This is a genomic window from Chitinophaga sp. (assembly GCF_035538455.1).
In the GTDB taxonomy this organism is placed as follows: domain Bacteria; phylum Bacteroidota; class Bacteroidia; order Chitinophagales; family Chitinophagaceae; genus Chitinophaga.
The window spans coordinates 1-57,671 of sequence record NZ_DATLKJ010000007.1; the positions used below are offsets into that span (position 1 = coordinate 1).

Annotated in this window: 55 protein-coding genes (1 of these 55 running past the window's edge); 24 read left to right on the plus strand and 31 right to left on the minus strand. The window is 46.9% G+C overall.

Translation table 11 applies throughout. The annotated features are described in order from the left end of the window. Positions 1-33 precede the first annotated feature (33 nt). On the plus strand, positions 34-231 hold the full coding sequence (locus VM802_RS00515; protein ID WP_325526836.1) for a hypothetical protein: 198 nt from the start codon (positions 34-36) through the stop codon (positions 229-231). A gap of 283 nt (positions 232-514) precedes the next feature. Here VM802_RS00515 and VM802_RS00520 read toward each other — a convergent pair whose 3' ends face one another. Together VM802_RS00520 and gyrA are read right to left on the minus strand one after the other, a co-directional pair. Continuing rightward, positions 515-1,768 (minus strand): tetratricopeptide repeat protein, encoded by a 1,254-nt coding sequence (locus VM802_RS00520; protein WP_325526838.1) that lies wholly within the window; start codon positions 1,766-1,768, stop codon positions 515-517. A gap of 176 nt (positions 1,769-1,944) precedes the next feature. After that, positions 1,945-4,536 (minus strand): DNA gyrase subunit A, encoded by a 2,592-nt coding sequence (gene gyrA, locus VM802_RS00525; RefSeq protein ID WP_325526839.1) that lies wholly within the window; start codon positions 4,534-4,536, stop codon positions 1,945-1,947. 421 nt (positions 4,537-4,957) lie between these two features. Here gyrA and VM802_RS00530 point away from each other — a divergent pair, with 421 nt between their 5' ends. Then, entirely contained in the window at positions 4,958-6,283 is a 1,326-nt protein-coding gene (locus VM802_RS00530) for a saccharopine dehydrogenase C-terminal domain-containing protein (protein WP_325526841.1), read from the plus strand. Positions 6,284-6,453: 170 nt separating this feature from the next. Here VM802_RS00530 and VM802_RS00535 read toward each other — a convergent pair whose 3' ends face one another. The 7 genes from VM802_RS00535 to pdhA all read right to left on the minus strand — a co-directional run bounded on the left by VM802_RS00535 (position 6,454) and on the right by pdhA (position 11,650). Then, positions 6,454-7,143 carry an SIR2 family NAD-dependent protein deacylase gene (locus VM802_RS00535; protein ID WP_325526843.1) on the minus strand — a complete coding sequence of 230 codons (690 nt, stop codon included), beginning with the start codon at positions 7,141-7,143 and terminating at the stop codon, positions 6,454-6,456. A 10-nt stretch (positions 7,144-7,153) separates the two neighbouring features. Continuing rightward, the gene (locus VM802_RS00540; protein ID WP_325526845.1) at positions 7,154-8,044 is read right to left on the minus strand and encodes a DUF4349 domain-containing protein; all 891 of its coding nucleotides are present in this window, start codon (positions 8,042-8,044) and stop codon (positions 7,154-7,156) included. A 50-nt stretch (positions 8,045-8,094) separates the two neighbouring features. Beyond that, positions 8,095-8,505: an EVE domain-containing protein gene (locus tag VM802_RS00545; protein WP_325526847.1), complete on the minus strand. Its 411-nt coding sequence runs from the start codon at positions 8,503-8,505 to the stop codon at positions 8,095-8,097. Positions 8,506-8,532: 27 nt separating this feature from the next. Then, positions 8,533-9,252: a (Fe-S)-binding protein gene (locus VM802_RS00550; RefSeq protein WP_325526849.1), complete on the minus strand. Its 720-nt coding sequence runs from the start codon at positions 9,250-9,252 to the stop codon at positions 8,533-8,535. 24 nt (positions 9,253-9,276) lie between these two features. Next, the gene (ribH, locus tag VM802_RS00555; protein WP_325526851.1) at positions 9,277-9,777 is read right to left on the minus strand and encodes a 6,7-dimethyl-8-ribityllumazine synthase; all 501 of its coding nucleotides are present in this window, start codon (positions 9,775-9,777) and stop codon (positions 9,277-9,279) included. Between the two features lie 83 nt (positions 9,778-9,860). Beyond that, a complete protein-coding gene (locus tag VM802_RS00560; RefSeq protein ID WP_325526853.1) occupies positions 9,861-10,559 on the minus strand; it encodes a tetratricopeptide repeat protein in 699 nt (232 codons plus the stop codon). 98 nt (positions 10,560-10,657) lie between these two features. Next, positions 10,658-11,650, minus strand: coding sequence for a pyruvate dehydrogenase (acetyl-transferring) E1 component subunit alpha (gene pdhA / locus VM802_RS00565; RefSeq protein WP_325526855.1), 993 nt, complete (start codon positions 11,648-11,650; stop codon positions 10,658-10,660). Positions 11,651-11,878: 228 nt separating this feature from the next. Between pdhA and recF the strand changes: the two genes are divergently transcribed. Together recF and VM802_RS00575 are read left to right on the plus strand one after the other, a co-directional pair. Beyond that, positions 11,879-12,958, plus strand: a complete 1,080-nt coding sequence (gene recF, locus VM802_RS00570; protein WP_325526857.1) for a DNA replication/repair protein RecF — start codon at positions 11,879-11,881, stop codon at positions 12,956-12,958. 171 nt (positions 12,959-13,129) lie between these two features. Then, positions 13,130-13,417: a DciA family protein gene (locus tag VM802_RS00575; protein WP_325526859.1), complete on the plus strand. Its 288-nt coding sequence runs from the start codon at positions 13,130-13,132 to the stop codon at positions 13,415-13,417. Between the two features lie 3 nt (positions 13,418-13,420). Here VM802_RS00575 and VM802_RS00580 read toward each other — a convergent pair whose 3' ends face one another. From VM802_RS00580 to VM802_RS00610, 7 genes are all read right to left on the minus strand, one after another. Further along, a complete protein-coding gene (locus tag VM802_RS00580; protein WP_325526861.1) occupies positions 13,421-13,936 on the minus strand; it encodes a DUF4252 domain-containing protein in 516 nt (171 codons plus the stop codon). Positions 13,937-13,957: 21 nt separating this feature from the next. Further along, entirely contained in the window at positions 13,958-14,482 is a 525-nt protein-coding gene (locus tag VM802_RS00585; protein WP_325526863.1) for a DUF4252 domain-containing protein, read from the minus strand. A 32-nt stretch (positions 14,483-14,514) separates the two neighbouring features. Next, positions 14,515-15,012, minus strand: a complete 498-nt coding sequence (locus VM802_RS00590) for a PG0215 family putative anti-sigma factor (protein WP_325526865.1) — start codon at positions 15,010-15,012, stop codon at positions 14,515-14,517. After that, positions 15,002-15,517 (minus strand): GFO_1088 family ECF-type sigma factor, encoded by a 516-nt coding sequence (locus tag VM802_RS00595; RefSeq protein WP_325526867.1) that lies wholly within the window; start codon positions 15,515-15,517, stop codon positions 15,002-15,004. Before VM802_RS00595 ends, VM802_RS00590 begins: the two co-directional genes overlap by 11 nt. Before the next feature lie 196 nt (positions 15,518-15,713). Further along, positions 15,714-16,769 (minus strand): ABC transporter permease, encoded by a 1,056-nt coding sequence (locus tag VM802_RS00600; protein ID WP_325526869.1) that lies wholly within the window; start codon positions 16,767-16,769, stop codon positions 15,714-15,716. Positions 16,770-16,777: 8 nt separating this feature from the next. After that, positions 16,778-17,872, minus strand: a complete 1,095-nt coding sequence (locus VM802_RS00605; protein WP_325526871.1) for a BT_3928 family protein — start codon at positions 17,870-17,872, stop codon at positions 16,778-16,780. Between the two features lie 48 nt (positions 17,873-17,920). After that, complete coding sequence (locus VM802_RS00610; protein WP_325526873.1) at positions 17,921-18,457, minus strand: DUF1599 domain-containing protein; 537 nt, start codon at positions 18,455-18,457, stop codon at positions 17,921-17,923. Positions 18,458-18,558: 101 nt separating this feature from the next. Between VM802_RS00610 and folP the strand changes: the two genes are divergently transcribed. Genes folP through VM802_RS00625 form a run of 3 tightly spaced genes read left to right on the plus strand, consistent with a single transcriptional unit; the run spans position 18,559 to position 20,690 of the window. Next, the gene (gene folP / locus VM802_RS00615; protein ID WP_325526875.1) at positions 18,559-19,422 is read left to right on the plus strand and encodes a dihydropteroate synthase; all 864 of its coding nucleotides are present in this window, start codon (positions 18,559-18,561) and stop codon (positions 19,420-19,422) included. Positions 19,423-19,439: 17 nt separating this feature from the next. After that, entirely contained in the window at positions 19,440-20,252 is an 813-nt protein-coding gene (locus tag VM802_RS00620; protein WP_325526877.1) for a diadenylate cyclase, read from the plus strand. A gap of 39 nt (positions 20,253-20,291) precedes the next feature. After that, positions 20,292-20,690 carry a thiol-disulfide oxidoreductase DCC family protein gene (locus VM802_RS00625; protein ID WP_325526879.1) on the plus strand — a complete coding sequence of 133 codons (399 nt, stop codon included), beginning with the start codon at positions 20,292-20,294 and terminating at the stop codon, positions 20,688-20,690. A gap of 124 nt (positions 20,691-20,814) precedes the next feature. Here VM802_RS00625 and VM802_RS00630 read toward each other — a convergent pair whose 3' ends face one another. Next, positions 20,815-21,708, minus strand: a complete 894-nt coding sequence (locus VM802_RS00630; protein WP_325526880.1) for an FKBP-type peptidyl-prolyl cis-trans isomerase — start codon at positions 21,706-21,708, stop codon at positions 20,815-20,817. Positions 21,709-21,733: 25 nt separating this feature from the next. Beyond that, the gene (locus VM802_RS00635) at positions 21,734-22,738 is read right to left on the minus strand and encodes a DHH family phosphoesterase (RefSeq protein ID WP_325526882.1); all 1,005 of its coding nucleotides are present in this window, start codon (positions 22,736-22,738) and stop codon (positions 21,734-21,736) included. Positions 22,739-22,902: 164 nt separating this feature from the next. Here VM802_RS00635 and VM802_RS00640 point away from each other — a divergent pair, with 164 nt between their 5' ends. Further along, entirely contained in the window at positions 22,903-23,319 is a 417-nt protein-coding gene (locus tag VM802_RS00640; RefSeq protein WP_325526884.1) for a nucleoside-diphosphate kinase, read from the plus strand. Positions 23,320-23,622: 303 nt separating this feature from the next. On the opposite strand, the gene VM802_RS00645 is transcribed toward VM802_RS00640, so the two are convergent. Further along, positions 23,623-27,078 (minus strand): pyruvate carboxylase, encoded by a 3,456-nt coding sequence (locus VM802_RS00645; protein ID WP_325526886.1) that lies wholly within the window; start codon positions 27,076-27,078, stop codon positions 23,623-23,625. Positions 27,079-27,181: 103 nt separating this feature from the next. Here VM802_RS00645 and xerD point away from each other — a divergent pair, with 103 nt between their 5' ends. Then, the gene (xerD, locus tag VM802_RS00650) at positions 27,182-28,081 is read left to right on the plus strand and encodes a site-specific tyrosine recombinase XerD (RefSeq protein WP_325526888.1); all 900 of its coding nucleotides are present in this window, start codon (positions 27,182-27,184) and stop codon (positions 28,079-28,081) included. 309 nt (positions 28,082-28,390) lie between these two features. Here xerD and VM802_RS00655 read toward each other — a convergent pair whose 3' ends face one another. Continuing rightward, complete coding sequence (locus VM802_RS00655) at positions 28,391-29,281, minus strand: hypothetical protein (protein ID WP_325526890.1); 891 nt, start codon at positions 29,279-29,281, stop codon at positions 28,391-28,393. 361 nt (positions 29,282-29,642) lie between these two features. Beyond that, positions 29,643-30,398, minus strand: coding sequence for a hypothetical protein (locus VM802_RS00660; protein ID WP_325526891.1), 756 nt, complete (start codon positions 30,396-30,398; stop codon positions 29,643-29,645). 272 nt (positions 30,399-30,670) lie between these two features. Between VM802_RS00660 and VM802_RS00665 the strand changes: the two genes are divergently transcribed. The 5 genes from VM802_RS00665 (at position 30,671) to VM802_RS00685 (ending at position 34,267) form a co-directional block, all read left to right on the plus strand. After that, entirely contained in the window at positions 30,671-31,102 is a 432-nt protein-coding gene (locus tag VM802_RS00665) for a hypothetical protein (protein WP_325526893.1), read from the plus strand. 81 nt (positions 31,103-31,183) lie between these two features. Continuing rightward, complete coding sequence (locus tag VM802_RS00670) at positions 31,184-31,807, plus strand: hypothetical protein (protein ID WP_325526895.1); 624 nt, start codon at positions 31,184-31,186, stop codon at positions 31,805-31,807. Next, positions 31,794-32,603: a sensor histidine kinase gene (locus tag VM802_RS00675; RefSeq protein ID WP_325526897.1), complete on the plus strand. Its 810-nt coding sequence runs from the start codon at positions 31,794-31,796 to the stop codon at positions 32,601-32,603. The genes VM802_RS00670 and VM802_RS00675 overlap by 14 nt, the downstream gene beginning before the upstream one ends. A gap of 116 nt (positions 32,604-32,719) precedes the next feature. Then, entirely contained in the window at positions 32,720-33,376 is a 657-nt protein-coding gene (locus VM802_RS00680) for a response regulator (protein ID WP_325526899.1), read from the plus strand. A gap of 42 nt (positions 33,377-33,418) precedes the next feature. Continuing rightward, positions 33,419-34,267 (plus strand): DUF2911 domain-containing protein, encoded by an 849-nt coding sequence (locus VM802_RS00685; protein ID WP_325526901.1) that lies wholly within the window; start codon positions 33,419-33,421, stop codon positions 34,265-34,267. A 54-nt stretch (positions 34,268-34,321) separates the two neighbouring features. On the opposite strand, the gene VM802_RS00690 is transcribed toward VM802_RS00685, so the two are convergent. The 8 genes from VM802_RS00690 to VM802_RS00725 all read right to left on the minus strand — a co-directional run bounded on the left by VM802_RS00690 (position 34,322) and on the right by VM802_RS00725 (position 45,633). Next, positions 34,322-36,007 carry a sodium:solute symporter family protein gene (locus VM802_RS00690; RefSeq protein WP_325526903.1) on the minus strand — a complete coding sequence of 562 codons (1,686 nt, stop codon included), beginning with the start codon at positions 36,005-36,007 and terminating at the stop codon, positions 34,322-34,324. Then, the gene (locus VM802_RS00695) at positions 36,004-36,135 is read right to left on the minus strand and encodes a hypothetical protein (RefSeq protein WP_325526905.1); all 132 of its coding nucleotides are present in this window, start codon (positions 36,133-36,135) and stop codon (positions 36,004-36,006) included. The genes VM802_RS00690 and VM802_RS00695 overlap by 4 nt, the downstream gene beginning before the upstream one ends. A gap of 49 nt (positions 36,136-36,184) precedes the next feature. Next, a complete protein-coding gene (locus VM802_RS00700; RefSeq protein ID WP_325526907.1) occupies positions 36,185-36,361 on the minus strand; it encodes a hypothetical protein in 177 nt (58 codons plus the stop codon). An 11-nt stretch (positions 36,362-36,372) separates the two neighbouring features. Further along, on the minus strand, positions 36,373-38,853 hold the full coding sequence (locus VM802_RS00705) for a PIG-L family deacetylase (RefSeq protein WP_325526909.1): 2,481 nt from the start codon (positions 38,851-38,853) through the stop codon (positions 36,373-36,375). 176 nt (positions 38,854-39,029) lie between these two features. Then, entirely contained in the window at positions 39,030-40,475 is a 1,446-nt protein-coding gene (locus VM802_RS00710) for a RagB/SusD family nutrient uptake outer membrane protein (RefSeq protein WP_325526911.1), read from the minus strand. A gap of 5 nt (positions 40,476-40,480) precedes the next feature. Next, positions 40,481-43,720, minus strand: coding sequence for a SusC/RagA family TonB-linked outer membrane protein (locus VM802_RS00715; protein WP_325526913.1), 3,240 nt, complete (start codon positions 43,718-43,720; stop codon positions 40,481-40,483). Between the two features lie 206 nt (positions 43,721-43,926). Then, a complete protein-coding gene (locus VM802_RS00720; RefSeq protein WP_325526915.1) occupies positions 43,927-44,985 on the minus strand; it encodes a FecR family protein in 1,059 nt (352 codons plus the stop codon). An 81-nt stretch (positions 44,986-45,066) separates the two neighbouring features. Then, on the minus strand, positions 45,067-45,633 hold the full coding sequence (locus tag VM802_RS00725) for an RNA polymerase sigma-70 factor (RefSeq protein ID WP_325526917.1): 567 nt from the start codon (positions 45,631-45,633) through the stop codon (positions 45,067-45,069). Positions 45,634-45,863: 230 nt separating this feature from the next. Here VM802_RS00725 and VM802_RS00730 point away from each other — a divergent pair, with 230 nt between their 5' ends. The 7 genes from VM802_RS00730 to VM802_RS00760 all read left to right on the plus strand — a co-directional run bounded on the left by VM802_RS00730 (position 45,864) and on the right by VM802_RS00760 (position 54,277). After that, complete coding sequence (locus tag VM802_RS00730; RefSeq protein WP_325526919.1) at positions 45,864-50,186, plus strand: DUF6531 domain-containing protein; 4,323 nt, start codon at positions 45,864-45,866, stop codon at positions 50,184-50,186. A gap of 11 nt (positions 50,187-50,197) precedes the next feature. Next, the gene (locus VM802_RS00735; protein ID WP_325526921.1) at positions 50,198-50,584 is read left to right on the plus strand and encodes a hypothetical protein; all 387 of its coding nucleotides are present in this window, start codon (positions 50,198-50,200) and stop codon (positions 50,582-50,584) included. A gap of 108 nt (positions 50,585-50,692) precedes the next feature. Then, positions 50,693-51,211: a hypothetical protein gene (locus tag VM802_RS00740; RefSeq protein WP_325526923.1), complete on the plus strand. Its 519-nt coding sequence runs from the start codon at positions 50,693-50,695 to the stop codon at positions 51,209-51,211. Positions 51,212-51,226: 15 nt separating this feature from the next. Further along, positions 51,227-51,610 (plus strand): hypothetical protein, encoded by a 384-nt coding sequence (locus VM802_RS00745; RefSeq protein WP_325526925.1) that lies wholly within the window; start codon positions 51,227-51,229, stop codon positions 51,608-51,610. Positions 51,611-51,798: 188 nt separating this feature from the next. After that, complete coding sequence (locus tag VM802_RS00750) at positions 51,799-52,476, plus strand: hypothetical protein (RefSeq protein WP_325526927.1); 678 nt, start codon at positions 51,799-51,801, stop codon at positions 52,474-52,476. 64 nt (positions 52,477-52,540) lie between these two features. After that, on the plus strand, positions 52,541-53,476 hold the full coding sequence (locus VM802_RS00755) for a helix-turn-helix domain-containing protein (RefSeq protein WP_325526929.1): 936 nt from the start codon (positions 52,541-52,543) through the stop codon (positions 53,474-53,476). 81 nt (positions 53,477-53,557) lie between these two features. Beyond that, positions 53,558-54,277 (plus strand): SDR family oxidoreductase, encoded by a 720-nt coding sequence (locus VM802_RS00760; protein ID WP_325526931.1) that lies wholly within the window; start codon positions 53,558-53,560, stop codon positions 54,275-54,277. A gap of 63 nt (positions 54,278-54,340) precedes the next feature. Here VM802_RS00760 and VM802_RS00765 read toward each other — a convergent pair whose 3' ends face one another. Then, positions 54,341-54,670 carry a DMT family protein gene (locus VM802_RS00765; protein WP_325526933.1) on the minus strand — a complete coding sequence of 110 codons (330 nt, stop codon included), beginning with the start codon at positions 54,668-54,670 and terminating at the stop codon, positions 54,341-54,343. A 189-nt stretch (positions 54,671-54,859) separates the two neighbouring features. Continuing rightward, positions 54,860-55,435 carry a carboxypeptidase-like regulatory domain-containing protein gene (locus VM802_RS00770; RefSeq protein ID WP_325526935.1) on the minus strand — a complete coding sequence of 192 codons (576 nt, stop codon included), beginning with the start codon at positions 55,433-55,435 and terminating at the stop codon, positions 54,860-54,862. Positions 55,436-55,665: 230 nt separating this feature from the next. Here VM802_RS00770 and VM802_RS00775 point away from each other — a divergent pair, with 230 nt between their 5' ends. The 3 genes from VM802_RS00775 to VM802_RS00785 form a co-directional block, all read left to right on the plus strand. Beyond that, a complete protein-coding gene (locus tag VM802_RS00775) occupies positions 55,666-56,208 on the plus strand; it encodes an RNA polymerase sigma-70 factor (RefSeq protein ID WP_325526937.1) in 543 nt (180 codons plus the stop codon). Positions 56,209-56,275: 67 nt separating this feature from the next. Next, on the plus strand, positions 56,276-57,250 hold the full coding sequence (locus tag VM802_RS00780) for a FecR family protein (RefSeq protein WP_325526939.1): 975 nt from the start codon (positions 56,276-56,278) through the stop codon (positions 57,248-57,250). 21 nt (positions 57,251-57,271) lie between these two features. Next, positions 57,272-57,671, plus strand: the start of a protein-coding gene (locus VM802_RS00785) for a SusC/RagA family TonB-linked outer membrane protein (RefSeq protein WP_325526941.1). Its footprint extends 2,990 nt past the window's final position; the window shows 400 of its 3,390 coding nt (coding positions 1-400); it begins with the start codon at positions 57,272-57,274; its stop codon lies beyond the right edge, outside the window.

Consider the following 57,671-nt stretch of genomic DNA (forward strand, 5'->3'; position numbering starts at 1 on the left):
CTATTCAATTAATCATCTAAAAAGACAAACATCATGAAAAAAAGCCTGATCGCCGCTGTAGTAGTAATGAGCATTTCTGCTGCTTCTTTTGCACAAGCTCCTGCTGCTAAACCTGCAAAGAAAGAAAAAGCTAAATCTGAAGCTCCTGCTGCTGACTCTACTAAGAAAGGTGCTCACCACGAACACGCTAAGAAAGAGAAAGCTGCTCCTGCTCCTGCTAAAAAAGCATAATCGCTGCTATACAGCGTTTAAAATAAAAGTCCCGGTTGTCGTTCCTGACGCCGGGACTTTTATTTTATAGTTATGGCTTTACTCATTACGCAGGCATATGACTGCTTTCTGATAGCGCCCTATGCAGGCTGTACCAGCTGTAATTCAATTACAGCCCTCCTTCAGAAAGGAATAGTTATTCAATAAAGTAAAAGCCCGTCATTCATGGAATGACGGGCTTTTACTTTATTGATACAGATGTGATCATCAGTTTAGTCTTCTCACATCATCAAGCATCATGGGCCTATTTAAGGGCATCCAGTTTCTTCTTCACAGTTTCTACTTTATCGTTCTGGTTTTTGATAGCGTAGATTTTCTGCAAAGCATACAGGCAGCTTTCGTAAGTCTGCTTGTCGGAAGCATCGAGGTTACCACCTTTGGCGGTGAAGCTGGCGTCAGCTTTTTCGAAGAAAGGCAATGCCTGGTTCATCAGACCTTCAACTTTACCCTGCAGTTCTTTTGCTTTGGGAGAAGTCTGTTGTTTGCTGTCCAGTTCATTGAGTTGTTTGTTATGTACAACGGCGCGGTTAAAGTAGAGAGCACCCAGCTGGAAGTTAGCAGTAGCGTCAGCAGGAGACATTTCTATTGCTTTTTTGTAGTTGGTTTCTGCTTTACCGATCAGCTCTTCGTAGTTAGCTGGTTTAGGCGCGTCGTTACCGTTGTTATCGCGGGGATTAGCCATGTTGTCCAGGCGGATAGCGTAGTCGAGTACGGCAGCCTGGTCAGTAGGGTTTTCCTGGATTTTCTTTTCGAGCATGCTGATCAGCTGATCGGTTTTACCGGTTTTGCTGTAGTATGCCATTTCCATATCGTTGAAACGTTTATCCTTAGGGAATAAAGTTTTACCCTGTTCGATAATTTTTATCCAGTTAGCCTGGTCGCCTTTTTCTTCATAGAGCTGGCCGAGCACTACGTACAGTGCAGGCTCACCTTTGAATTGCAGGTCAGCGGCTTTTTTCAGGAATGTTAAAGCGTCGTCTTTTTTGCTGGCCTGGAAAGCAGCGTAGCCTGTGTAGAAAGTAAGTGCGGTATCAGTAGGGATAGAGCCACCGAGGTTTTTGCTATTGTAGAAATCAGCGACAGAGAAAGCATCTTTGAATTTCACTACAGAAGAGTCCCATTTCTGTTCGTTCAGGAAACCATATCCGGCGTTAGCTACAGTAGCATATACATTGAAGAGAGGCTGGTTCATTTCGAGGATAGCCTCTTTCATTTTGGGATCTATTTCCAGTGCTTTTTTGAAGGAGGAAAAAGCTTCGAGCGCCAGATCTGCACTTTTCTGTTTGGTGCCCATAGCCTCGAGAATTTTACCGTTCACCAGCCATGTTTTAGCATCGTTCTTTGTTTTATCGTTTTGTAACGCTGCGTCGATGTCTGCTTTTGCTTTTTCCAGGTCTTGTTTTTTCAGGTTCTCATCTGCACTGCTGACTTTTGCTCTTTGAGCCATAACAGTCATACCGGCTGAGCAAAAGAGTAGAGATACCAGTAATTTTTTCATGTCTTGAGTTTTTTTAGTTGCTGATTACAATAAGAGTATGGTGCTCCAATAAACGCTATACAACCGGAAATACAGTTACCACTAAGGCCGGCATATATTTTTTAAAGGATGTGCATGAAAGGCCGTTTAAGGCGGCCCTTCATGCACAATGTGTTTGTATTAACTGATAATCCGGGTTATGCTTCCGGTGCTGTATCTGTTTCTTCAGCAGCGGCATCCTGTTCTGGTGCGTTGGTGTTATCTGCTCCTTCAGTTGCTTCAGTACCTCCATCTTCTCCTTCCGCTACTTCTGCTTCGATATCTTCCTGTTCGTCCAGGCTTGCTACAGCTGCGATTTCATCTGTTTCATCCAGGCGGATCAGGCGAACACCCTGTGTGGCGCGGCCAGCCTCGCGGATATCAGCAACGGCCATTCTGATGGTGATACCGGATTTACAAGTGATCATCAGATCATGTTTCTCCGTTACATCCAATATGGCGATCAGGTTACCGGTTTTCTCCGTGATGTTGATGGTTTTCACACCTTTACCACCTCTGTTGGTGATACGGTATTCTTCGATATTTGTCCGTTTTCCGAAACCCTTTTCAGACACCACCAGTACTGTTCTGGATGCATCGTCCTTGTCTACACAAATCATACCAACTACCTCATCACGTTCTCCGTCGACTTCGATACCTCTTACGCCGATAGCGCCACGACCGGTGTCGCGCACGGTTACTTCAGGGAAGTGGATAGCGCGGCCGCTTTGGATAGCCATCATAATCTGGCTGTTACCATGTGTGAGCTTTGCTTCCAGCAGCTGGTCGCCTTCATTGATGGTAATGGCATTAACACCGTTCTGACGGGGACGGGAGAACTCTTCCAGCAGGGTTTTCTTAATGATACCCTTCTTGGTGCAAAGTACGATATAGTGATTGTTGATGAAGTCTTTGTCGCCCAGATCCTTGATGTCGATGATAGCGCGGATCTTATCGTCGCCGGGCAGCTGGATCATATTCTGGATAGCCCTTCCTTTACCGCTCTTTTCTCCTTCAGGAATCTCATATACTTTGAGCCAATAACAGCGGCCTTTCTCGGTAAAGAACAGCATGGTGTGGTGCGTGGAGGCAACGAACAAGTGTTCGATGTAATCTTCATCGCGGGTTTTTCCGCCGATAGCGCCGCGGCCACCGCGTTTCTGCTGACGGTAGTCGTATGCGGAAGTACGTTTGATATAACCCAGGTGAGAAATAGTGATTACTACATCTTCCTCGGCAATGATATCTTCAATCCTCATCTCGCTGGCGAGGTACTGGATTTCGGTCTTGCGTTCGTCTCCGAAACGTTTCTTCACATCTTCCAGTTCTTCTTTGATGATCTTCATACGGAGTGATTCATCACTCAGTACCTCTTTCAGGTAGGTGATGAGTTTCATGATCTCATCGTATTCAGCGCGGATCTTATCGCGTTCCATACCGGTAAGGCGTTGCAGACGCAGCTCCAGGATAGCTTTTGACTGGATTTCGGAGAGGCCGAATTTCTCCATCAGGCCTTCTTTTGCTTCTTCAGGTGTAACGGAAGCGCGGATCAGCGCAATCACTTCATCCAGGTGATCCAGCGCAATCAGGAAGCCTGCGAGGATGTGCGCTTTTTCTTCTGCTTTACGCAGTTCAAAACGTGTTCTGCGTGTTACAACTTCGTGGCGGAAGTCAATGAACTCCACCAGCATATCTTTCAGGTTCAGGATACGCGGACGGCCTTTTACAAGGGCGACGTTGTTGATACCGAAAGAAGTCTGCAGTTCGGAATATTTAAACAGCTGGTTTACGATTACGTTGGAGATAGCCTCACGTTTGAGATCGATCACCAGGCGCATACCTTCGCGGTCACTTTCGTCGCGCACGTCGGTGATGCCTTCGATGATCTTGTCGTTTACGAGTTGGGCGATCTTCTGGTGCAGTACGGCTTTGTTGATCTGGTAAGGCAGTTCGTAGATTACCAGTTTTTCGCGGCCGTTTTTGGCGGTTTCCACGTTCACTTTACCACGTACTACGACTCTGCCTCTACCGGTTTCAAAGCCTTGTTTAACGCCTTCAAAACCGTAGATAATGCCACCTGTCGGGAAGTCGGGGGCTTTGATATATTTTATCAGTTCTTCGGTGGTGATGTCGCGGTTATCGATGTAGGCGATAGCGCCCTCGACTACTTCACCGAGGTTGTGCGGCATAATGTTCGTGGCCATACCTACTGCGATACCGGAGGCACCGTTCACGAGCAGGTTAGGAATTCGTGTAGGCAGTACCGTTGGTTCTTCGAGCGTATCGTCGAAGTTGCTGGTAAAGTCTACAGTTTCCTTTTCAATGTCTTCCAGCATGGCTTCTGCGATCTTCTGCAGGCGGATTTCCGTATAACGCATGGCTGCGGGCATATCGCCGTCCACCGAACCGAAGTTACCCTGACCATCCACCATTGGATAGCGCATGCTCCAGGGCTGTGCCAGACGTACTATTGTGTCGTAAATGGAGGAGTCACCGTGCGGGTGATACTTACCCATTACTTCACCGACAATACGTGCTGATTTCTTGTAAGGCTTGTTGCTGTGGTTGCCCAGCTCGTTCATGCCGAATAGAACGCGGCGATGTACAGGCTTCAAACCATCTCTCACATCCGGTAAGGCACGACCTACGATAACAGACATAGAATAATCTATGTAAGCCGTTTTCATTTGTTCTTCAATATTGATCTGAACAATCCTACCTTCCTGCTGATTTTCCGTATGCTCTGTCATTTTTGTGTGTTGATTTACAGTTTTTTCTGCTGAAAACAGATAGGGGCAAATATAGCCATTTCAGCCCTTATTATCTCCTAAAAAAGCAGAAATGTGAATAAAAAAGACAATAGGGATAAACGTTTATATCGTAATAATCACATATGATTCATTTCAGATATGAGCGGCAACTATTTACCTGCGTTCTGCGTTATAACAATAAAGGCTATAATTACAGTTAATCCTAAATATGTATAGTTATGACGATATGATAGAATTTAAATATTGGCAAAGTATTTGTTTTTAATGGTCTGAAAATCAATACACGAATCAAAGGAAATCATTCGTAAAACTGTCAACCTTCGGATTTTAGCTGAAATTCGAACATAAACAAGTAAAAAGCTGTTATTCCCCTGATTCTTAACTACTTTTCTCAAAGATTATGAAGAACATATTATTGTTCGGTGCCGGTAAATCGGCAACAAGTCTGATCGATTATCTGCTCACCAATGCACCCCGGCAAAAATGGCATATTACCGTAGCTGATCACGACCTGATGTTGATAAAATCAAAGACCGGCAAATCTTATTATGCAACGCCGGCTGCCATCGATATCAAAGACCAGGCGGCCAGGCAGCAGCTGATCGAGGCAACAGACCTGGTCATCTCGCTGTTACCCCCTCACCTGCACATCACTGTTGCGAAAGATTGTCTGCATTTCAAAAAGAACCTGCTCACAGCTTCTTACATCGATCCGGAGGTACGAAAACTGGAAAAGGAAATTGAAAAAGCCGGCTTGCTCTTCATGTATGAAATGGGCCTGGATCCTGGCATTGATCATATGTCGGCCATGAAGCTCATTCACTCCATCGAAAAGAAAGGCGGACAGATATTCAGCTTCAAATCTTATTGCGGCGGGCTGATCTCCCCTGACAGTATTGATAATCCCTGGCAGTACAAGATCTCCTGGAATGCCCGTAATATAGTGCTGGCAGGTAGCTCTGGCGCCACTTACAGAGAAAAGGGCAAGGTAAAAGAGTTGAGCTACGAACAATTGTTTGACCATTCAAAAACGGTGCAGCTGCCGGGTCTCGGCAAGCTGGCCTACTACCCCAACCGGGATTCACTGGCTTACATGGACGTTTACAAGCTGAATAACATCGCTACTTTCATGCGGGCTACCCTACGCTTTCCTGACTTCTGCGAAGGCTGGAATGCGTTGGTAAAACTGGGCCTCACCAACGACACGGAGAAAATACAGACCGACCAGCTATCATACTACAACTGGGCTGTGCACAATATTCGCGCTGAGAAAGCGGCTTCTCATGAAGATGCGGTAGCCCACTACCTCGGCGTCAGCAGCAAATCAAAAGTGATCAGGCAGCTGAAATTCCTGGGGCTGCTGAATGGTGATGTCATCAATCTCGGAGAGCAGACCAGCGCCGGTATCCTGCAGCATCTTGTGGAAGACAAACTGAAGATGGAACCGGCTGATAAAGATATGATTGTGATGATGCATGAAATTGAGTTTGAGCGCCGGAACATGGCTACCAGGCTGCACAGTTACATGATCACACAAGGGGAAGACAATATGCGCACTGCCATGGCAAAAACGGTAGGATTGCCGCTTGGTATCCTTACAAAGCTTATATTGCAGGAGAAAATAAGTCTTACAGGCTTACAGATCCCGGTGATGCCAGAAGTTTATAATCCCGTATTAAAGGAACTGGAAGAATACGATATCAGGTTTGAGGAAAGCTTTGAATAACGCATCACTGCTACATATCATGGTTATCCTATGATAAACTCTGACTGAGTAGAAAGGTTTTGTGATAAGGGTGTATCCGGAGAGGGTACACCCTTTTTCTATTTTGCTATTTTGCTATTTTGCTATTTTGGGATTTTGGGATTTTGGAATTTTGAGATTTTGAGATTTTGCTATTTGGTTTCAGTGAGCAAGGTTAGCAGTTCCAGCACACCTGTTGTTGCCGGCATTTCAATGCGGGTAAGATTGCCGAACTCATTCACATCGGGCACTTTTTTATCAATGATATATTTGGGGATATGCGATGGTGCATAGTGCAGCAAATTGGCTGCGGGATATACCTGCAATGAAGTGCCAATCACTACAAAAATATCTGCATCCACTACTTCCTGCACTGCCGCTTCGATCATAGGCACAGCTTCACCGAACCAGACAATGTGTGGCCGCAGCTGTCCACCGTCTGCTGCGAGGTCGCCCAGCTTTATATCTTCTGTGATGTCATAGATCAGCTCTTCGTTGTTGACACTGCGCATCTTAAAGATCTCGCCATGAAGGTGCAGCACTTTAGAAGAGCCTCCACGTTCGTGCAGATCATCTATGTTCTGTGTGATGACGCATACGTTATAGTGCTCTTCCAGCCTGGCTAGTCCCTTGTGTGCATCGTTGGGCAACGCTGCTCTTACATCCCTGCGGCGGCAATTATAGAAATCCAGCACTACACCGGGGTTCTTTTGCCACCCCTGCGGAGAGGCTACTTCATACACGTCATATCCTTCCCAGAGGCCATCACTGTCGCGGAAGGTACGCAGTCCGCTTTCTGCGCTGATACCGGCTCCTGTGAGCACTACCAGTTTTGGTTCCATAGTTGTTGTTTTATTGAATGTTCATTGCAGTAGCTGCGGCAGCAGCGCTTCTCGTCTTCCGTCTCCTCCATATCTTCCTGATAAAAATAATGATAAAAACAATAATGACTACGAAAGGCCAACCGCCAATAATTCCCAGGCTCAGCTCCAGTAAACTGTTCCAGCCATCTTTCACAGACAGCCATGCACGGGCGAAGAAGTTGGACGACTGTGGGGCGGTATGGCTGAACGTCTGATAATATACCAGGGAGATAGTGCTATAGGCCACCTTATGATCGATATACTGCAAACGGCCCTTTGCGGCTTCCACGGATTCCCGTATCTCTTTCAGCTGCCCTTCCACTTCCAATACTTCTTTTACGTTTTTTGCCTGATGCAATAGTTCCAGGTAGCGTTTCTCCGTTTCCTCCCTGGCTTTCATCCGTGCGTCCAGATCCACGTATTCTTCTGTTACATCCTGGGAAGTGATGCGCTTTTCATTCAACTGGTATACGCCTCTGGTAAGGTTTTCCACGCAACTTTCAAATTGTGCTGACGGCACCCGGATTTCCATTTGATTACGCCATTCAAGACTGGTACGGCTTTCCGTTTCATCAGCAACAGCGCCTCCTGCCTTACTAACGATACCGGCTATACGACTTCTGGCGGCATCAAAATCAGTGACGGTGAAATTAATATGCGCATTCCTGATGATCTTCTGGGGAGTGGTTGCGGGATGGGGATCTGTTCTGAGCTGATCTGCAGCGGGAGCAGCGGGTGAAGTGGTACCTACTGCTGCTACCTCTTTTTCTTCCCCTTGTGTCTTTATTTCCTGAAGGGCCAGTGTATTACTACGGGAACGGCCGCACGAAAATAAGCATCCAAGGGTAACGGCGTAAATGATGAAACGGGGAATATTCATAAAAAGGAATTTCCTGTAAGATGTACGTCTTACAGGAATTCCATAAGTGCTTATTTCATGCCCCCCATTTCGAGGATGGTGTTGAACTCTTCTTCTTTCACATCACATACCGACAGGCGGCCTATACGGATGAGCGACATATTAGCCAGTTTCTTTTCGGCTTTCATTTCTGCCAGGGTAACTGGCTTCTTGAAAGGTTTCAGCGGCTTGAGGTCTACCACTACCCAGTTTGGATCCGGAGTGGTGGGGTCCTGGTAATGTTCTTTGGCAACGGTAGCGATACCCACGACAGCGAGACCTTCATTGCTGTGATAGAACAATACCTGGTCTCCTTTCTTCATCGCCTTGAGATTGTTACGGGCAGCGTAGTTGCGCACGCCGTCCCACGTTGTTACTTTATCTTTTACTAACTGATCCCATGAATACTTAAACGGTTCTGATTTCACCAGCCAATAATTCATTTGCATTTGTATTTAAGGATTAAGTAATCACCAGCCACTGGCCAGCACATCAGCGATATGCATGGTTTTGATATTGGTGCCGTGCTTACGGATATAGCCTTCCAGGTGCATGAGGCAGGACAGGTCTGTGGAAATGATATAGTCAGCGCCGCTGTTTACGGCATTGTTCACTTTCTGTTCCCCCATACCGATGGAGATGGGTTCGAACTTAACGGAGAAGGTACCGCCAAATCCGCAGCATACTTCGCAGTCGTTCATCTCTTTCAGCTCCAGGCCTTTTACCTTTTCGAGGAGTTTGCGCGGGCCTTGTTTGATCCCGCATTCCCGCAGCGCGCCGCATGCATCATGATAGGTGCCTACACCATTGAGGCTGGCGCCTACATCTGTTACGTGCAGTACATCTGTCAGGAATTCTGTGAACTCGTAGAGGTTCTTGCGGAGGAGTTTCACATCGTTGTGAGCGGCGGAGTTGTCGAACAGTTTACCATAGTAGTTCCGTACAAACCCTGTGCAGGAACCACTTGGCGCAACAATGTAGTCGAAGGTCTTGAAGTCCTTCACAAATTTGGTGGCCACAGAGCGGCATTCATCCTGGTAGCCTGCGTTATAGGCCGGCTGGCCGCAACAGGTCTGTTCCGCATTGTACGTCACGTTACAGCCCAGTTTCTCCAGCACTTTGACCATATTGAATGCTGTTTCAGGGAACAACTGATCAACAAAACATGGTATAAATAACTGTACATTCATCTGAATCGCTTTTAGCCTGAGCGGTTAGCCTTTAGCTAAACTTCTTTGTAAAGAAATCATCTTGAGGGCCGTAATGGCAGCCTCTTCTCCTTTATGACCATGAGCACCGCCAAGTCTGTCGAACGCCTGTTTTTCATTGTCTACGGTCAGTATACCGAAGATAACAGGAACAGGCAGCTGAAGGTTGAGTTGCAGGATCCCTTCTGTTACTGCTTTGCACACATAGTCGAAGTGCGGTGTTTCACCGCGGATCACGCAACCGAAAGCAACAATAGCGCCAGGCTGTCTGCCGGTGCCTTTGGTAGCTTCCCAATACTGCTTACAGGCGTAAGGCAGCTCAAATGCACCGGGAACGATTACCTTGTTGGTTTTGGATATTTTGTAGTGTGCCAGTGATTTTTCACAACCGGCTACCAGTTCATTCACGATGGTATCATTCCATTCGGTATATACCATAACAACACTGGCATCCTCCAGGTTGAGAATGCCAGCGTCATTTAATAAGCTTTTGTTATTTTCAGACATAGTCCTATCAGTTTTTTCTGCTGTTAACTATTAGCTTTCAGCTATCCGTTTGTGCCAACAGCTGAAAGCTAATAGCTAAACTCCTATTCTTTAACTACTCCCAGTCTCGCCAGGTACTTGTCCATTTCACGGCCTTCGTTGGTGAGCGGGAATTTTTCTTTGATTTCTTTGTAGATAGCGATAGCGTCCTGTGTCTTGCCTGTTTTTTCCAGGGCCATACCGGCGCGGAAGAGGTAAACAGGGGAAGTGAGTTCATTATCGTTAAAGTGGCCAGCTTTTTTATAGGCTTCAATACCTTCGCTGGTTTTGTTCAGTTCCATGTAAGCATCGCCCATGAGACCGAAGGCGGTGGGTTGCAGCAGCAGGTCATCGGCGCTGAAATCTTTCAGGATATCGATACCTTTCTGGAAGTCGCCCAGGCGGATGTAGCATACTCCTGCGCTATATTTAGCCAGGTTGCCTGCTTTGGTTCCACCATATTTGTTTATTACCTGTAAAAAACCGTAGTTATTACCATCACCGTTCAGTGCCAGCTTGAAAGAATCCACGGCGAAATAGTTTTGTGCATGGAAAACCATTTCCTGAGCTTTGGTTTCGTTAGGCTGTTTTACAAAACGGTTATAGGCGAAGAAACCGCCTACGACCACCACCACAGCCAGCAGGCCAATAGTGATCACGTTTTTGTTTTTAACGAAAAAGTCTTCTGCTTTGTGCATGGACTTCTCCAGGTCAAAATTTGTTGCAGGTTGCGGCGTAGTGGCTTTATCTTTAGTTTCTGCCATTTTAATGCGTAATTGTAATTGCTTGGTTAATTAAATAGGTATTAGCTATCAGCCCTTAACCTTACTGGTTAAAGGCTGATAGCTGTAAAACTTTTTCCTTAGTCTACGATGAAGGGATAGTCTTCCTGAACGTATACGTCCTTCAACAGTTCATCATCATCAGGCCATGGAGATTCTTCAGCGAAAGTAACACATTCTTCTACTTCTGCTTTTACGCGTTCGCTGATAGCTTCCAGTTCTGCTTCTGTAGCCCAGTTGTTTTTTACGATCAGGTTCAACACGCTAGTGATTGGATCCTGTTCTTTATATTCTTCCAGTTCTTCTTTGGTACGGTATTTAGCGGGGTCGCTCATAGAGTGACCACGGTAACGGTATGTTTTGATTTCCAGTAAAGTGGGACCGCCATTTTCACGGGCGCGCTTTACGGCTCTTCCGATACCCTCATGTACGTCTTCGCATTTCATACCGTCGATAGAATCGGCGGGCATTTCATAAGCGTCAGCGAGTTTGTAGATATCGAGTACGTTAGAGGTACGTTCAACTGAAGTACCCATCGCGTATCTGTTGTTTTCGCAAATAAAGATCACGGGCAGCTTCCATGTCATGGCCATGTTGAATGTTTCATGCAGGATACCCTGACGGGCAGCACCATCGCCGAAGAAGCAAAGTACCACATTATCAGTACCCTTGTATTGCTCAGCGAGGGCCAGGCCAGCGCCTGTACCTATCTGCGCACCCACGATACCGTGTCCGCCGAAGAAACCGTGTTCCTTGGAGAAGAAGTGCATACTACCTCCTTTACCTTTCGAACATCCTGTTGCCTTTCCATACAATTCAGCCATACAAGCCTTGGCAGAGATACCTTTGGCTATCGCCAGCGCGTGATCGCGGTACGCAGTGATGAATTTATCTTCCGGCTTCGTAGCGGTAATGGCACCAGCAGCGATTGCTTCCTGTCCGATGTACAGGTGACAAAAACCGCGGATTTTTTGCATTCCATACAATTGGCCTGTCTTCTCTTCAAAGCGGCGCAGCAAAAGCATCAATTCATACCAGTACAGATATGTCTCTTTGGTGAATTTCGTCTTCACGTCTGTTTTAGTTTGCACTCTTTCTAAATTTGTTCGCAAATATAACAGGAAAATCGTAAAATATAAATATCAATTCCAATTCCTATTAAATTATGCAAATTCATCAATTTCAAAGAGTTTTGCATTTAAATGGGGAATCCTGCGGGGGAACCACAGATAGCTGCAATAATGCTGCTGTTACAGATCCATTAAATTTTGTATATTTTTTCTAACATATAACTCTTCTCATTGCTGTATATTAAGAAAATATCGCTCGTTCAGTTTAAAAACTACAGCCAGCAACAATATCTCTTTCACAAAAGGATCGTTGGTATCACCGGCAGAAACGGCTCTGGTAAAACCAACCTCCTGGATGCCATCTATTACCTCTGTTTCACCCGCAGCTACTTTACCTCCAGCGAAAGCCAGAACACCCAGTATGATACCAACGGCTTCCGGCTGGAAGGCTTGCTCGAACGCGGCCAGCAGGAGGAGAAAATAGTGTGTACCGTAAAAGAGGGCAGAAAGGAAATAGCGCTCAACGACGATAAATACGACCGCTTCTCCCGCCATATCGGGCAGTTCCCGGCCGTTATGATAGCCCCGGATGACGCCGACATTATCCTCGGCGGCAGTGAAGAACGCCGTAAATGGCTTGACACCCTGCTGTCCCAGCTCTATCCTGACTATCTGGAACATCTTATCGTATATCAGAAAATACTCGTGCAGCGAAACAGCCTGCTCAAAAATATCGCTGCTACCGGTCAGCACCAGGATCACCTGCTGGATATATTCGACATGCAACTGATCCAACATGGCCAGCCTGTCTTTGAACTGAGGAGCAGCTTCCTGGGAACGTTCATTCCACAGGTGCAGCAGTTATACGATTTCATTGCAGGTAAACACGAGGTAGTGGATATACGTTATCTGTGCACTTTACAGGAGGAAGATTTTGCCAGTCAGCTCAATACGGCCAGGTACAAGGACTTCCAGCTGCAACGTACGACCTGCGGTATTCACCGCGATGATCTGTTATTCCTGCTCGATGAACACCCGATGAAGACGAGCGCTTCACAAGGTCAGCGCAAAAGTTTCCTGTTTGCCCTGAAGCTCGCGCAATACGAGGTATTGCGGCAACATAAAAATCTACCTCCGCTCCTGCTCCTGGATGACATATTTGAAAAACTGGACCAGGAAAGAGTCACCAGGCTTATTTCACTTGTATCCGGGCCTTCCTACGGTCAGGTGTTTATCACAGATACACATGCTGAAAGACTGCAACATGCTTTTGCTACTACTAATGAAGAGATTCAGCTGATAGAAATGTAGGAATTTTGGGATGTAGGGATGTAGGAATTTTTAAATGCAGCGAAGATGGAGTTCTGTTATGTATTTTATAAAACAACAATCAACAATCTTCGCTGTATTTAAAAATTCCCACATCCCAAAATTCCTAAATTCTTGCATTCCTAAATCCCAAAATTTCCTTAGTTTCGCGGCATGCGTCATGGAACAACCAGTATAGGAGATGCCCTTCGGGAATTTATGAACAAAAGCCGGCTCAAGCCCCGCCTTACAGAAGTGCGCATCCAGGAAAACTGGGAACAAATCATGGGCAAAACCATTGCACGCTATACACAGAGCATCCAGCTGATCGAGCGAAAGCTGATCATTACTACTACGGTGGCGCCGTTGAAACAGGAATTAACTTATTCGAAAGATAAGATCATCAAACTTGTGAATGAGATGCTGGGAGAGAATATCGTCAATGACGTGATGATCCGGTAGGTATCAGTTGATGGCAAAATGGTTGATCAGACCGTTGATATCGGATAGTTTAAGGCTGGTCTTCAGGTGTACAATCACGAAATCTTTATCATCCTGAATCAGCATCACCATATTCCCCAATTCATCGTCCTTTCCTTTATTCAGAATATCAATCAGGTGTCCTTTTTCGCGTACCTGCATCAATGGCTCAAAACGATCTTTCTGCTGCAGATTGTCTTTCAGTTTGCTGATGGCTTCCAGCGGCACATTTGTTCCTTCTTCATTAGAAATCGTATATACCTTCAGGCGGTGTACCTGCTTCAGTAACTTCCTGGTTGCGGCCACATCTTCATCATGACTGTTATTATCAAAGCTCAGGCACCAGCGGGCAAATTTCATAGCTGTGTTACCCAGTGTGACTTCATGCGTTTCCGCGTTTCCGTTACAGCTCCTGCGGAATTCGCGCAGGCTCTTTTCCTGTGCAGATGCAGCGCGAGTGAAGCAGGCCAGCATGCATACAGCGATTGTCAGTTTTTTCATGTGTCAGTTTTTTTCAGATGATCATTTCTTTTTCAGATTTTTCAGTTTGTCCATGCCCTGAATGTTGACAGAGCTGGCGATCTGGGAGAGTTCGGCGAGGTCGATGTCGCCGGTCAGGCTCATGGCCATGAATTCAGAGTTGCTTCCTACCAGCATGATCAGTTCGCTGATGTTGCCACGAGCATTTTCCTTCACCATGAACTTCAGATCGCTGTCTTTATCACGCACCGTCATCAGTTCCTGAAAATCGCTGGTGAGAAAAGCAGCAGCCTCTTTATACAGGCGGGGTCCGTCTTTGGTGCCTTCTTTGGACAGGATACGCAGGCCTTTGAGTTTTTGCACCACTCTCATCAGGTTCCTGGCATCGGGATCATTGAGATCCAGTTTGGAGAACATAGAGAACATTTTCGGGGTAATACTTACCACGGTGAAGTTCCGGTCGTTCTCGTACTTCTGGAAAAAGCGGTCGGCCACGCCGCCCGACTGAGCGTATAGGTGCATGCTCATGACGACCGCAATCAGTAATAAAAGTGAACGTTTCATCATTGTGTATTTATACCAGGTTTTATAATGGACCGTTAATTTTTGCCTTCTATTTTATCCGTGGCTTCGTTGAAGTAAGACAGTTTCTGCATCTTGTCTGTTCCCTTGTTGAGGTTCCTGGCAAGCAATTGCAGGGCTTTCTTTGTTTCATCGAAGGCGCGTTGCGGGTCTTCAATATCACCATGCTGCCATGCAGCAGCTACCACCCGTTCCTGCCGCTGTTGCTGTTTCATAGCGTAACCAATACCGATAGCCATCAGTAATACCGCCGCATATTTCATCCAGTGCTGCAGCGGCGACATAGTGACTACTTTCATTTCCGGTGCGGGCGGGAACTCCTTCAGCGGCGGCAGCTCATATACTGTTACTTCTTCCTCATGGAAAAACTGAAACAGTGGCATTGCTTCTTTCAGATCGTCCGGCATGTCCGGATGTGCGGTGCTGAAAAACCTGCGTAACAGCGCCTCTTCTTCGAGGCTTGTCTCCCCTTCCCAGTATTTTTCCAGCAAAGCGCTGATTTTCTTATACTCCATATACCTGCAGATTTTGTAGTTTCTCCCGCACCATTTTGCGCGCCCGGTGCAGGTTCACTTTAACTTCATTCATATCCAGCTCCAGGATGTCGGCTATTTCCTGGTAAGCATAACCATCTATGTCTCTCAGTTGTATAATAGTCTGGTACTTTTCAGGCAGGCTGCCGATCACCCTGCGTACCTTTTGCATCACATCATTCTGTTCGGCCACCGCATGCGGGCTGTGTTGCTGTAGTGCGGGCATCTCTCCTGCCCTGTCCAGTTCATCGGCCATACGGTACTTCTTCGATTTTATTTTGTCCAGGGCCAGGTTGCGTGTAATACGCATGCACCACGCTTCCATATTTTGCAGCTCCTTCATCTTCTCCGGCATGCTCCACACCTTCATCAGAGCGTCCTGCGTAATATCCTGCGCGTCTTCCTCATTACCCAGCAGGCGGAATGCAAAGCGGTAAAGCTTTTGCCTGACGGGAATTACCTGAGTAAGAAACAATTCTAATGACATGCAGAATAGGCGGTTTATAAAGAAGACGACTAATAAAAAAAGATGTTACAAAATATTTTGAGATTTTTTTATTTAGATATTTAGTTATTTGAAATGCAGCGGAGATTGACGTTATATAACGTTATATGGGGGAACATTTGTTGATCTTCGCTGCATTTCAAATAACTAAATACCTAAATATCTAAATAAGAAAATCTCAAAATATCTTTATTCTGGGATCTACGAGAGAATACAACAGATCGGCGAGAATGTTTACCAGTACAAATATACCGGCTGTGAAGAGGATAGCTCCCATGACAACGGGGAAATCGAATTTATCCAGGGCATCGACGGTGACCTTACCGATACCTTTCCATCCAAATATATACTCGACAAAGAAAGCGCCCGCCAGCAGTTCGGCGAACCAGCCTGTGATAGCGGTGATCACGGGATTGAGGGCATTCCGGAGCGCATGGCCCCAGATTACGCGTTGTTTTGAAAGTCCTTTGGCGTAGGCTGTACGGATATAGTCCTGGTGCAGTACATCCAGCATGGCGCTGCGGGTGAGCTGTACGATGATTGCCAGCGGGCGTATTCCCAGAGTAATGGCCGGGAGCACCAGATTGCGCAGGTTGAGTACGCGCCCTTTAAACGGGTCTATATCATAGAGGCTGCCGGTCATATGCAACCCGGTGTAATCGCTCCATACAAACCCAAACAAGTAAGCCAGTACGATGCCTGCAAAGAATGAAGGAGCGGAAATGCCCACCACACTTGCAAATACGGCGCTGGTATCCATCCAGGTGTTTTGCTTTACGGCAGACAGCACCCCCAGGGCCACTCCCATCACCGTGGCAAAAAGCATAGCTGCCACGGCGAGCAGCAACGTGCCGGGCAAAGCGCCTGTAAGTATCTCCCACACCTGCTTCTTTCCCTGGTAGGAACGGCGCAGATAAGGCGTTTTGAGAACGATGATTTTCTCTTTTGATATATGCGTGAGTGTTATATAGTGCAGATTCTCTTCCGCTTCCTTTATTGTATGCACACCCAGCGGGGAAAGATCGTTTACATAAAGCAGGAACTGCATCCCTACCGGCTGGTCGAGATGCAGTTCCTTCCTTACATTTTCCAGTGATGATATATCTGCACGCTGTCCCAGTGTAAGCCTGGCAGGATCTCCCGGCAATACGTTGAACAGGAAGAACACCAGTACCACTACGCCGAATAGCACCAATAATCCATAACCTGTTTTACGAAGCAGAAAGCGTGGCATAGATAATATTATTTGATGGCTTTGCTGAAATCGTTATGATGCCATTTGCCTTTGATAGTGCCCTTGTCCAGCAGTATCAGGCAAGGATTGCTTCTTCCGGCTGTTTTTATGGCTACGCCGTCCATTTGTACGAAGGGGAATTCCAGTCCGTGCTGCTGACGGAAGGCAGCGATCTGCTCTTTGGTAGATGCGGTAACGCCATAGATCTGCACCTGTTGGTTCTTCCATTTCTGTTGCAGGGCTTTTATTTCATTATCCCATCCTTTGCCTGCTTCATTCACATTCAGTACGAGGAAGAGATAAACAGGCTTCTGCTCATTCAGGATTGCCTCGGTTTGATTGACGCCATCGAGGTCTGTCAGGATGAAATCCTTGATAGCCGGTTCTGCATTCCCTTTCTTCACCAGCTTGTCTTTCCTGTCAACGAACTTCCAGGTGCTGTCTGACCAGGGATAGTTATCTGCTGTAAATTCCTTCTTCGTTCCGTTCTTCTCATAAATAAATATCATCTCATACACGTCAGGGGTAGCGCCTGGGGGCAGTTTCATCTTCTCGGGGATATTATTACCTACCTTATATGGCAGACAATCCACGAAAGGAAGATGCTTCAGGGTATACCACTGAATGCCGAAAGAGAATATGGCCGCAAGGAGCATCACGAGGCCCGTTCCTCTGAACAGGGGCTGTATGCGGTTGCGGGAGAAAAATATTATGAGGATCATTACCAGCAGCGCAATGTCTTTCCAGAAGGTCTGCGAAGCGGTCAGTTTGATGCAGTCGCCGAAGCAGCCGCATTCACGGATGGTACCGCTGAACAGTGCGTATCCGGTGAGGAAGGTGAAGAAGATAATGAGGAGCAGCAGCAATACAGAAAAGATCCTCATGCGGTATCCCAGCAATACTGCGACGCCGGCAATGATCTCAAAGGCATTCATGATAATGGAGAATGCAAGCGAGTAAGGCGACAGGAAGGTAAGATGCAGTACCTCAAAAAACTCGTCCATCTTATAACTCAGGCCCAGCGGGTCATTCGCCTTCACCAGTCCGGAGAAGATGAACAGCACGCCAACGATGATACGCAACAGGTTCAGGATAACTTTCATAAAATAGTTAATGGTTTGGTAAATGGCTAATATAGTTACAATCTCCTGTTACTCCTCACTAATCTTGATGAGCGCAAAGAGCCCATAGTTGACGATGTCCGTATAATTGGCGTCAATGCCTTCAGAGACAAGGGTTACGCCTTTGTTGCGCAGGATCTGTTTGATGCGCAGTAATTTGGTAAGAATGAGATCTGTGAATGATTCCTGGCTGAGACTTCTCCATGCTTCGCCGTAGTCATGGTTCTTGGCATTCATGACGTCCTTTACCTCAGCAGCATATTTATCATACAGTGCGGTGGCTTCATCGACAGGTAGGTCCGTATAGGGGTTACCGTTCTGCTGCAACTGAATGAGGCCGATGATACCATAATTAACGATGGCTTTGAATTCTCCATCGATGCCGTCTTCCACTTTTTGCGTGCCTATTTCCTGCAGATTGCGGATACGCTGCGCCTTGATAAAGATCTGATCCACTACAGAGATCGGGCGCAACACACGCCACGATGTGCCGTAGTCTTTCGTCTTCTTGATAAAAATGTCTCTGCAACCCGCTACTGCGGCCTCATATTGTGCTAAAGTATCCATAATCAGAACTGATAAAATATAAAATGTAAGTACTCAGGCGCTTTTAATCGTCACTCCTTGTTTACATTGCTTAAATTTGCAGGGCAAAATAAAGAATTTCCATGAGACCGCACCATATCAACATCGCACAGGCACCAGCTGTTAACTGCCGCGGGCAATTATTGTCGCTGGCCAGCCCGGTAGTAATGGGAATCATTAATGTTACAGACGATTCATTTTATGAGGGCAGCCGTACGCATAGCCTGCACCAGGTAATTGAGAAAGCAGGCCAGCATCTGCAGGAAGGTGCAGCCATACTGGATATTGGCGCGCAGAGCACGAGACCGGGCGCAGCGCTGATTGGCGAGGAAGAGGAAGTAAGAAGACTGTTACCGGCTATCCATGCTATACTCAATCGCTATCCCAAAGTGATCCTTTCTATAGATACGTGGTATGCAGGCGTTGCCGAAAAAGCTGTGCTGGCGGGCGCTTCCATCATAAATGATATTAGTGCGGGCGATCTTGATCCTGATATGATCCCTTTGATGGGCAGGTTACAGGTTCCCTATATTGCTATGCACATGCAAGGAAAACCCGCCACCATGCAGCATAAGCCGCACTATGAGGACGTGGTGAGAGAAGTACTGGATTACCTCGCGAAAAAGCTGGAGCAGTGCCGCACTGCCGGGGTAAAGGACTTCATCGCTGATCCCGGCTTCGGTTTCGGCAAAACACTGGAGCATAACTATGCCCTGCTGAAAGAGCTTCACCTGTTTCATGAAATACTGGGAGTGCCCGTATTAACGGGTATCTCCCGGAAATCGATGATCCATAAATTACTGAACATTACCCCTGCTGAAGCATTGAACGGTACCACTGTGCTGAACACCGTCGCGCTACAGCAGGGCACCCATATATTAAGAGTACACGACGTAAAAGCTGCTGTGGAAGCAGTACGGATAACGGATAAACTGAAAGGCAATTAATTTCTATTTTTACAATTATGAAGGAAGTAGTACAATTTTATGGATATGAGTTTCGCTGGCTGAACGTTGTAGACCTGGTGATCGTTATTTTTTTAATCATACAGCTATACCGCTTGCTGAAGGGCAGTCTTGCCTTCAACATCTTCGTGGGGCTGCTGATGGTTTATGCGGTATATTTCCTGGTGAGGGCCCTGCAGATGCCTATACTGACCTCAATCCTGCAGAACTTTATCAATGTAGGTATCCTTGCCATCATCATTATTTTTCAGCCGGAGATACGGAAGTTTCTGCTGGTATTAGGTAAGAAAACGCCACTGAGTAAGGATAGTTTCTTTACCAAGCTGTTCCTGCCGGATAAATTCAAAAGCTATAAGGACGAAGAGAATATCATCAATGAGATCACCACAGCGGTAAGCCGTATGCAGGCTACCAACACCGGCGCACTCATTGTAATAGCGACCACCTACCGCCTGAAATTTGATACGGCCTCCAGTATTACCATAGATGGTAATGTCAGCACCAAGCTGATCGAAAGTATTTTTGAAAAACACAGCCCGCTGCACGACGGTGCGCTGATCATTGTAGGCAACAAAGTACTTGCAGCCAAAGTGATACTACCTGTTTCCGAGAATCCCAATCTGCCTACCCGCGTAGGTCTGAGGCATCGCTCAGCGGTGGGTATTACGGAGCATAGCGACAACCTCGCCATTATCGTATCTGAAGAAAGAGGTACCGTTTCCTATGCGCAGGATGGTCAGCTTACCATGGACATCTCGCTGGAAGACCTGAAGGTGAAACTGTATGAAGTGCTGATAGATGGATATGCGTGAGGTAAACAGGCATTAGAAGCTAAAGGTAATGATATTAAAATGGGAGAAGGAATTATATTGTTTGATGGAGTCTGTAATTTCTGTAATGCCAGTATCAACTTTGTAATCCGGCATGACAGGAAGGGATACTTTCATTTTGCCCCGCTGCAATCTGCAGTAGCAGCGCAATTGGGGCAGCAATATCATTTCAGTCCATCGGCCTTGTCGTCAGTAGTACTCGTTGAAAACGGGAAGGCCTATACGAAAAGCGGTGCAGCTCTTCACATAGCGAAGCGGTTGCCACTCCCCTGGAAACTGGCTTTTATTTTTATAGTGGTACCGCCCTTTATCAGGGACCGGGTTTATGGCTGGATAGCCCGAAACCGCTACAGGTGGTTTGGCAAACAGGAAGCCTGTATGGTACCGACAGCTGATGTCAGATCCCGTTTTCTGTTATGATGGAGGCGATGGGTCTACTAAAAGGCGAAACCCTGCACGGTATAAAACCATGCAGGGTTTCGCTTTTTATCTTCTCTATGATCTTCGCTCATCACCGGAATCGCAAAAACCATAAAAATCATTGTTACTTTTTGGCAGCAGGCGCAGCAACAGGAGCCGGGGCTGGTGTTGGAGCAGGTGCAGGAGCGCCAGCTTTAATATCTACGAGTTGTACATCAAATACCAGGATAGAGTTAGCAGGAATTGCCGGAGGGCTTCCCTGTAAACCGTAAGCCAGTGTGGAAGGAATTACCAGGGTAGCTTTGGAACCTTTTTTCAGTCCGCTCAGACCAGCATCCCAACCTTTGATCACGAAGCCGCGACCGATAGGGAATTTGATAGGCTCTAAAGGCATACCGGGGCGAAGTGTAGAATCCAGGCTGGAGTCAAATACTTTACCGGAAGTCAGTTTACCAGTGTAATGAACTACTACGGTATCGCCAGCGTTCGGCGTGTTGCCGGTACCTTCCTGGGTAACGGCTACGTATACGCCTTCAGCGTTTTTGGTAGCGTTGATTTTATTTTTCTCCAGGTATTCCTTGATCTGTTTTTCGTCTTTCTCTTTCTGTTTAGATGCAGAGAAAACGTTTTCGATCGCGAAAGTGATTTTCAGCTTATCACCTTTTTTACCAAATGGAGGACGTTCCTGTGCAGGAATTGAATCCCAGGGAATAACGAAAGTAGCGCTGTCGCCTTCATGCAGGAGCGCGATGCCTTCCATCAGATCGAATTTGTTCTGAGGTTTGGAAATCAGCACAGGGATGGGTGCGCCTACAATTTTGCGGGACTCATTGATAACTGAGTCGTTGAGACGCTGAGCTACATTGAGCAGAACAGTATCTCCCAGCTTCAGTTGTGCACCGCTGCCGGATTTGTGAACGATATATTCAATACCGCTGGGTGTCTTTTTAACACCAGTTCCGCAGCTGGCTAATAACAAGCCGCAGGCTGCAACTAATAACTGATTTTTTCTTTTCATTTGATTGTATTAGTAGTTGATATACTTATTGTAACAGCGTTTCGTTTTCTTCGATGGCTTTGATGAACCTGTTGACTGTTTTATCGAGCGGGTCGATGCTTCTGCCACCAGATGCGTTGAAGTGTCCGCCGCCGTCAAAATATTTGCGTGCAAATGTGTTCACATCAAAGTCTCCTTTGGAGCGGAAAGACAACTTCACTTCCACGTTGCGGTCAATGATGAGGGCAGCGAGTTTGATGCCCTGGATAGACAGCAGGAAATTTACCAGTCCTTCCGTATCGCCGGTTTGCAGATCGAATCGTTTGAGGTCAGAGTACGGTATAGCCAGCATCGCCGTGTTATATTCATAGAATACTTCCATGCGGTTAAGGAGGCTATGCCCCAGGAAGCGCAGGCGGTTTTCCAGGAAGTTATCATAGATAGCCTGGTGGATAACTTCGTGTTGCAGGCCTCTGTCCATCAGATCGGCCACCATGCGGTGTACCCGCGCTGTGGTTGAACCAAATCTGAAAGAACCGGTGTCTGTCACTGTACCAGCGTAGATGCACTGGGCAATTGCCAGGTTGATCATTTTCTCATCGCCCAGTTTATAAATTGTTTCATAAACCAGTTGGGCGGTGGAGCTGGCGGAGGTATCGCTCACGCCGTAATCAAAACTGGGTTGCGGTTCCAGGTGATGATCTATCAGGATCTTGACACAATCCAGTTTCTCCAGATATGGCGTCATGTTCTTGGTGCGGTATAAGGCATTGAAATCAAGACAGAAGAGCAGGTCAATTCCCAGGAGTGCTTCCTGGGCCTTGTCTGTAGACGACTCAAAATCAATTACGCCCTCAGCACCGGGCATCCATTTTAAAAAATCCGGGAAATTGGTGGGAGATATTACAGTAACATGATGTCCTTTCTGTATTAAGTAGTGATACCATGCTAACGAAGATCCCATCGCATCAGCGTCCGGTTTTTGGTGCATCGTGATCACCACTTTCTTAGGGTTTTCCAGTAAAGGCTTAATTTCCTCGATCGACTTCATTCAAAAACTGTAATGTTAAGAGTAATATCATATCACGACCAATGGATTGTGACAGAAAATGAAGTGCGAAGATCTTCATTTGAGCCAGAATTTCAAAATTTTTTACCACTAAAGAAAATGTAATTACTTTTGCGGCCTAATCTGTAATTCGGAACAATACATATATGAGCAACAGAACCTTTACAATGATTAAGCCTGATGCAGTTGCAAACGGGCATATTGGCGGCATCCTGAACATGATCAACGCGGCAGGCTTCCGTATCGTGGCCATGAAAATGACACAGCTGTCTGCTGCAAAAGCAGGTGAGTTTTATGCTGTGCATAAAGAAAGACCATTCTATGGCGAACTGGTTGAATTCATGAGCAGCGGTCACATTGTTGCAGCTATCCTGGAAAAAGAAAACGCAGTTGAAGAATTCCGTAAACTGATCGGTGCTACCAACCCTGCTAATGCAGAAGAAGGTACTATCCGTAAAAAATACGCCGAGTCAATTGGCCGTAACGCCGTTCACGGTTCTGACTCTGACGAAAATGCTGAGATTGAAGGTAACTTCTTCTTCAGCGGACTGGAAAAATTCTAGTACAGCTTATTATGAAATCTGTGAAGCCGGTTGAGATTCAACCGGCTTTTTGTTTATCATAAAGTACTGGTTATATATACTTTATCATCATTCTCCTTTACTGTCGGTCCAAACAACCGGACATTTGACACACAACAAGCGACACACTGGCAAAACCGCTTTCATTTTCAACCTGTTTCATGCCTTAAAACTGCTTAAAAGCAGTCATACAGTGCTCAGAAAGCCATCAAACTCCAATAAAACAAAGAACTCATTTTCAATCATTTAATACTCATACCCTATCACATTACTTTCAACAGAAGGTTATTTTTCAAATTCTATCACCAGATCGTCCTGTTGCACCATTGTTCCTTCGCTTAATACCACTGCTTTCACGTTCCCCTTTCGTGTAGCCGTTACGGTTGTTTCCATCTTCATTGCTTCAATAATAAACAGCGGAGCGTTTGCCTTTACGTTGTCGCCAGCTTTCACCAATACCTTCGACAACCGGCCCTGCAATGGTGCGCCTGTTTCTAGTTCAGGATTCGTCACCTTCCGGTTTACCGGCGTAATACTCTTCACACTTCCATCCCTTACCTGCACGCGGCGGGCATAACCGTTCAGCTCAAACACGACTGTACGCATCCCGCTCTCGTCGGCGGGCAGTATGTACAGCAACTTCACGATAATGGTCTTGCCCTTGCTCAGCGTGATCAAAATCTCTTCTCCCATTTTCAGACCGTAGAAGAACGCGGGCGTTGGTATCGCTTCCACGTTCCCATATATCATGGCATGCTGATAATACTCATCAAATACTTTCGGGAACATCTGGTAACTCAGGTAATCGAGGAACTCTGCATGCGGATACTTTTGCTGGAACGCGGCAAAGTCGGCCTCAAAATCAACCGGCGGCAAATGTTCGTTCGGTTTGCCACGCAAAGGTTGTTCACCTTTCAGGACAATACGCTGCAGTGCTTCCGGGAAGCCGCCATAAGGGACGCCCAGCTCACCGCGGAAAAATCCCTTTACGGATGCCGGGAACGCCAGGTTGCGCGTTTCATCCATTACGTCTTCTGCCGTTAGCTGGTTGCTGGTCATGAACAGTGCCATGTCGCCCACTACTTTGGAGCTGGGGGTTACTTTCACGAGGTCGCCGAACAGCTTGTTCACCACCGCGTAATTAGATTTGATCTGCTCGAGCTTGTCGCCCAATCCGAGTGATTCCGCCTGCTGGCGCAGGTTGGAATACTGCCCGCCTGGAATTTCGTTTTCATATACCTGGGCTGTCCCCGCCTTCATATCTGATTCAAACGGATAGTAATATCCCCTTACATCCTCCCAGTAGTTACTGTATTCATTCAATGAAGCGAGGTTCATTTTCTGTCCCCGTGGATGGTCCTGCAATATAGCCACCAGTGAATTGAGGTTGGGCTGAGAGGTAAGTCCGCTCACTGATGCAATGGCACAGTCCACCACATTCACACCGGACTCTATGGCTTTCAGGTAAGTGGCCGACTGGATACCGGAGGTATCATGCGTATGCAGCACGATGGGCAGTTTCACCGCCTCCCTCAAAGCAGGAATCAGCACCGCAGCGGCTTCCGGTTTCAGCAGCCCGGCCATATCTTTCAGAGCCAGCATATGCGCACCGGCATCTTCCAGTCTGCGGGCAAGCTCTATATAATACTGTAACGTATATTTATTACCGCCAGGCCGCAACACATCGCCGGTATAACTGATGGCTGCCTGAGCGAGTGCATTTGTACGCTCGCGTACAAAGCGGATACTTGGCTCCATTGCCTCCACCCAGTTGAGCGAATCAAAGATGCGGAAAACATCAATCCCGTTCTCCCATGCTTTCTCTATAAATTCAGCGATCAGGTTTTCCGGATAGGCAGAGTAGCCCACGGCATTGGAACCGCGGAAAAGCATCTGGAGTAACATGTTGGGCATAGCTTTGCGCATCTGCTGCAGCCGGCGCCAGGGACATTCATGCAGGAAACGCATGGCCACATCAAACGTGGCTCCGCCCCATACTTCCATTGAAAATATCTCAGGGTTGTTCTTGACGTATCCTTCGGCTACCGCCAGCATATCTTTGGTACGCACGCGGGTGGCCAGCAGGCTCTGATGCGCATCACGGAAAGTTGTATCGGTAAAATGTACAGGAGTTTCGTCCCGCAGCCATTGTACAAACCGCTCACGGCCCATTTTCTCCAGGCGGTCCTTGCTGCCTTCCGGAAACTCCTTTACCGGATCGTTGAAAGGGACTACCGGATTGCGGAAACGATGCCGCGGGTCTGGTTCCTTCACATCGGGATGCCCGTTCACGGTTACGTCCGCGAGGTACAGCAGCGTTTTGGTGCCACGGTCACGGATTTGCGAGAGCCGGAACAGCTCAGGATGCTTATCGATGAATGCCACTGTGCAGTTACCCTTACGAAAGATATCGTGTGTGATTACATTCTCCAGGAACCGGATATTTGTTTTGACACCGCGGATGCGGAACTCGCGCAGCGTGCGATGCATACGGCCAATGGCGCCGGAGAGCGTACGGCCCCAGGCGGTTACTTTCACCAGCATCGAGTCAAAGAACGGTGATATTTTCACACCGGAATAAGTGCTGCCTTCATCGAGACGGATACCAAACCCACCGGCGTTACGGTAGGCGATCACGGTACCGTAGTCGGGTTTGAAGCTATTCTCCGGGTCTTCTGTTGTGATACGGCATTGGATGGCGAAGCCATTCAGGTGCACATCACTCTGGTCTTTCAGGAATATCTCCGGATCAGAGAGCTTATGCCCCTGGGCAATGAGGATCTGCGACCGTACGATGTCGATGCCGGTCACTTCTTCCGTCACGGTGTGTTCTACCTGTATGCGTGGATTAACCTCTATAAAATAGATATGGTTGGATCTGTCTACCAGGAACTCCACTGTGCCCACGTTATTGAAGTTCACTTTGCGGGCAAGGCGCAGCGCATATTCGTATAGTCTTTCCCGTGTATGTTCGGGCAGATTGGGGGAAGGGGCGATCTCCACCACTTTCTGGAAACGCCGCTGTACGGAGCAGTCGCGTTCGTAGAGGTGGACAATATTGCCATGCTGATCGCCCATCAGCTGTACTTCAATATGTTTGGGTTCTTCTATAAATTTTTCTATGAATATGGTATCATCGCCGAAGGCTTTGGCGGCTTCACTGCGCGCTTCCAGGAAAGCCCGTTCCAACTCCTCATTACCCGCCACCATACGCATGCCTCTGCCCCCGCCACCGGCGGCGGCCTTTAGCATAACGGGGAAACCTATACGATTTGCTTCCGCCATGACAGTGTCGACATCTTTGAGCGGCACGCGACTGTCTTCAATAAGCGGTACTTCTGCTTCGCGGGCGATGGCTTTGGCGGCCACTTTATCTCCCAGTTGCGCCATGATCTCGGGAGAGGGCCCCACGAAGATGATGCCTTCTTCGCGGCAGCGGGTAGCGAAATGTACATTCTCGCTCAGGAAGCCGTAGCCGGGATGAATAGCATCCACCTGCTGTGTTTTTGCAAGATGGATGATCGCTTCCACATCCAGGTAGGGTTTGAGGGGGTCGTCGTCTTTTCCGATCTGGTAGGCCTCGTCTGCCTTATAGCGATGAAGTGAGTAGCGGTCTTCATAAGTAAATACCGCTATCGTACGGATGCGTAATTCTGCAGCAGCTCTCAATACGCGTACGGCAATTTCACCGCGATTGGCCACCAGAAGCTTCGTGATCTTTTTGGGTGTCTGTAACGTCATGGCCGGTTGATGATTGATTTAGGATTAAGATTGATTCAGGATTAAGTAAGATCGATATGGCGTTATTCATTAAAAATAGTGTAAAACTTTTAACTTGCCAGTTATGTGGGCATCATTCAGGAAACTATTTAAAGGTTATTTAAAATTGGAACGGTCCATGTCTGACCATTCCATCGAAGCATATTTAAGGGACGTCGAAAAGCTGGAGCAATACCTGCAGGCCCATGGACAAGAGAAACTGCGCCCGCAGGACATTACGCTGGCGGAGTTACAGGGATGTGTACAATGGATTGCCAAACTGGGGATGACTGCCAGTTCGCAAGCGCGGACCATTTCCGGTATCAAGGCATTCTATAAGTTCCTGTTACTGGAAGACATGACAAAAGAAGATCCCACACAGCTGCTGGAGGCGCCCAAGCTGGAACGCAAGCTACCGGATGTGCTCACCTTTGAAGAAATAGAAAAGATCATTGCGCAGATTCCGCTGGATACGCCGGAAGGACACCGCAACAAGGCCATCCTGGAAACGATGTATAGCTGCGGGCTCCGCGTGAGCGAAGTGATTAACCTGCAGATCACACAGCTACATATGGATGTGGGTTTTATCCGCATAATAGGGAAAGGCGATAAAGAGCGGCTGGTACCCATTGGACGGGATGCGATGCAGCAGATACATCTTTACCGGCAACATGTTCGTATACACATGCCCGTTAAGCACGGCCAGGAAGATACCTTGTTTCTTAACCGCCGGGGCGGGCAGCTGAGCCGTGTAATGATTTTCCTTGTCATCAAGGACCTGGCGCAGAAAGCTGGTATTGTTAAGAATGTGTCGCCACATACCTTTCGTCATTCCTTTGCTACACACCTGGTGGAAGGCGGTGCTGACCTGCGCGCCGTACAGGAAATGCTGGGGCATGAAAGCATCACCACTACGGAGATCTATACACATCTCGACAGAGAATACCTGCGCGATACGCTGGCGAGGTTTCACCCGCGGTTTTAGTTTCTCGCAAAGGTGCAAAGGAAGCAAAGAAGCAAAGGGTATTTTTAAGTTGGCAAAGAACTTTTTGATAGTCCGTAAACACCGTCAGGTACTATTAAATAGTCTTAATAAACTTAAAAATGCCCTTTGCTTCTTTGCTTCTTTGCTTCTTTGCTTCCTTTGCACCTTTGCGGGAAACCCGTGCCTTTACGGGAAAAAGAAACAGCCACCGAAGATGGCGGCTGTTTTACCTGATTGTTTGGGGGTGTACAAACAGGGGGAGTTTTAAATATTGCGGGGAGCAAACATGGAGGGGGATTCGAAAAAATATCAGGCTTGCTGTTGCTCTTTGCCGGCAATATGATGCCGGTAACGCAGGCTGTATACTTCCTGTTTCCTGCGACGTATTCCGGAAACAACAGCTATTCCATTAAGCCAGTAATAAAGATGTTCAGACGCCCGTTTCACAATGGATGACTTATATATAATATGATGACAGCTACAGGGCGCAAGGTTCCGCCTGTCATTTGCAGCGGCATGCTGTTCATTTTCTTCCCAGATAATATAATTATCCCTATAGATTTTAAAGTAGACATCGGGGCCAATTTCTGCGTATCTTTCGGCGCTACCATAAAGATCCATACCTGAGAAGCGCATCATGTACCTGCCATTTTCGTTGGTAAAAGCCTGCCCTATTTTGTGGCCGGTGGCCGCATTGAAGGCTTCCACTTTCAGTTGTGACGGCGTGTTTACAGCGCCCTGTGGTTTGACCAGTCCGGTAATGACCCATACGCCTGCATTTCCACATAGCACATTCCAGGTTTCAGAGGGTACTACGTAAGCGTAAGCGCTCAGATAGCCATTACGGCTGCGTTTCCAGGGCAGTACCATCCGGCTGAGGTGATAATTGCGCGGTTGTTGCTTGCCTTTTTTGCCGGGCATATTATCAAGGCACAGATCCAGGTCCAGCGGTTCTGTAAACAGGTGACTCTCTTCCCATGACAAGCTGAAATTGCCGTGTTCGTCCAGTGTTGTCTGCGCCAGCAATCGGTCTGCCTTCATGAGTACCTCCCTGGCTGACAGCGGGCGCAGGTCATTAAAAACATTCTCATTCTTCTGCCGGTCGTCAGGCAGGTATATTCTTATCCTCGCATTTGCAAGCGGCTCGATACAATCATCACAGATCAGTGCAGAGATATTTCCGATTAACAGGTAACTCATTGGTGTTAATTTTTTCAGTGAAAAAATAAGGGGTTAACGAGTTCGCCCTACACGTCCGCCGGATGTAGCGGTACAATTCTCTGCATAACATTTCCTAAAAACAAACAAGGTAGAAAGGCCCTGCGTGCTGATGAATATTGATCCAGGCTGACAGTTCAACTGATCATCGACGATTTGTTGATGCAAAGATTGGGAAGAAATTTTCCGGAGACAAGCGTTGGAGAACTGAAAAAAAATAATGCGTAGAAATACGCATTTCCCCGAAGAAAATACGGGAAGGTGGTGACAGTCTTGTATTTGTAACAGATGTAACATAATGGAAGAGCGCCCGGAGACAGGGCGCTCCCTGGGTATAGATGGATTATAGATCAGACAGATCCTGTGCGGCATCCTGGCTGGAAGGCGGGCAGGGTCTCCCTCCACCTATCGGGCCGGGGCCGGCTTCTTCACCTTCTATAATAGCATGCAGGCTTTGTGCGCATCTGTTTACAGCCAGCAATATAAATGAGTGTGACTGTTGTTCATCGAGTGCATTGAAAACGCAGACGCCGTCACAATCCGGCGTGGTGAGCATGGCATCGAAAGCGTGTCTTCCGAACAGGACAGACTTTACGCCTTCCGGCTGCTGGTGTTGCCAGGTATGGATCATCTGGCGGGCTTCGTTCAGGGAAATGAAGGTACCGATGCCACTTACTTCAGGGAAGCCGGTTGACTTCCTTGATTTTATCACGGGCTGGGGATAAACGGCGAAGGGATCGGCCGGACATATTGGCGGGCAGGGAATGCCACCATCGAGAATAGGAGCTTCTGCTTTAAAGAGCCCTTCTTCGTTACTCAGAAAGTAAGACAGGATGTTACCGCCTTTGTCATTAACTGCGACAAATATGAGTGCCTGCTTATTTTCCTGATTGATACCATTGAATATGCGTATGCTTTCGCAGCCAGGTACATTCAGCAGTTGTTCAAATACCCGGCGGCCATACATAAAGGAACGGACCGCATCCGGGTATTGCTGCTGCCAGCCCTGGGTCATATCGAGAGATTGTTGTAACGTGATGCTATAGCCGGTATCTTCAGCTATGGCCGGTTTCCGGGAGATTACTGGGTTCATTAACATACATGTGATATTAAGAGGGTTTAAAATCGGGGAATAGAAATGCGTGTTAAATTAACGAAAATGTGACGATCTATTGTGCGTATAAATACGCAAATTTCAGTGACAGTTACGGATAATACACTTCAGCAAGATAACTTAAAACAGCCTATAACCGGCCACCATACAACATCATAGCGCAATGAAAATAACCAGGACCACTGCAGTCCCACAACCGTACTATTGCAGGAGTGTTAATTTATAATAATTTTACCTCCAAATTAAAACTACCCACTATGAGCGATTATGCAAAGAGGCCGATACCTTCCGATGCGGGCGGCTTCATTTCCAGAGAAGAAATGGATCTCCTCACCAAAAATTATGATGATGAGCATGCCGTTCAGAACCAGAAGTCCTTTAAGGGACATGTAAAAGCGATGTGCTTTGGAAAAGACAAAATCATTCAGCTGTTGAGTCACCCTGATTGTGTTGCCGTAAGAATCTATTACGGTCTTAAGATTGACACAGACAACGATGGTATCAAAGAAAAAAAGATGGTACTAGTTGCTGTGGATAAAAATGGTAATGATATTCTCCCTCCGCCAGTAGACAAACATACCGGCTCCGTAGCCAAAAGCATGTCAGCATCACGAGCGATGATACTGGACGATGGTCACCCTTGTCCGGATTATTGCAGCGGCGGAGAAGGTACAAAAGCAGAAAACTAATATTTATAAAAAAACAACGTGAATTTAGACCTGTATTATTGGACTTGTTATACTGTTATGACGGGGATCGAACTATTAGTTATGATCCCCTTCATAACTAACTTCAAGTCACTGGATGCCCCAAGTAAATGGATCTTCGCCTACGTAATATGTAGTGTTGTATTTGCCACCGGATCATGGACCATCAACAAGATATTTGGCAACAATATGTGGTTTTTCAGCATGATGCATGTAATACAATTCGGGATACTGTCCGCGTTTTACTGGTACTGCATCAAGAACCCCGCTATCCGATCCTTCATAAAATTTATGCCGTTTGTGATGCTGGTGATCTTTTCACTGGATATCTTTAAACTGGAAGGCATCAAATCCTATAACTCTATTTCTGCCGGCTTCAAATCCATTGTAATCCTCGCCTATGGAGCTATTTATTTTTTACAGCTTCTGCAGGACAAATCATTACTTGAAAGATCAATTTATATTAATAGCCTGCATACATTCTGGTATAATGCCGGTATATTCCTTTATTCCTGTACGTCTTTTTTCTTTACCATCAGCTATAACCTGGTACAAGGATCGAAAGTGGGTAGGTTCCCTGTAATCAGGATCATTCTTTCTACGAATTATATAGTAGCTACAATTACGATGATTCTGCTGTATATTGGTCTCACTAAATATAAAAAGTCGAGATATGCAGCTAGTTGATATTATTGTAATCGGCTCTACAGTAATGTTAATTCTGGGAGTAATCGTGATTTCGCTGGTGATATTGCAACAGAAACAGGTAATTCAGCATAAGCTTATTCTCAGAGACAAGGATCTCCAACTGCAGCGGGAACGCCTGATTGCTGTCTTACAAGGACAGGAGCAGGAAAGAAAACGTATTGCAGAAGACCTGCACGATGAAGTAGGCGCCCAACTCTCCGTACTGAAGCTGAATCTCGGCAGCCTTCAGCCTTTACTGAAAACCGGTAACGGAGAAACGGAGCGCCTGAAGGAAACCAAAGAGTTTACAGACACCATCATACAGCAATTACGCTTCATCTCCCAAAGCCTCCATCCGCAGGCCCTGGAAAACCTTGGCCTAGCGCATGCGCTGGACTCGTTCTGTAACCTGATCAACAAGAACAAGGAGGTGAAGATCGCTTTCCGCCGTGGTGGCAACGGGCAAACCGTAGATATGGAAAAAGCGCTGAATGTATACCGCGTGGTGCAGGAGCTGATCAACAACATCCTCAAACATGCACAGGCCGCGGAAGTGCTGATCACTTACCAGACAACTCCTTCCCTGCTTACCGTCACCGTTGAAGATGACGGAAACGAAGCCCTGCTGCAATCCCTGGAAGATTCACGCAAGAAATCCGGAAGCCTTGGCCTTAAGAATATCGAAAGCCGCCTCAATATTATCGGCGGAAGTATTACCTTCACAAAGAGAAAGCCCAATGGAACAATAGCTACCATCAATGTAGAAAATTATCAACTTCCTGCACAGAATAGTTAAGACTATGTTGTTTTATTACTAAATTGCCGTCCGATTAAGTTGTAGCAGTTAACAACATGACCGGCAATCGTTTATTCACAATAAAATAATATAAACTCTCTATAAACTGTCCATCTATGGCTCACATTAAAGTGGCAATTGCGGACGATCACAAAATCTTCCGCAGTGGAGTGATCAATACATTGGTTCCATATGAAAATATCCGTTTCGTGTTTGAAGCGGATGATGGATTTCATTTACTTCAGAGCATGGAACAACAGCTACCTGATGTTATTCTCATGGATCTGAAAATGCCCAACATGGATGGTATCGAAGCCACGATCAAGGTGAAAGAAAAATACCCGGACGTGAAAGTTATTATCCTCACGATGTACGAGGACGATAATTTTATTGTGCACCTTGTCGAGAATGGAGCTAATGCTTACCTGCTGAAAAATGCAGAACCGGAAGAGATCTATGAAGCCATCTGCACTACTTATGACAAAGGGTTTTACTTTAATGAAAATGTAAACCTCGCACTGCTGAAAAAAGTATTACATAAAAACAAACAGCAGTTCAAACCGACACTGAAAAACGAAGTACAGCTCAATGACCGCGAACAGGAAGTATTGAAGCTGATCTGTAACGAATACACCACCCAGGAAATATCAGAGCAAATATTCCTCAGTCCGCGCACCGTGGAGGGCATCCGCCAGAAGTTACTGGAAAAGCTCAACGTTAAGAACAGCGTTGGCCTTGTACTGTACGCATTCAGAAATGGCTTGATTGAGTAGCATCTTCGCCATTCCCTACATTGCCACCAATTATCACCCGATATGAGAACACTCAGAACTTTCGCCGCCACTGCAGGCGCCATGCTTCTTTTATACGCCGGCTCTGCACTCGCGCAAGGCATTAAAATGCCCGCGCCCAGCCCCGGCCAGACTATCAAACAGGACTTTGCCCTGTCTAACGTGGAGCTCACTTACTCCCGCCCAATGAAGAAAGGCAGGGTAATCTTCGGTGACCTCGTCCCCTATAACAAAGTATGGAGAACGGGCGCCAACTCCGCTACTGTTATCACTTTCGGAGAAGATATAAACTTCGGCGGCAAACCTGTAAAAGCAGGTAAATATGGACTGCTGACCATCCCTGGCCCGAAGCAATGGACAGTGATTCTCACCAGTAGCCTGGATGTAAGCAGCCCTTCTATGTACAAGCAGGAGAACGATATAGCGCGCGTGAATGTAATACCCGTTGCGGCGCCATTCTCCCAGGAGAGCTTCACTATTGACTTTGAGAACATACAGCCCTCTTCCATGACACTGGCCATTAGCTGGGATAAAACCAAAGTGCCAGTAACGATCACTGCAGATATTGACGGCAAAGTCACGGCACAGATCGAGGAAGCAATGAAAGGCGATAAAAAGCCCTACTTCCAGGCTGCTATGTATTATTTCGAAAGTGGTAAGGACCAGAAACAGGCCATTGAGTGGATCGATAAAGCTGCAGAACAGAACCCTGACGCCTTCTGGGTAATGTACCAGAAAGCCAGAATGCATGCAAAGGCCAAGGATGTAAAAGTAGCAAAAGAATCTGCGCAGAAATCCATAGAACTGGCAACTGCTGCGAAGAACGATGACTATGTTGCGTTGAATAAAAAATTACTGGCAACGCTGAAGTAAGTCAGTCAGTTACCAGCTTTTAGCCTTTAGCTTTCATGTGCTAAAGGCTAAAAGCTATCTCCTTCTCACCAAAGGCTGAAGTATCAGGGCAAATAAAAGTACCAGCAGACAACCAATTGCATTGAGCCAGAGGAAGGAAACCTTTTCCGCCCAGTACATGGCTAACACTACAGCTTCGGCCGCAATTGCCGCCCAGAAAGTAGCCGTCCCACCCACACGTTTCAGGTAGAAAGCCACCATGAATATTCCCAGGGTTACACCATAGAACCACGATCCCAGCACATTTACCACTTCAATCAGACTGCCCAGGCCACTCGCAAACTGGGCTACCACAATGCAAAAAACGCCCCAGAGTAATGTCCACAGCCGGGAAACACGCAGGTAGTGCTCTGGTGCTGCATTGTCATTGTATAATCGTTTATATACATCAATCACCGTTGCGGACGCGAGTGAATTCAAGGCCGCGGCAATACTGCCCCATGCAGCCAGGAAAATGATAGCGATCAGTAAACCTACCAATCCTTTCGGCAGGCTGTTCACCACAAAATGGAGGAAGATATAATTAGTATCACTGGCATCACCGGCGGGATCAGCAGTCTTGATAAGGGATACCACTTCCTGTCTTACTGCATTCGCATTATTCTCGGTTATCTGCAGCGCGGTGCGGGCTGTTTCAACACGGGTGGGATTCCCCGCTTCTATAGCAGCTGCCAGATCTTTCACCTGTTGTCTTTTAATATCACCCAACGCCTCATACTTATTCTCCAACTGCTGCAACGCAGGGCCGTGGGTAGTTGCATGCACCCTCGCCAATTCTGCCTTATTGAAGAACACCGGCGCGCGAAAGTAGAGATAGAACACAAACACCAATGCACCAATCAGCAATATGAGAAACTGCATCGGAACCTTTACGAAGCCATTCATGAGCAATCCTATGCGGCTTTCCTTCACAGACTTTGCTGTCAGGTAACGGCCTACCTGAGACTGATCCGTACCGAAATAAGACAGCGCCAGGAAGAAACCACCTATCAGGCCGCTCCAGATATTGTATTTATCGTTCCAGTCGAACTTCGTAACAATTACATTCAGTTTGTTCATTTTGCCTGAGACCTGCAAAGCCTCTTTCAGCCTGATATCCGGCGGCAGCAGATGGATGACCATCCATCCGGCCAGGAACATTCCCCCGAAGATGATGGCAAGCTGTAAAGTCTGTGTATAAGCCACTGCACGGGTGCCACCGGCTACCGTATAGATGATCAGCAAGCCGCCCATGATCATATTGGTCCAGTAGAGATTCCAGCCCAGCAGAGAGGACAAAATAATGGAAGGTGCGCAGATGCTGATACCGGTAGACAGGCCACGCTGAATGAGAAATAACGAAGCAGTGAGTGTTCGTGTTTTCAGGTCAAAGCGTTGTTCCAGAAATTCGTAGGCGGTATATACTTTCAGTTTATGAAATATGGGAACAAACGTTATACATAGCACCACCATAGCCAATGGCAGGCCGAAGTAATATTGCACAAAGCGCATCCCGTCAGTATAGGCCTGACCGGGAGCTGAGATAAAGGTAATGGCGCTGGCCTGTGTACCGATAATAGACAGCAGTACAATATACCAGGGCATGGACTGGTTGCCGAGGAAATAACTTTCCATATTCTGCTTTCCACGGCTTTTCCATATACCATACAGAATAATGATCGTCAATGTTGCTATCAGTACGATCCAGTCTAATGCGCTCATGAAAACGTTTTGGTAAATAAATAGAAAAGCACGATCAGCAGTAACAACCAGATTACTACCAATACATACCAATACCCCCATGATGGGAGCAATGGCGGTTTCTCTTCATGCAGTTCTTTTTCTGTCATGCAGCAACGGAGATTACAGGTCTATGAATAATGTTAATCAACTCCAGTGTTAATCCTCTGAGCTGCTTTTGGTCCACATGCTGCCGGTGAGCAGCCCCAGTCCGATGCCTATCAGCAATCCGATGTGCACCTTCTTTATCTCAAATCCTATGAACAGCCCCAGGAGGATACAGAATATAGCTGCTATCCTCAGCCGGGGACGATTTTGTTTGTGTTTATTACTCATGTGCACTTACACTATTTAGCAGATATCAGGTTTACAAATAAACGGTATGCGCCCGGCACACCTGCAGGCAACTGCCTGAAGAAAGATAAACCAGTATAAACGTATCTGCCTTTGCCATATTGCGCGATGAGGGTAGATTCATCCATGGGCGACTCTCCCTTATCGTGCATGGTAAAAAGTTTACGGTATGATTTGTCGGCGTTGGCAGGGAAATACAGGCCACGTTCCTGTACCCAGCCATTGAAATCTGTGTTAGTGATATTGTTTGGATAATGCAGTACCGGGTCTTTCTGATCAATGAACCCTACAGCAGCATTTTCATCTGTAACCCTGTCGCGGGAGAGCGTGAACGGGAACGGACCAAGATCTGTTGTCACCAGCGGGCTGCTGACGTTATACTGCACAACGAATGTGCCACCGTTCTTCACATAATCCAGCAAGCGAGGCTGCCAGTATTTCATACGTGCGTTAACGTTATATGCCCGCACACCGGCAATGATAGCATCGTATTGTTGTAACTGACCGCCCATAATCTCCTTCTCTCCCAGTTCGGTCACATCGTAGCCTACCTGACGCAGGGATGCCGCCACCATATCGCCGGCTCCGGGTATGTATCCCAGCCGGTTGCCGTTATGCTTCAGATCTACTGTTACCAGCCTGGCTGCAGCCGGCGGGAACAAAGTGATCAGGGGGATATGGTCGTAGCGGATCTCGCGGATGCTTTCCGTATAGTCTTTACCGTTACAGTTCATCACCACCGTGAATGTATCCACATGGTTAGCCTGTGCAGCCTTCACCGGGCTGATGGTGAAGCGTACTTCTGCTTCATCGCCTTTCTGTCTGAGCTGGAAAGGCAGGCCATTTTCCTTCGCGGTGAAGCCTTTCGGCAGTTGCAGTTTCACGGTGCCGGCGGCATCGTCCACCATCGCCTTTATCTTTACAGGTACTGTCTGCGGTCTATTATCGGTGAAGATGAACACCTGGTTGTTCAAAGACGCCACTACCGGCGGCACGATCACCAGTGGCTGGTACAACTCTCCCTTTACAGGATCGGTATATTTATATTGCAAAGGGCGGATGATCTCAAAATCCTGACCGCCCATTTTCACCCTGAACACCGCATGTAAGGCGGGTATATTTTCCGGATTACCTACCAGCAGCGGATCATCTACGCGATACATGCCTACCGGATGTTCTTCCTTCAGCCAGTAGGGCTGCGACTCCGGCACAGCTGCCAGAACCGGGAAAGATTTATTTTGTGAAAACAGTTTATTGAAAGACAACTGCTGACCAGCGCTGATACTGTTTTTACCGGGAAGATCAATGCTTTCCAATGTAACAGGCACATTGCCGCGGTTGATCACCTGCAGAACCGCCTCCATATTATGACCAGGCGACACATGTGGCGTAGTGCTGTAAGCCTCTGCCCACAAACCTGCACAGGCATATATCAGCTGTTCGGTTTCCTTCAATTTGAGGTTGCGCCAGTATCCGGCGGGCAAAGCCTGCATGGCTTTACGAATATCCAGCAATGCAGGAACAGAAGCAGCAGGATCGTCGATGTTATATGTCTGCAATGCCTTATCGATCATAGCACCGATGGCAGCACCGCCCGGAATGCGTGACCAGCCGGTATTTACGCCATCCATCAGGCTGCGTTGCGGCGTATCTCCTTTAATAGTAGTAAAATATTCCATGCTGCTGCCACGGCCCGCAGGCACTCCGAAACCCTGGCTCTTATGCTGGGACCGGCTTTCAGCGGCAATCTCCCCATACCCTTTCCCTAACAGGAAATTGTAGGCGCCTACATCTATTTTAAACTGATCTTCCGAAGTGGTGTTGGCTCCACCGAAGTTGAAGGTATTCCATAATATCCTTTTGGCCTGCCAGGGCTGCACATATTGCAGCTGCTCCGGAAAGCGTCTGGGATCTACCGCCGCCGTAAATGCTTCCGCGGCGAGCATAGCAGATGCCGTATGATGTCCGTGTCCTGCTCTGCTATCAGCCGGGAAACGGCAGGTGATTACATCCGGCTGAAACTTCCTGATCATCCACACCACGTCTCCCAGAATCCTTTCTTTATCCCAGATGGTAAATGTCTCATCAGGGTTCTTCGAAAAACCGAAGTCCTGTGCACGGGTGAAGAACTGCTCTGCCCCGTCAATACGGCGTGCGGCCAACAACTCCTGGGTGCGGATAAGCCCTAGCAGTTCAGACTGCTCATCTCCTACCAGATTCTGTCCGCCGTCACCACGAGTGAGCGACAAATAACCGGTGCGGTATAACTTCTCCTTTGCCAGATAGCCCAACAGACGGGTATTTTCGTCATCAGGATGTGCAGCAACATATAATACGCTCCCCAGCGTGTCCAGCTTTCTGAGCTGTAATTTTATATCGGCCGAATTCCAGGCGGGTGATGGCTGCGCCTTTGCAGGCAGTGTGACAATCAGCCCTGCTATCAGGAATATCGCGGCATAGCTTCTCAAGAACATGTGTTAGTACGTGTGATTTACAGGTTGCCAAAAATAGTAATTTATTGCAGGCAGAAAACATAATTGGGTTGAACGGTACATAATAAAAAAGTCCCGGTAATACTACCGGGACTCACTTTCATAAGCAAAAATACTCTCAGCGGGCAAAAACCAATTATTAACAAAGGCGGTTTAGATTAGTTATAGCCTTCATTCTGCTGGTGCCGTATATTAGGGTTGGCATCCAGCTCTCGTTGTGGAATGGGTAAAATAATTTTCGGCGATGGCAAATCAACCGGAATGTTTCTATCACCTGCCAGATACTTTATAAATGATTTCTTTGTTCGTGTCAGATCAAAAATACGATGACCTTCAAAGGCGAGCTCCCTGCGCCTTTCCAGCGCAACAGCTTCCAGGAGGGCATCGCCCGTGACAGTAACCGGCGCGGCGCCCGGCTCACTCCTTCTGATCACTGCATTGAGCGCATACTGCGCCTCTTCATTGCGCCCAAGGTGTGCCAGCGCTTCCGCACGTATCAGGAATATTTCTGCGAGCCGTATCACTTTGATGCTTTCGCTGAAGGTGGTCACATCTTTGTATTTCAAAATGACGTTGGCGGGATTCTCGCCACCACTACCGGTTCTCCGACCTTTTCTTAAAAATCCCAACCGCTCATCCTTCACGTTATAACAATCAAATGCATTATCCGTGGCCAGTACGTCTCCATAGCCGGATTGGTTAAACATATAACTGAGTGCATCCGTGTTCCGGTTATCAACGACTGTATTTACGATCTCTAAAACGGTTTCGCCGTTGTTGGTCATCCCGAAATTACTCAGCAGCTTGTCTGTAGGCAACAGGGAATACCTGTTGGAAGCGATTACAGCGTCTGCCGCAGCCGCGGCGCCGGCCCAATCTTCCTTATACAAAAGAACCCTGGCCAGTAAAGCGGTTACAGCATAGCTGTTAAAACGTCCGGAGGTAAAGGTAGTGCTGTTGCTTTCATCAAATTTTTTCAACGCAGTGTTCAGGTCACTGATAATCTGATTATACGTTTGTTTGATGGTGCTGCGGGCAGGCGACTGCACAGAGTCTATATTGATGACAGTTATGAGGGGTATGCCCATATGAGAAGCGTCGGGTGTACGGTTATAAGGCTGTGCAAATAACCGTGCAAGATCAAAGAAAGCCAGCGCCCTTATGGCGTAGGCTTCTGCTACAATCTGCATTGCCTCTGTACTGTCTGCCTGCACCGGCAGCATGGATATATAGGGACCTTTCTGTATGATCATGTTGGCATTGGCTACGACACCATACATCTGGTTCCAGGCATCTGTTGTATATACGTCGTTGGCGGTAACAATATACTGATCGATATTCCGGTATCTGTTGGCGTTGATAACGCTGATGTATTCATTGTCAGCCAGCAGATCCCCGACCAGCGGCATGGTACGGCCGTAATAATTTTCACTTTGCATAAGCGAGTATACGCCACTGATAGCCGCACGCAGACCGGGAAGGTCTTTGATGGCATTACGCGTTTCAGTTGCCTGTTCCGGCAGCCTGTCAAGGAAATCTTTATTGCAGGATGCTATGAAGGCAGCCAGCAGCAATAGTATCACGTGTGTGTATCTCTTTTGCATTTCCTTTAGAAGTTTATATCAACACCAATGAGTAATGTTTTGAAAACCGGCGGCCGCTGGTCATAATCGCCTGATACCGGCACTTCCGGGTCCATGGTCAGTTGCTTATCTTTTACAAATGTCCAGAGGTTATTTGCGCGGAAGTAAACCCTTGCATGCGGAATGTTAGCCCTCGAAAGCAGCGACTGTGGAAGATTATAAGCCAGCAATATATCGCGGAGGCGGATAAAACTGCCATCGTAGAGGAACCTGGAAGATGCCTGGTTGCTGAGTCCTGTCTGCGTACCGCCAAACACCACTTTAGGAATACTGGTGATATCGCCCGGATGTTGCCACCGGTTTTCATATATCCGTCTCGACATTTTCGAGGTGCCGCCGAAACCGCCGCTGCCATCGGATTCTGTGAATGGTCCCCAGTTATCGTATACTTTATTCCCCCAGTTGCAGAACAACTGGAAGCTCAGGTCAAAGCCGCGATAACTGAAAGTGTTGGTAATGCCGCCGTAAAACTTAGGCAATGCACTGCCCTGGTCGTAACGTTGTGCCTCTCCATAAATCCTGGTTGTGAATTTTTTTGAGGCGTCCCTGTACCAGAGCGCTTCTCCCGTCTGCGGATCGGCACCGGCATATCCCACCAGGTAAAACTGGTAAAAGTCGCTTCCCTCTTCTCTCTTATAAATAAGATTGATGATAGGATTATCAAGCCTGACGATGCGGTTCCTGAGCGTCGAGAAATTAACATCTGTGGTCCAGGAGAAACCACCCGCTTTTGCGGGAACAATGTTCCTGGAAGATAATGTTACTTCGATACCGTTATTCTTCATTTTGCCGTTGTTGCGCAGCACGGTGGTAACCCCATTGGTTGATGATACAGGTACATTCAGTAATAGTCTTGAGGTTACACGGTTATAATATTCTACGGTACCGGATATACGATTATTGAAGAAAGCGAAATCGATACCTGCATTAAATGGTTTGTTCTGTTCCCATGTGAGATAGGGATTGGGGTATTGACTTAACACATACCCCGGTTTCCCATCATAATCATTTGCCGGATTGTACAATGACAAGGAGGCATAATTGTCAATAGCCTGGTTTCCGTTGCTGCCGTAGCTAGCACGTATTTTTAATTCGTTAATTCCCTGAATGTCCTGTAAGAAAAACTCCCGGTATATGTTCCAGGCAACGCCCACTGACCAAAAGCTGCCGCTTCTTCTGGCTACGCCAAAGCGGGACGAAGCATCCCGCCTGACAGAAGCGGATAGGAAATATTTTTGTGCGAAATCATAACCAATATTGAGAAAAGCGCCGGTAAGCGAATTGGTGGTATTGAATGATGTTACCTGCTCCGGCTTTGACGCATCTTCCAGCTGATAGAGATCGGGCAGGAAATTGGATGCCGCTGCCGCGTTGCTGGTATTTGTAGTATTCTGTGCTTCATATCCGGCGTATGCATTGATGGCATGCTGCCGCCAGCGGTGATCGTAGCGCAGGATATTCGTGGATATCCAGTTGGTCCATAAGCTATTGCTGACAGCGCCGCGGCCGTTGAAATTCCTGCCATCACCAAATCCCGGTGGGTTGAAAGAATTGCTGCGCGCATAGTTGAGATCGAGGCTGATCTTTGTTTCAAATGAAAGACGATCAGAGAACCTGTACTTTGCACCCACACCGCTCAACAACCCATATATAGCGCCGGTACGGGTTACGCCTTTCAGCACCGCAATCGGATTGAAAGTATTATTATAGCTGAAGTCGTAGCTGCCATCAGGGTTGTATATCTTGAGCCAGGGTTGCACCCTGGCAAGCGAGCGGACCGGATTGGCGAGCAGTCCGACATCGCCTACCGCGTGTGCACGCTGGTAGACCAGCGAAGTATTCACATGAAACGACAGCTTGTCGGTCGCATTGTTACTAAGATTCAGCTTACCTGTCATGCGTTGGTAGTCTACCCCTTTAAGCGCTGATTGCGAGTTGTAATATCCACCTGATACATAGAACCTGGTTTTCTCGCTTCCGCCGGAAGCAGAGAGGTTGGCCTGTGTATAGCTACCATGGCGTGTAAGCGCATTGATCCAGTTTGTATTAACCGTTGTATCTATACCACGGTTACGGATTTCCCGCTGGAATCCTGCTTCACCGCTGCCATCGTTTTTATTTGCCCATCCTTCACGCAGCAACTCCAGCATTTCTTTTGTACTGAGTGGATAATTACCTTTCTGGATGGTGAGCTCATTAACGCCCTGCTGTATCGAGCCGCTGATGCGCGTTTTACCGGGGCTACCATTTTTGGTGGCAATAAGAATTACCCCGTTGGCGGCCCTGGAGCCATAAATGGACGCAGCAGCGGCATCTTTCAATACAGAGATAGAAGCGATATCGGCGCTGTTAATGCCTGCCAGCGTATTAACATTGAATTCTGTAAGATCGTCTGTTACTACCGGTACGCCGTCCACTACGTAAAGCGGAGCACTGCCGGCCGTGATAGAGCCAATCCCGCGTATGCGCATAGATGGCACAGAGCCTGGTTGTCCGGATCCATTGTAAGACTGCAATCCCGGAACATTTCCCTGTAAACTTTCCTGGAAGCTGCTACGTGGCGCTTTATCATATAATGAAGCATTCACCGTAACAGCTGAACCTGTCAAAGAACCTCTTGGCTGAGTACCATAGGCTACTACGATAATTTCGTTTAGTCCTTTGGTATCTTCCTTTAATACAATATTGAAATCAGTTTTATTGTCTGTATGTATACGTTGTTCTTCATAGCCAATAAAGGAGCAGACCAATACGGCGGCCACCGGCGCCTGTAGTACAAACTGTCCTTCTGTATTTGTCACAGTGCCCTTGCTGATACCTGCAACGCGTATATTCACCCCTGGCAGCGGATGTCCGGCCTGATCTGTGACACTTCCTTTCACTGTCGTTTCCCTGACCGTTGTTGTTGCGGGTGCTATAGCGATCAGGTTACCGGAAAGGCGGGTAAAAGTAAGACCGGTATTGGCCAGTACTTTCCGCAACGCTTCTTCCGGCAGTACGTTTTGCAGGTCTACAGAAACCTTGTTGTCTGCAGGCAGCAGTTCATTCCTGAATACAAACCTGTAACTGCATTTTTTTTCTATCAGTTTTAACAGGTCTGACAGCGGTGTGTTCTCCGCATGCAGTGATATACGGACTTCCTGGCCGTAAGCACTGCCGGCTGTCAGCATACAGGTAAAGAGAAAAATCAGGGATACCAGTTTCATTCAATACAACTTTTTCCTGTTGTTAGGCGCAAAAGGATCTCAGAATGTATGTTTTTTTACATACATTTAGGTTGTAAATGACCTGAAAAACACGACAGCACTGCCACGCAAGGGAGTCTGCCATCGGGTCCCGAAAGGGGTAAATGTTCGCAGCATTTACCCTTTTATATGACCGGTATCTCGTTATCCCGTTGCCGGGCCGGACACTATAGGCTGATAAAGGTTTCATTACCGGTAATCCGGTAACGAAACGAAGAGGTAGCCTTCAATGCTTCGAGCACTTCCTTATACGATTCCTTGCTGAAGGTTCCTGTAAAATGATAATCTTTCAGTTGCTTATCTTGCAGGTATACTTTTACACCATACCAGCGTTCAATCTTCAACGCTATTTCTGAGAAGCTGTCGTTATTAAATACCAGGTAATTATCCCGCCAGGCTGTTTCACTGATCATGCCTTCTTCCTGCGGTCTGATGTTTTCTACGTGGTAACTTGCTGCTGTTGCATTATTACCTGGCACATATGGTATGATAATCTTTTGGTTGGGCGCCAGCCGTACTGCGCTGGCCGGGTCATTACCGGGAATAATCTCCAGGGCGCCTGTTATCAGGGATGTTTCCATCGTTGCATCACCCGGATAGGCTTTGATATTAAACGAGGTACCCAAAACTCTCACCGTCATGCCGTTACTGCGGATCACGAAAGGCCGCGCCGCATCCGGCGACACCTCAAAAAATGCTTCACCGGAGAGCATCACTTCTCTCCCATTGGCGCCTTTCATACCAGGTTGATATTGCAGGTTACTACCGCCGTTCAACCATACTGTGGAGCCATCGGGTAGTATGGTTTTGGAACGAACGCCATTCTCTGTATGTATTTCAGCGAGTGAAACGTTTTGTGTTTTACCATGACCATGCCGGCCATTGACCATGTAAGCCGTATAACTTCCGGTGGCAGCCATGAGTGCTGTGATGGCAATAACCATCGCCATACGTTTGCGACGGGGAATACCCGCAACAGGTTGTTCAACTGTTACTTCCGGGCTGTGCTCATCATCCATTCTATGCACATGACGCTCCCAGGCTTCATCCGTTCTTTGTTCCCAAGCTTCATTTGAAACAGGTTGTTGTAATCCGCTGAGCACTGCTGCCTTATATCTCAGCTCCGGTTGCTGTTGCAACAGCTCCTCCAGTTCCCGCAGTTCAGCCATAGTAGCTTCACCCGACAACTTTTTCCCCAGCAATGACCAAATTTTTTCCTGTTCCATGAATATGATAAAGCATGATTATAATAGAAAGACACGCAGATCGTAAAAATCTACTACTCCATTTCAAAAAAAATTAGATTTTTATTCTGAACGAATAAAGGAGAGATTGATAACTTCGCTGATCTTCTTCAGCGCCTGCGCCATGTGTGCATCAATCGTGTTGACAGATATATCCAGGATCTGGGCTACCTCTTTGTATTTCAGGCCGTCTTCGCGGATCAGTTTGAAGATCATTTTCCGGCGGGGCGGCAGCATATTCACCGCCGCTTCGATTTTCCGGACCATCTCGCCGGAAATATAAATCTGCTCCGGCGTTACGCTGCCGGCACTGTAATCTACTTCCAGGTCATCGAGGCTGAAGTGGCGGGATCGTTCTGCTTTGCTCAGATAATTCAGTGCGGTATTACGTGTAGATACGTAGAGATATACTTTCAGGTTTTCTACTTCTGTCAGACGCTCGCGGTTACGCCAGATACTCATAAATACGTCTGAGGCAATTTCTTCTGCTGACTCCCAGGATCTGATAATAGAATAGGCAAACTGACTAAGCGGCTTATAGAACAACCTGAACAGTGCCTTGTATGCCTGTTCATCCCCCAGCGAGGCTATTCGGTCTGCCAGCAGCCGTATATTAGGATCTCCGCTCAATGGTTATTATTTTGGTTGCTATAAGTGAATAAAGATAATCATCAAAGACGGGAATTTCATCTTTTGGCTGATATAAAATTTCAATCAGGCCAGATATCTATCAGATACACTTTGGAATTATTTCCATATTTTTATCGTGAGATTTTTGTTTGCGCCTGATTACCTGGGTAATCTTCCGTTCATTTTCCGGCGCCCCCCAACATTCCCGTATAGCGATTAACAGATAAACCATGTCTACAGAGAATAAAGGCTTCGGTGCTTTGTTTGCAGAAAAGAAGAACCAACTGGATCATATTCAGAAAAGTATGGCCAGCATATTACCATCTTTCCCCGGTATGCCTGCCGCCAAATATTTCGACTTAGGTATTGGCATTGACTTTCACGATACCGTTTTCCCGCCGGCGCCATTGCTGCCGGTTCCGCATATAGGGATGATATTCGATATTATTGGCGCTATCATGGGTGCCATTGCCAGCGTGGTACCGCCACCTCCGCCGCCTCCTGAAGTACCGGAGGGAGAAGAACCTCCGCCACAACCATTTTCATTGGCCAACACAGCAAAGATGCTGGTACATATGCTGAGCCCTTCGGTGAAAGTACATGGGCAGTGGATCGCGAATGCAGGTGCTACTATTCAGCATCTGCCGGCTATCATTACGCATCTGCCTTTCCCTATTGTGAAGCCGATGGCTTCATCTGAAATGTGGATGGGTAGTTCCACCGTGTTGGCCGATGGTGGACCATTCTCTACCCAGTTCCATCCGGCGTTGTCATGTAACCTGGTTGGGATACCGGCGCCTCTCCGTCTCAGCAAACCTAAAACCAAAATGGCCCTCATGGCGCCTACTTCCGTACTGCTGGTGATGACATCGGCAGGGAAACCAGTACTGGTTGGCGGTCCGCCAACCATAGACCTGTTTCAGCTGATGTTCAAGTTGGGGTTAAAAGGTGTGACCAAGCTGGCAGGGAAGATCATGCAGAAATTCATTGATAAGATAAAAAGCCGTTTCCCCAGGCTGGCAGCCATTTTACAGAAGATGAAATGTAAAATGTTTGGGGAACCTGTAGATGCCGCTACGGGCAGAGTAATTGCCAGCAATGTTGATTTTGAGCTACCAGGGCCTATTCCATTGGTATGGGAAAGAAACTATTACAGTGATGCAGAAGTGCCCGGGCCATTGGGTTACAACTGGCATCACCGCTACAACATGAGCCTGTATGACCTGGGCAACGGTTTCTTCAGTATCCGTTTACATGATGGCCGCGAAACCGTAATGCCTGCGCTGGCTCCCGGCGAACGATACTATAACAGAACAGAACAGTTGTGGTGGTATAATGACGGGAAAGAATATTATCTCGAAGATGGTGCCAGACTGGAATACCGCTTTAACAGTAAACGTAATTCTGATAGTAGTTACATGCTGGCTGAAATCCGGGATGAAGCCGGTTATAGAATCACCTTTAAGTATAACGGTAACGGCTATCCCGAGGAGATCATCGACAGCAGCCACAGGAGATTACTGATAGATACAGATAAGAACGGGAGAATTACGTGTATCCATACCCGTAATGGCGCCACTACTATCAAACTGGTGCAATACGCCTATGATGATAACGGTAACATGATCAGCACCACCAACGCATTGGGTGTAAGCAAATACTTCCATTACAAAGGTCACCTGCTGGTGAAGCTCACCAACCAGAGCGGCATGAGCTTCTATTGGGAATACGATGGTAAGGGCGATGATGCCCGCTGCGTGCGCACCTGGGGCGATGGTGGCGTGCTGGCTTATCATGCCCGCTATGAAGAAGGCAAAACCATCACCACCAACAGTCTCGGACACACCACCGAATACTACTACGACAACAGTAAGCTGATTTACAAAATCATTGATGGCAAAGGCGGTGTTACCTTACAAACCTACAACGAACACCAGGAGCTGGAAGTAATGGTAGACCCCGAAGGCAATACCATCAAGAATTTCTACAACGAGCAGGGACAGCTCACTAAACATATCAATGGAAACGGCGAAGCGATGCTGTACTTCTTTGATAAGGATAACAGGCTCACAGGCATGAAAAGCCCCAGTGGCATGCAACTCGGCTGGTCATATAATGAAGATGGCCTGTTGGAAAGCAAGACACTGGCCAACGGTAACATGTTGCATTATGAATATGAAGAAAAACGCCTGCATCGTATCACCCACAGCAGCGGCCGTGCTTTCGGCTTACATTATGATGAGCAGCACAACTTGTCCGGACTTATCACTCCAGAAGGTGGTCAATATTCCTGGAAGTATGATGACCTCGGCCGAATTATAAGAGAAACGACCGACAGCGGCTACTGGTATGATTATGCTTACGATGCCGCCGGCAATATAAATCGCCTGGAAGAGGCAGATGGCAGCATGCACACCTTTGAGTATGACGCGTCAGACAATATGATCAGGGCCGAAGATGGCCGCCGCGAAGTTGCTTTCACCTACGGACCATTAGGCACACTTACCGGTCGCAGCCAAAACGGTATCAGCATAAGATTCAACTACGATGCGGAACTACAACTACGCAGCATCGCCAACGAAGGCGGAGAGCTATACCGCTTTGAGCCGGATGCCAATGGCAATGTCATCCATGAATGGGGTTTCGACGGACTGCACCGGGAATATCAGCGCGACGGCACCGGCCGCGTTCGCAAAATGCTCCGGCCCAATGGTCAATGGACTACATATGATTACGATGGTGTAGGTCGCATCGTTCGTGAAGAGCATAACGACGGCAGCGTAGCCGCTTATGGCTACAATAAAGATGGGTTGCTCACCGGCGCCTTCAATGAAGACGGCGCCGTTACAATAGAACGGGACTTCTGCGGCCGTGTGGTCAGAGAAGTACAGGGCGCGTATGAAGTAACCCGTCAGTACAATGCACTGGGCAATAGTGCCTTCATTGGCAGCAACCTGGGGGCCACCATCACACTGGAACACGACACAGCAGGCTTTCTGGAAAAAATGCAGGCCTCCCAGGGAGAAGCAGCCTCCTGGCAGGCACAGTGGCAACGCAATAACAATGGATTGGAACTGCAACGGGAATTAAGCGGCGGCGTCATTGTTCACACACATCGTGATAAACTCGGCCGAGTGCAACGCCAAACTATCGGTGTACACAACGTGGAGCAGAGCCGTACCCGCTATGAATGGGGCCGTGCTTCACAGCTGCACCGTATCGTGAATGAGATCAGCGGCACACAGGCACAATTCTCTTATGATGAATTTGACAACCTCGTAAGTGCTACCTACTCCAAACAGGACGGCAGCACATCAGCAACCATCTACCGCGCACCGGACAAGCTGGGCAATCTCTTCAGCACGCCCAATCGTACTGACCGCAAATATGGCAAGGGCGGGCGTTTACTGGAATGCCCCTCCTATTACTACCATTACGACAGTGAAGGTAATCTCATCTTCAAAGAATTTAAACATAACAACAATGCCTCCGCTGTTGACAGACGTGTATATCTCAAAACGAGAAGGATAGAATCAAAAGGAAGTCGTACCGGATGGATATACGAATGGAAAGCCAATGGCCTGCTACGTAGCGTGTTCACCCCCGCCAATGCAGAGATCGTCTTCAGCTATGATCCGCTGGGACGCCGCATAGCCAAAGTGAATAAGCGTCGGCAACACGTAACGCGCTGGGTATGGGATGGCAATGTGCCTTTGCATGAATGGCGCTACTCCGGCGACTATCCGCCTCATGTACAATCCACTGAAGAGGGCGATCTGCAACACCAGGAGGAACCGGTTGAAAGCCTAATCACCTGGGTATTTGAAGAAGGCAGCTTTATTCCCTGCGCGAAGTTGGAACATAATGCACAATACAGCATTATTGCGGATCATCTCGGCACACCTACCCATGCCTTTGATGCCTCTGGCAATAAAGTATGGCAGCGGGAACTGGACTGCTACGGAAAAGTACGCAGGCTACATGGAGATAAAGCATTTTGTAGCTATCTTTATCAGGGGCAGTACGAAGATATCGAAACAGGATTAGCATATAACCGCTTCCGTTATTATTCAGTGGAAGAAGGAATGTATATTAGTCAGGACCCGATAAAAACTAATGGTGGTCTTAGATTCTATAGCTATGTTGAAGATCCTAACACTCTTATCGATTCGTTGGGGTTGAAAAGTTGTTTCGCCGATGATAAGGCCGAAGCTTACGCCGAAAAGATCATAGGAAAACATGGGGGCATTAAATTGTCTGATGGACATTACACCTTCCCCAATAGACGTGCGGCAAGACAGGCGGCATCAGAAATTGCAGGAGATCTGGGAAGTAATCCAACAGTAATACGGAAGAAAGACTTCAGAGGAGGGCCAAGAGGATGGGAAAAATCTGAAGGAAGAATAGGTGTGCAAAAAAGTGATAAGTCTGCTGGTTGGAGAGACGATAGCCCTGGCCATGACTTTGGCAACGAAAAAATACCGCCTCACGTAAATGCATGGAATGAAGATAAAGGTGTCTTTTCTAATTTGCACTTGATATATGGAGAATAAAATCAATAGTAATGAAAGCAATCTTTGATTATAGTCCACATGATATAACAGAATATAAGAGCTGGATCGTGTTAAAGGATGAGAAAGAGAATAAATTCGATAAGGATATTGTTAGTCCCTGGGATTCAGCGACAGAAGCACATATAGTACAAACATTTTATCCGTTGGATAATGCCGTCATCACGTTTTTTCCTGCTAAATCAACAGAGGATAAAAGAAAACCAGAAGCATTTCATTTTAAAGAATTGTTCATTTTAATTTTATCAAACGTAAGTGAAACAGAATCTTATTCCTCGTACAAAATGTATAATTGGGAAGAGGTCGTAAGTATTGCATCAAAGCTGAAAGATTTATCGTTTACTGCAGCGCTTAGGATATGGAAGGCAAAGAAATATTAACAATCCGGAATAGATGTCCAGGAAAAATAATATTCCCAGGGAAACTATGCCAGTACGTGTTGGAAGATTTCAGGGAAGTGCACCGCCACGATAACGCAGGTGCCTGCTTTGGATACAACAGTATTGGGGAAGGAAAAAAGATTGATGGATTTGAGATTACATATGAATTATAAGATCAAATTAGTCCCAATAAAAGTATCCTGGCAAGCCGGGCGTAATAGCATTGTGATAGAAGGAGTGGAAGGTAATACTGTATCAGTTCATACCACTGTAAAACTCTCTGATGATTCATATAAAAAGATCAAGATTGATTTTCCACTTTTTGCAGAATGCCGGTTTTTGAATTTTAATTTTGGAGAGCATAACTACGATAATTTCTTAATAAGAGACCCATCTGATAGATACGTAAAGGATACTTATGATTGGAAAGAGTGGGATTCCATTTTTGCGGAAACGGGCGTCTGCCCAAATCCTTATTTTTATGAAGTAGAAAACACCACATGGATCAACAATAAAGATTTTTATTCAGACTTATTCGCTAAAGGATTTAAACATTTCATTTTGGTAGGGTACGATAGTTATCTGGAAATTTTGGCGAATGGTTATGAGGTGAGCTTTAATGAATAATTTTCCATTCAAACTATGAAAAATGTATATGAACCCAATAATGAAGATGTATTAGCATGGGTAAACGGGGGAACAGAAAAATGGCCGGCCAGTGACTGGGATTATTACGTCATGAATGGCCAAAATGATGATATGGTATTCGATCTGGCCAATAACCATTCATGTGCCAGGCGTGACTTTTTTGTACATGCATTATACTATCTCGTAGGAGAGTTCTATAATGAAGGGAGTATCAATTCCATTAAACACAATAGAATAAATCATCTACTTGGCCGCGTTAACAATGAAAGCACGGAAGAGGTCAAAAAATGGAAATCTGACACCATGCTCTTACTATCAAAAAATATGACCTTAGATTCAACATATTGGCTAAACTTTATGTTTAGGGATGAGATTTAAAATTCAGCTTTACGGCACCAACAATTATCTGAACACTTTCACTATTAACAATCTTCCACGTCACTGAAATCGCACATCCTTTCATCTGCACTAATTTTATATTATCAGATACGCTTTCCCTCTAACCTGTTCGCTGCCTTTATTGTAGTTACAATATGTTATTTCCCTCATTCACATAATCATCTGGCATGAAAAACTTACTGTTATTAATCCCCCTCCTACTGATCACAGTGATATACGCTGATGGCCAGTGGCAGACCAACGGAGGAATCGTCTATTATAACAATGGCCCAGTAGGCATAGGTACCAATAACCCTGTCAAACCGCTGCACATTGCAAATACCGCAGGCAATGCTGACTTTAATCTTTGTGTTTCAGGCTCAGGACCATCCGTATTGTTTTCGGCAACGCATACCTTTCCGATCACCATGTATGGCAAGATTGCACTGGCTACAGCCACAGCGCAATACACCAACACCAGCACGGCAGGGGACTTTGTCCTCTGTTCCTGTACGCTGAATAAAAGCCTGCTGTTCCTGACAACTGATAATCCCAATAACGCGGGCATTGAAAGAATGCGTATCGCCGGTAATGGCAACCTGGGAATAGGCACTATTACGCCATCGGCAAGACTGCACAACAACGGAAGTGTACGTTTTGAGAACCTTCCTACCGGAATTGGTAATGTACTGGTTATCGATGCAAATGGTAATGTGTTCAGGAGTGCTCAGTTGGCGCGTGTTGTATCAACCGACACAGATAAAGATGCGGAGCTCCGTGAATTGAAAGAGAAGGTTACAAAGCTGGAACAGGAGATACAAAACCTTCAGCTGCTGGTATCCCGCGGTAGAAGCCATACCAATTAAAAAGTAGTATCCAGGACATTCATTGAAATATATATTTTTGCTGAACATTAACCATTGGGAATAAATGTCCAGAAAAAATAATACTTCCAGGGAAACCATACCCGTGTATATACTGGAAGACTTCAAAGAAGTTCACCGCCACGATGACACAGGTACCGGCTTCGGATATAACAGTATTGAGGAAGACAAAAAGATCAATGGATTTGAGATCTACTCCAGCGCCGGGGTGAAACCGGTGATAGGACCACTGAAATCAGATTTCTACAGGGTGTGCATCACTATCCACGGTACGGCTGATACGCAGATTGGCCTGGAAGAATTTCATCATGTACCCAGTAGTATCAGTACTACCTACCCGGGGCAACTATATAGTAAATCTAATGTGAGCAAGGATATTTCCGGCTATTATATTTTGTTTAAAGAGACCTTTCTCGAAGAGATGATACCCGCAGATAAGATTGCCGCAGAGTTCCCCTTTTTTGATTATGCAGGTGTGCCTTTCCTGGAGTTGAAAGAGGAAGAAATGAAAGCCATTACAGACTTTATCTTCCGCATAAATGAAGAACTGCATCAGCAGAAAACCGGTAACGGCAAAGCGATCCGGATGCACCTGTACCTGTTATTGCTGGAAATAAAAAGAAGTTATCTGGCGCAGCAGTTGCATGTAGACGCGCGTGACACACAACATTATCTGCCTGCCCGTTTCAAAAAGTTGGTGAGCAGGCATTTCCTGACACAACGCAAAGTGTCTGACTATGCTGCGATGCTCGGCGTCACGCCTAATCACCTGAACCGCATCGTCAAGGATAGTACCGGCAGGACTGCTTCTGCAGCCATTTCCGACATGCTGATACAGGAAGCAAAGGCAGTATTGCGTCATACCGATACAACTATTTCTGAAATAGCCTACCGCCTCGACTTCAGCGATCCAACAAGTTTCAACCGCTTCTTCCGGGAGAAGACCGGCATCACCCCCCTGGCCTTCCGGAAAAATGCATAATCCGGTCAATGAATTGCATAATCGGGCTAATAGCCACTCTCCTGCTTTGTATGACCTTTGTCTGTACAAAACAGTTACGATATGTATAGTTCATTTGAAAACCAGAAAGTAGTGATTGCCGGCGGCTCCTCGGGAATAGGACTGGCTACGGCAACCATATTGGCTAAAGAGAAAGCGCATGTAACCATTACCGGCCGTTCAGCCGGCCGACTGGCAGATGCCGCCAAAACCGCACCGGGTGTGCATACGGCAGCCATCGACAGTAACAACCGCCCCTCCCTTGACGAATTCTTTACCTCACACGGCGAGATAGATCACCTGGTCCTGGCGCTCAGCGGCGCTAAAGGCGCCGGCACCTTTGCAGACCTTTCTCTGAAAGATCTCCGTGAGGGATTTGAAGGTAAATTCTGGCCACAGCTGGAAACCCTGCAGGCGGCGCTGCCCTATGTAAAGAAAACCGGCAGCATCACGGTGATCACTGCGGCATCCGCTGTGCTTCAGGCGCCCGGGGTATCAGGCCTCGCAGCTATCAATGGGTCCCTGGAACTGATGATACCCTCCCTTGCCAAAGAGATACAACCCTTACGTATAAACGCTGTTTCACCCGGTGTAATCGATACCCCCTGGTGGGATATGATGCCGGCGGATGTAAAAGCACAAACCTTTGAGCAGTATGCTTCGCAGACACCGGTCGGCAGAATTGGCCGCCCTGAGGAAGTAGCGCACAGTATCATTTTCCTGATGGCCAATGGTAATATAACCGGAACGATTATACGTTGTGATGGTGGATTGAGTTTGTAATTACAATTCCTGGTAAATTGCCGTTAGCTGCGGGTCTCTCAATTAAAAGCTAACGGCTATTTACTATTTCTTAAACATAAAGTACACAGCCCCTATCAGGAAGAAAAAAGACACGAGGTAATTCCATCGTAGTGGTTCTTTCAGAAAGAAAATGGCGAATACACTGAAGACGGTCAACGTGATTACTTCCTGGATCGTCTTTAACTGAAAACCCGTAAACCCTTCCTGGGCGCCGAACCTGTTGGCTGGTACCATAAAGCAGTATTCGAAGAAAGCGATCCCCCAACTGATCAGTATCACCTTCCAGAGGGCTGTATCCTGATGTTTAAGATGGCCATACCAGGCGAAGGTCATGAAGGTATTGGATACCAGCAATAATAAAATAGTGCGCAAGACGGATATTTATTTAGTGATTAAGTTATTAAGTTTTCAGAGCTGGAAATCAGCGTAAACAGAGCACTAAATAATAAAATATTCGGATTCCCTCCAATAAAAAAGGGGGACCTACTACGGTCCCCCTGAGATCAAACCAAAATGGGCTTCCAATTTTGGATGCTATTGAATTGTTGGATGCTATACAAATTATTGTTCCAGCTTGATTTCGCCGAGATCGGTAGCTTTACCGTCTTCTACTTTCACATCCTTGATCACGGCATTTTTATAAGGAGCCTTACCCAGGACAGTGATAGTATAGTTTCCTGCTTTAGCGGCAGGTATAGTGAAAGTACCCTGTGCGATAGAGCCTTTCAGCTTACCGGTTGCACTTTCTGCTTCTACTTCTTTAGCGCCGTCAGCGGGCGTTACCTTACCGGTAATAGAACCTTCTGCTGCACGGATGGAATCCAGACCTTTCACGCTGTCTACTCTTGAAACGGAGTCCATACGGAAAAGAGAATCTACATGTGTCAGAGAATCTATGTTACTGAGGGAATCAATGCGCATTACTGAATCGATACCTGTCAATGAATCGATACGCATTAAAGAATCTAATCCGGAAATTGAATCAATGCGGGAGATGGAATCCACACGCATCATTGAATCAACTTTTACTGCAGCACTGTCAACTGAGCTCATTGCTTTTACATCGGCGCTTTTAAAAGCAGACATTCCCACTACTATCGTGGCTAAGGCGAGCATTCCTGTGAGTGTTCTTTTCATGGCATTCAATTTTTTGTATGATTAAAATAATGGTGACAACCAGCATACGGCTACTGAATGTGCATGATTTTTGTTACTTGCCCATTTCATTATCGGCCGTATAATAACAATACATCCGACAATTGCTTTACCATTAGTGAAGAAAATGTTAAAGTGAAAAAATATTCAAAAAGCCAGTCGGGCCAACATTTATCGTTTATCTTCGCACTGGAGGAAACAAATAACAGAGCATGTTGCAACTGAGTAATGAAGAAATAGTAAAAGGCATCCGGGACAGGAATAAAGATGTATTTGAGGCTGTTTTTAAACAGTTCGCACCTTCTATGTATAATATAGCGTTTCGTTATTTGAAAGATGAAGATGATGCAAACGATATGGTGCAGGACGTATTCCTCAACTTGTGGAAAGGTGCGGAAAAGTTGGATGAACGTGCCCCGGTAAACCATTACCTGGCCAGGGCTACTGTAAATACCTGTCTGAACCGGATAAAAAAAGAACAACGCAAGGAAGTATACGCCAGGGAACAGCTGAAGACCACCTCACCGGCCGACAACAGTCACATCATGCTGGAACATAAGGAACTTGAAGCCCAATACCATTCTGCCCTCGAAAAACTACCGGAACAATGTCGCCGTGTTTTTGAAATGAGCCGTATCAAAGGCTTATCCCCCGCCGAAATCGCAGAACAATTAAATATCTCTATCAATACGGTATACGCTCACCTCACCACTGCACTGAAAAAATTAAGGGTCGTCCTCATTAATAAGGAGTAGCCCGGAATTTTTTTTAAAATCCGCTTAGTGGTAAACCTTTTTCCGGTTGTATAGTTAATAAGTAACCATGAACAGTAAAACTGACATAGATGTAGTGATCCGTTACCTGGAAGATCCGGGCAATGAGCAGCTCAAACAGCAGCTCAATGACTGGATACAGGAAGACGCAGGTAACCTGGATATTTTCCTGGATATGAAAGCCATGTGGCAGGGCGATCCTTTACCCGCCGCCTCCGCTTTCGATACACAGGAACAATGGCAGCATCTCAGCGCAGCACTCGACAATACTCCGGCTGCCCAGCCCAAACCGGCGAGAGGCCGCGTGGTGAAGATGAATCCCCGTTACTGGGCCGCTGCTGCCGCCGTGGCAGTTATTGCCATCACCATAGTATGGCTGGTTCCCGGCAGATACAACACCGTCACCACCGCCCAGAACCAGGACAGCCTGAGCCTACCCGACGGTTCCATGATCTATCTCAACGCCAACACCACCATCCGCTACGCTAAAGCATTCGGCAAAAATGAACGGCACGTTAAAATTGAAAAAGGCGAAGCCTTCTTCGATGTAGTGAAGAATGACGCCGTCCCCTTTACAGTAGATGCACCAGATGTGGATGTACAGGTACTCGGCACCTCTTTCAATGTGAAAGCTGCAGCCGCCGGTGTTAAAGTATTCGTACAATCCGGAAAGGTTAGCGCTGCCTATAAAGGGAAAGAAAAGAAGGTGATTCTCACCCCCGGACTCGAGGCTTCACTGAAACATAATGGTGATAACATCGATACGCATCTTCATAAAAAAAATAATAATATACTGGCCTGGAAAACCCGGTGCCTGACCTTTGACGACAGCCCGCTGACAGAAGTTGCCGAAGCACTGGAAGATTTTTACAACATACAGGTAGACATCAGTAATCCTCAGCTGGCAGATAAAAAGCTGCTGGCTACCTTCCGCAACATGCCGCTGGACGAAGTGCTGGATGTAATGAGGAAAGCCCTCCAGATCAATATCACCCACAAAAACAACCTGGTAGAAATACACTAACAAAGCGCCTGATCTCTAACTATGCAGCAATTTTTGCTACAGGCGCTGCGCTCTGATACCAGGTCCAGATGCGTGCCTGTTTTTATTATTATTGTTATCCTGGTTCTGGCCGGCTTCGTAGCAGCGGCACAGGTTCCCGATGTCCTGAACAAAAGAATTTCTCTCCACTTCACCAATGCCAGCCTCAAGACTGTTATCCGTGAAATAGAAAAACAGACCAAATACACTTTCGCCATTTCCTCTGTAGAACTGGAAACCCGCAACGGCGTGAATCTTCATGTGCATAACACTGCTCTGCAGGAAGTGCTGCGCAGTATCTTCCCGACATCGAAATATAAAGTGGAAATAAAAGACGGACAGATCATCGTCATCCCGCAGAATACAACGGAAGCGGATACACGGCTATCAGGCAACAAACAGC

Bases quoted from the DNA above. Each gene is read 5' to 3' on its own strand.
- VM802_RS00515 (WP_325526836.1), top strand. From the start codon at position 34: ATGAAAAAAAGCCTGATCGCCGCTGTAGTAGTAATGAGCATTTCTGCT.
- VM802_RS00520 (WP_325526838.1), bottom strand. From the start codon at position 1,768: ATGAAAAAATTACTGGTATCTCTACTCTTTTGCTCAGCCGGTATGACT.
- gyrA (WP_325526839.1), bottom strand. From the start codon at position 4,536: ATGACAGAGCATACGGAAAATCAGCAGGAAGGTAGGATTGTTCAGATC.
- VM802_RS00530 (WP_325526841.1), top strand. From the start codon at position 4,958: ATGAAGAACATATTATTGTTCGGTGCCGGTAAATCGGCAACAAGTCTG.
- VM802_RS00535 (WP_325526843.1), bottom strand. From the start codon at position 7,143: ATGGAACCAAAACTGGTAGTGCTCACAGGAGCCGGTATCAGCGCAGAA.
- VM802_RS00540 (WP_325526845.1), bottom strand. From the start codon at position 8,044: ATGAATATTCCCCGTTTCATCATTTACGCCGTTACCCTTGGATGCTTA.
- VM802_RS00545 (WP_325526847.1), bottom strand. From the start codon at position 8,505: ATGAATTATTGGCTGGTGAAATCAGAACCGTTTAAGTATTCATGGGAT.
- VM802_RS00550 (WP_325526849.1), bottom strand. From the start codon at position 9,252: ATGAATGTACAGTTATTTATACCATGTTTTGTTGATCAGTTGTTCCCT.
- ribH (WP_325526851.1), bottom strand. From the start codon at position 9,777: ATGTCTGAAAATAACAAAAGCTTATTAAATGACGCTGGCATTCTCAAC.
- VM802_RS00560 (WP_325526853.1), bottom strand. From the start codon at position 10,559: ATGGCAGAAACTAAAGATAAAGCCACTACGCCGCAACCTGCAACAAAT.
- VM802_RS00575 (WP_325526859.1), top strand. From the start codon at position 13,130: ATGCGTCATGGAACAACCAGTATAGGAGATGCCCTTCGGGAATTTATG.
- VM802_RS00580 (WP_325526861.1), bottom strand. From the start codon at position 13,936: ATGAAAAAACTGACAATCGCTGTATGCATGCTGGCCTGCTTCACTCGC.
- VM802_RS00585 (WP_325526863.1), bottom strand. From the start codon at position 14,482: ATGATGAAACGTTCACTTTTATTACTGATTGCGGTCGTCATGAGCATG.
- VM802_RS00590 (WP_325526865.1), bottom strand. From the start codon at position 15,012: ATGGAGTATAAGAAAATCAGCGCTTTGCTGGAAAAATACTGGGAAGGG.
- VM802_RS00595 (WP_325526867.1), bottom strand. From the start codon at position 15,517: ATGTCATTAGAATTGTTTCTTACTCAGGTAATTCCCGTCAGGCAAAAG.
- VM802_RS00600 (WP_325526869.1), bottom strand. From the start codon at position 16,769: ATGCCACGCTTTCTGCTTCGTAAAACAGGTTATGGATTATTGGTGCTA.
- VM802_RS00605 (WP_325526871.1), bottom strand. From the start codon at position 17,872: ATGAAAGTTATCCTGAACCTGTTGCGTATCATCGTTGGCGTGCTGTTC.
- VM802_RS00610 (WP_325526873.1), bottom strand. From the start codon at position 18,457: ATGGATACTTTAGCACAATATGAGGCCGCAGTAGCGGGTTGCAGAGAC.
- folP (WP_325526875.1), top strand. From the start codon at position 18,559: ATGAGACCGCACCATATCAACATCGCACAGGCACCAGCTGTTAACTGC.
- VM802_RS00620 (WP_325526877.1), top strand. From the start codon at position 19,440: ATGAAGGAAGTAGTACAATTTTATGGATATGAGTTTCGCTGGCTGAAC.
- VM802_RS00625 (WP_325526879.1), top strand. From the start codon at position 20,292: ATGGGAGAAGGAATTATATTGTTTGATGGAGTCTGTAATTTCTGTAAT.
- VM802_RS00630 (WP_325526880.1), bottom strand. From the start codon at position 21,708: ATGAAAAGAAAAAATCAGTTATTAGTTGCAGCCTGCGGCTTGTTATTA.
- VM802_RS00635 (WP_325526882.1), bottom strand. From the start codon at position 22,738: ATGAAGTCGATCGAGGAAATTAAGCCTTTACTGGAAAACCCTAAGAAA.
- VM802_RS00640 (WP_325526884.1), top strand. From the start codon at position 22,903: ATGAGCAACAGAACCTTTACAATGATTAAGCCTGATGCAGTTGCAAAC.
- VM802_RS00645 (WP_325526886.1), bottom strand. From the start codon at position 27,078: ATGACGTTACAGACACCCAAAAAGATCACGAAGCTTCTGGTGGCCAAT.
- xerD (WP_325526888.1), top strand. From the start codon at position 27,182: ATGTGGGCATCATTCAGGAAACTATTTAAAGGTTATTTAAAATTGGAA.
- VM802_RS00655 (WP_325526890.1), bottom strand. From the start codon at position 29,281: ATGAGTTACCTGTTAATCGGAAATATCTCTGCACTGATCTGTGATGAT.
- VM802_RS00660 (WP_325526891.1), bottom strand. From the start codon at position 30,398: ATGTTAATGAACCCAGTAATCTCCCGGAAACCGGCCATAGCTGAAGAT.
- VM802_RS00665 (WP_325526893.1), top strand. From the start codon at position 30,671: ATGAGCGATTATGCAAAGAGGCCGATACCTTCCGATGCGGGCGGCTTC.
- VM802_RS00670 (WP_325526895.1), top strand. From the start codon at position 31,184: ATGATCCCCTTCATAACTAACTTCAAGTCACTGGATGCCCCAAGTAAA.
- VM802_RS00675 (WP_325526897.1), top strand. From the start codon at position 31,794: ATGCAGCTAGTTGATATTATTGTAATCGGCTCTACAGTAATGTTAATT.
- VM802_RS00680 (WP_325526899.1), top strand. From the start codon at position 32,720: ATGGCTCACATTAAAGTGGCAATTGCGGACGATCACAAAATCTTCCGC.
- VM802_RS00685 (WP_325526901.1), top strand. From the start codon at position 33,419: ATGAGAACACTCAGAACTTTCGCCGCCACTGCAGGCGCCATGCTTCTT.
- VM802_RS00690 (WP_325526903.1), bottom strand. From the start codon at position 36,007: ATGAGCGCATTAGACTGGATCGTACTGATAGCAACATTGACGATCATT.
- VM802_RS00695 (WP_325526905.1), bottom strand. From the start codon at position 36,135: ATGACAGAAAAAGAACTGCATGAAGAGAAACCGCCATTGCTCCCATCA.
- VM802_RS00700 (WP_325526907.1), bottom strand. From the start codon at position 36,361: ATGAGTAATAAACACAAACAAAATCGTCCCCGGCTGAGGATAGCAGCT.
- VM802_RS00705 (WP_325526909.1), bottom strand. From the start codon at position 38,853: ATGTTCTTGAGAAGCTATGCCGCGATATTCCTGATAGCAGGGCTGATT.
- VM802_RS00710 (WP_325526911.1), bottom strand. From the start codon at position 40,475: ATGCAAAAGAGATACACACACGTGATACTATTGCTGCTGGCTGCCTTC.
- VM802_RS00715 (WP_325526913.1), bottom strand. From the start codon at position 43,720: ATGAAACTGGTATCCCTGATTTTTCTCTTTACCTGTATGCTGACAGCC.
- VM802_RS00720 (WP_325526915.1), bottom strand. From the start codon at position 44,985: ATGGAACAGGAAAAAATTTGGTCATTGCTGGGGAAAAAGTTGTCGGGT.
- VM802_RS00730 (WP_325526919.1), top strand. From the start codon at position 45,864: ATGTCTACAGAGAATAAAGGCTTCGGTGCTTTGTTTGCAGAAAAGAAG.
- VM802_RS00735 (WP_325526921.1), top strand. From the start codon at position 50,198: ATGAAAGCAATCTTTGATTATAGTCCACATGATATAACAGAATATAAG.
- VM802_RS00745 (WP_325526925.1), top strand. From the start codon at position 51,227: ATGAAAAATGTATATGAACCCAATAATGAAGATGTATTAGCATGGGTA.
- VM802_RS00750 (WP_325526927.1), top strand. From the start codon at position 51,799: ATGAAAAACTTACTGTTATTAATCCCCCTCCTACTGATCACAGTGATA.
- VM802_RS00755 (WP_325526929.1), top strand. From the start codon at position 52,541: ATGTCCAGAAAAAATAATACTTCCAGGGAAACCATACCCGTGTATATA.
- VM802_RS00760 (WP_325526931.1), top strand. From the start codon at position 53,558: ATGTATAGTTCATTTGAAAACCAGAAAGTAGTGATTGCCGGCGGCTCC.
- VM802_RS00770 (WP_325526935.1), bottom strand. From the start codon at position 55,435: ATGAAAAGAACACTCACAGGAATGCTCGCCTTAGCCACGATAGTAGTG.
- VM802_RS00775 (WP_325526937.1), top strand. From the start codon at position 55,666: ATGTTGCAACTGAGTAATGAAGAAATAGTAAAAGGCATCCGGGACAGG.
- VM802_RS00780 (WP_325526939.1), top strand. From the start codon at position 56,276: ATGAACAGTAAAACTGACATAGATGTAGTGATCCGTTACCTGGAAGAT.